Below are 46,869 nucleotides of genomic sequence, written 5' to 3'. Positions count from 1 at the left end.
GAACCCGGAAGCTAAGCCTACCAGCGCCGATGGTACTGCACCCGCCAGGATGTGGGAGAGTAGGACACCGCCGAACTTCTTATCCGAAGGGCCCGCTAGAATAGCCAGTTGGCTGCCCCTAGCGGGCCCTTTCGTGTGTGTGCTCGACATCGGACTTTTCATGAGCAAGTAGGAGGAACAGGTGGCGGAGTTCGGACGGCGCGACTCGGAGGACGACGCCGCGTCCGATCGCCCGCGACGCCGTGACTTCGGTCCTGACAAGCGCCGATCGGGCGCTCCGCGTGGTGACAGGCGGGGGTTCGGCGGCGGTTCGGGGCAGTACGACCGCGACCGCGGAAGCGCTGGTCGCTCGCGTGACAACGGCCGGGACAACCGCTCCGGCGGCTATGGCGGGCAAGGCTCCGGCGGATACGACCGTCGGCGCGGCGATGACGACCGCCGTTCGGGTGCGCGCGGAGACAACCGCTCCGGCGGCGGCAGGTTCGACAACCGGCGAGGCGACCGTCCCGGCTGGAACGACCGGGACAGGGGCGACCGCTCGGGCGGCGGGAACAGGGACCGCGGTGAGCGGCCGTCGTGGAACAAGGACCGTGCCGGCAGGCCGAACGACCGCGGTGACCGTCCCGCGTGGGACAAGAACCGGCGCGACAACAGGGGCGGCTTCCGCTCCGACAACCGGCGCTCGAACGACCGGGGCGGGGACAACCACAGGTCCAATGATCGCGGCGGCTTCCGCGACAACGACCGGCGTGGGCAGCGCGACGACAACCGCGGTTTCAGTGGCGGGCGCGGCGGTGGCCAGCGTTTCGACCGCTCGCGGAGCGACGACCGGCGGGGGCAGTGGGGCGAAAAACCGCGCGCAGACCGCGACGAGCGGCGCGGGCCCCGCGACCGCGATCGCCGTTTCGACGACGAGCGGCGTGGCCCACGCAGTGATGAGCGCCGTTTCGGTCGGGACGGCCGTCCCGGGTCGCGTGAGGGCGGGCGAGCTTTCGACCGCGACGAGCGGCGTGGGGCGCGTGATGGTGAGCGGCGTTTTGATCGGGACAGCCGTCCCGGGTCGCGTGAGGGCGATCGGCGTTTTGATCGGGATGAGCGGCGTGGGCCGCGCGATGGTGAGCGGCGTTTCGATCGGGACAGCCGTCCCGGGTCGCGTGAGGGCGATCGGCGTTTCGAGCGGGACGAGCGGCGCGGTGCCCGTGACGGCGAGTCTGGGTTCGACCGGTCGAACGCACCCCGCGGTAACCGGGACGAGGGACGTGGCGGGGCACCTCGCCGTCCCCACAGCGGCAGACCCGCGGTGCCACTCGACGACGCCACGTTGGCGAAGGAACTCCTCGAAGCCCCCGAGCTGCCCGAGGACATCGAGTTCGACGACCTCGACGAGGAAGCCCGCCGAGAGCTGCGGACCCTGCCGAAGGGGCTGGCGGAGACTGTCGGCAAGCACCTCGTCGCAGCCGGCGGGCTGATCGACACCGACCCCGAGGCGGCTCTCGAGCACGCACGCTACGCGAAGGCGAAGGCATCCCGCGTGGCGATCGTGCGCGAGGCGCTCGGACTCGTGTCCTACCACGCCGGCCACTGGGCCGAGGCTCTGTCGGAACTGCGCGCCGTGCGCCGGATGACGCGGTCGGACAGCCACATCGCCGTCATCGCGGACGCCGAGCGGGCCATGGGCCGCCCCGAGCGGGCGCTCGACCTCGCCAAGGAGGCCGCGAACAGCGGATTGCCGCGAGACGTGCAGGTCGAGCTGGGCATCGTCGCGGCTGGGGCCCGCCGGGACATGGGCCAGCTCGACGCGGCCGTGGTCTCGCTGCAGGGACCCGACCTCGACCCGGCGAAGCGGGATCCGTGGAGCGTACGGCTCTTCTACGCCTATGCGGATAACCTCGCCGCGGCAGGCCGGCGCGACGAGGCGATCGAGTGGTTTCTCAACGCCGCCGACGCCGACGACGACGAGGAGACCGACGCCGCCGAGCGTGCGGCCGCCCTCTCGAACGACGACCTGCCCTTCGCCGAAGGCGCTTACCCGGACGACGACCTGCACGAGGACGAGCCGCAAGAACTGGCGGCCGACGATGACGCGGAGGTCCTGGAGGAGGCGCTCGCCGAAGGCCTTGGAGACGAGGTGGTTGAGCGGGTGGAGGGTGATTCCGCCGAAGGCCTTGGAGACGAGGTGGTTGAGCAGGTGGAGGGTGACTCCGCTAGAGGCCTTGGAGACGAGGCGGTTGAGGGGGCGGAGGGTGACTCCGCCGACGATCTTGAAGACGAAGCCATCGAGCCGGCGGGAGGCGACTCCGCCGGAGCACCCAACAGGGCGGAGCGGCCGGATGACGACTGACGGGGACACGCTCGCGACCGGCTACGACGTGATGTTGCTCGACCTCGACGGCACGGTCTACCAGGGCCCGCGGCCGATTCCCGGGGTTGCCGAGGTGCTCCGCGGGCTCCGGGGCCGTGGGACGGCGGTCCGGTTCGTCACCAACAACGCTTCCCGCGGACCCGGGGACGTGGCGCAAACCCTCCGCGGCATGGAGATCGACACCACCACCGACGAGGTCAGCACCAGCGCGCAGGCCGCCGCCAGGGTGCTCGCCGAACGGCTCCCCGCCGGCGCCAAGGTCCTGGTCGTCGGAGCCCCGGCGCTCGAAGACGAGGTCACCGCCGTCGGGTTGCGGCCGGTGCGGGAAGCCGCCGGCGCCGCCGCGGTGGTGCAGGGCCACTGGACCGGGACCGGCTGGGAACACCTCGCCGAGGGCAGTATCGCGATCCGCGCCGGCGCTTTCTGGGTCGCCTGCAACGCGGACGTCACCCTGCCCACCGAGCGCGGCCTGCTCCCCGGCAACGGTTCGATGGTCGCCGCGCTCAAGGCGGCCACCGGCGCTGAACCGGTGGTGGCCGGGAAGCCCGAGGCGCCGCTCTTTCACATCGCCACGCTGTCGGCCGGGGCGTCGAAGCCCCTCGTCGTCGGTGACCGGCTCGACACCGACATCGCCGGGGCGGTCACCGCGGCGATGCACTCGCTGCTGGTGCTCACCGGGGTCTCGACGCCGGCCGACGTGCTGGCCGCGACCCCGGCCGAGCGCCCGACGTACCTCGCGTCCAGCCTCGACGCCCTCGACCAGCCCGCCGACGAACTCGTCCCGAGCCCGCAGAAGGGCTGGCAGGTCGACGTCGACCACGCGCTCCTGGCGTCGAGCAAGGGCTCCGAGGACGCTTACGAACTCCTTCGGGCCCTGTGCCACGAGGCCTGGCAGTCCGGCATCACCGCCGTCGAACCGCGAGACGACGAGGCCGCCGCGGCACTCGCCGAGCTGGGGCTCACGCGGCCGGCCTAGCCGAACCGTTAGCCTGGGAACGTGCAGCAACAACCCAGCCCGCACCCGGTGCCCGGTCCGCCGCCGCGGCCGGCGGACCCGCGTGCCGGGATCGACGAGGCCATGGCCGGTCTCGACGACCTCGACCGGGTACCTCTCGCCGAGCACGTCGAGCGTTTCGACGCGGTCCACACCCAGCTCACGTTCGCCCTGTCCAGCATCGACAAGGTTTGACCGATGCCCCGTAGGGCCCGCCTCGACGCCGAACTCGTCCGCCGGGGCCTCGCCCGCTCCCGCGAGCACGCGAGCAGTCTCATCACCGAGGGCAAGGTGACCGTGCGCGGTCTGGTCGCGAGCAAGCCCGCCACCGGGGTCGACGCCGACGCGCCCATCGTGGTGCGCGCGGGCGACGACCCGGGTTGGGCCTCGCGCGGCGCGTACAAGCTTCTCGGCGCCCTCGACGCGTTCAAGGGCCTCACCGTGGAAGGCAAACGCTGCCTCGACGCGGGCGCCTCGACCGGGGGCTTCACCGACGTCCTGCTCCGCCGCGGAGCCGCGCAGGTCGTCGCGGCGGACGTCGGGCGCGGGCTGCTCGACTGGCGCCTGCGGACCGACGACCGCGTGCTCGTGCTGGACAGGACCAACGTGCGCACGCTGACGCCCGAGCAGATCGGCGGGCCGGTGGACCTCGTGGTCGGGGACCTCTCGTTCATCTCTCTGCGGCTCGTGCTGCCCGCGCTCGCGGCGTGCGCCCTGCCCGGAGCCGATCTGGTGCCGATGGTCAAACCGCAGTTCGAAGTGGGCAAGGAGCGGCTGGGCCGCGGCGGCGTCGTGCGCGACCCCGGGCTGCGCGTCCAGGCCGTGCTCGAAGTGCTCGCCGCCGCAGCGGAACTGGGCCTGCACGCGCACGGCGTGGTGGCGAGCCCGCTGCCGGGACCTTCGGGCAACGTCGAGTACTTCGCCTGGCTCCGCCGGGACGAGTCCACTGTGGATGATGTGGAACACCTGGTGCGCACGGCGATCGGAGAGGGTCCACAGTGAACGCAAAGCGCGAGGTGCTGCTCGTCGTGCACCCCGATCGCAACACCACCCGCGACGCGGCCCGCAAGGTCGCCGCGAAGTTCGCCGCCGCGGGTATCGGGCTGCGCGTGACCGAGGAGGACGTCCGCGAGCTCATCGACGACCCGCAGTGCAAGCTCGTCCCGCCGCACGACCATCCCGCCATCGGCGCCGAACTCGTCCTGGTCCTCGGCGGCGACGGGACCCTGCTGCGCGCCGCCGAGATCGCGCGCCCGGCGGGGGTGCCGGTGCTCGGTGTCAACCTCGGCCGCGTCGGCTTCCTCACCGAGGCCGACTCCGACGCGCTCGAAGAGACCGTGCACCGGGTCGCGGATCGCGACTACACCGTCGAGGAGCGGATGACGGTCGACGTCACCGTCACGCTCGGCGGCGAGCAGGTGGCCGAAACCTGGGCGCTGAACGAGGCGAGCGTCGAGAAGAGTTCGCGCGAACGGGTCCTCGACGCGCTGATCGAGGTCGACGGGCGCCCGGTGTCGTCGTTCGGCTGCGACGGCGTGCTGTGCGCCACGCCGACCGGTTCGACCGCGTACGCCTTCTCCGCGGGCGGGCCCATCATCTGGCCGGATGTCGAGGCGCTGCTGGTCGTGCCGAGCAACGCGCACGCCATGTTCGCCCGCCCGCTGGTGGTCTCCCGGGACTCCGTCATCACCGTCGGGATCGACCCCGACGGCTCACCGGCGGTCCTGACCTGCGACGGCCTCCGCCATATCGCGCTCCCGCCCGGCTCGCGGGTGCGCGTGGTGTCGGGCCGGATCCCGGTGCGGCTGGCACGGCTGTGGCCAGGGCCGTTCACCGACCGGCTGGTGCACAAGTTCTCCCTGCCGGTGAAGAGCTGGCGCGAACGACACGCGGGCTGATCGAACATATATTCGCAAGATGTCGGTCCCTACCGCTACGGTGGTGCCCGTGCTGGCCGAGATGCGCATCCAGGGCCTCGGAGTGATCGAGGACGCCCTGCTCGAACTGCACCCGGGGTTCACCGTGGTGACCGGCGAGACGGGTGCCGGTAAGACCATGGTCGTCACCGGGCTGCACCTGCTCTCCGGTGGGCGGGCCGAGGCTTCGAAGGTCCGGAACGGGTCCGGGCGGGCGGTCGTCGAGGGCAGGTTCGAAGGCACCCTCGCCGAACACGTGGCCCGCATCGTCGCCGACGCCGGCGGCGAGACCGACGAGGACGGCAGCCTGATCACCATGCGTTCGGTGAACGCCGACGGGCGTTCCCGCGCGCATCTGGGCGGAAGATCGGTGCCGGTGAACGTCCTGTCGGAGCTGGCCGACCGGCTGCTGGCGGTCCACGGGCAGAACGACCAGCTGCGCCTGCTGCGATCCGCCGAGCAGCGGGACGTGCTCGACCGGTTCGCCGGGGAGTCGGTGGCCGGGCCGCTCCAGCGCTATCGCGAGGTCCGCGAGCAGTGGCAGTCGGTGGTCGCGGAGCTGACCGAGCGGCAGACCCGCTCGCGCGAGCTGGCGCAGCAGGCCGATCTCCTTCGCCACGGGCTCGGCGAGATCGAGGTGGTCGATCCGCAGGCGGGGGAGGACGCGGAGCTCGCGGAGCAGATCAAGCGGCTCGCCGCGGCCGACGAGCTGCGCGCGGCGGCGAACGCCGCGCACGAACTGGTCTCGGGCGCCGCGGACGGTGATCCGGACTCGCCGGGCGCGCTGGGCCTCGTGGGCGAGGCGCGGCGGCGCCTGTCCGGCGCGGAGGACTCGGCGCTGCGGGATCTGGAACCACGGCTCGCCGAGGCCGCCGTGCTGCTCACCGATGTCGGCGCTGAGCTGGGCGGTTACCTCGACGGGCTGGAGGCGGATCCGGAGCGCCTCGAGCAGGTGCTGGCCCGCCAGGCCGACCTGAAGAGGCTGACCCGCAAGTACGCCGCGGACATCGACGGGGTGCTCGCCTGGGCCGAGGACGCCAGGGCCCGTCTGTCCACAATGGATACCTCAGAGGAGGCGCTGGCCGAGCTGGCGGCGCGCCGGGACGAGCTGGCGGCGGGGCTGGCCGAGCATGCGGAAGCGCTGTCGACGGCGCGCGGGCAGGCCGCGGCCGAACTGGCTGAGGCCGTCACCGCCGAGTTGGCCGGGCTCGCGATGGGCCAGGCCGAGATCGACGTGACCGTCCGGCGGCGGGCCGGTGAGGCGGGTGACCAGCGGGCGCTGCGGGTCGGCGGTGAGCTCGTGCACGCCGGCGGCAGTGGGATCGACGAGGTGGAGTTGCTGCTGCGCGCGCACTCCGCCGCGCCGCCGCTGCCGGTGCACAAGGCGGCTTCGGGCGGTGAGCTCTCGCGGGTGATGCTCGCGATCGAGGTCGTCCTCGCGGGCGCGGACACCGTGCAGACGCTCGTGTTCGACGAGGTCGACGCCGGGGTCGGCGGCCGCGCGGCGGTCGAGATCGGGCGCCGGCTCGCCCGGCTCGCGCGCAGCCACCAGGTGCTCGTCGTCACCCACCTGCCGCAGGTCGCGGCCTTCGCCGACCGGCACCTGGTGGTGGACAAGGGCACCGCGGAGGGCGTGACGCGCAGCGGGGTGAAGACGCTCGAGCAGTCCGAGCGGGTGCTGGAGCTGGCTCGGATGCTCGCCGGGATGGACGGCACGGAGACCGGGCGCGCGCACGCGGAGGAACTGCTCGCCGCCGCGGAGGCGGACAAGGCCACGGGAGCCCGCAAGAAGAAGCGCAAGAAATAGCCCGCAGGTCCTTTGCGGTCGCCTTTGGCACCGAGGACGAGCGCGAATAGCACAAGATCACGCTCGGAAACAACCGCCACTACGGCGTGTTGCCTGCGTCATCGCCCGTCCGTTTGTCACTATCGGTGCCATGAAGCTGCCCGGAGTGCTCACGCGGAACACCGAGAACCTGCCCGGAATCACCGGCGTGGCCAGGGTGGACCGGCGTACCCGGGAGCTGCTGCGCCGGATCAGCCCTGGCGACATCGTCGTGCTCGACCAGGTCGATCTCGACCGCACGACGGCCGACGCGCTCGTGGAGGCCGAGGTCGCCGCGGTGATCAACGCCTCGCCCTCGATCTCCGGGCGCTTCCCGAACCTGGGGCCCGAGGTCGTCGTCGGCGCCGGCATCCCGCTGATCGACGGCGCCGGCAGCGAAGTCCTGCGGCGCCTCAAGGACGGCACGAAGATCCGTGTGCACGAAGGCGTCGTCTACGTCGGCGAGCGGCGGATCGCCTCGGGCACCGAGCAGACCCGCGAAAGCATCGCCGATCAGATGATCGAGGCGAAGGCCGGGATGTCGACCCAGCTGGAAGCCTTCTCCGCCAACACGATCGAGTTCCTGCGCCGCGAGCGCACGCTCATCCTCGACGGGGTCGGCGTGCCCGACGTGCGGGTGGCGTTGCGGGACCGGCATGCCCTCATCGTCGCGCCCGGCAAGGGGCACGCGGCGGATCTGAAGGCGCTCAAGAAGTACATCGCCGAGCACCGGCCCGTCCTCGTCGGCGTCGACGCCGCCGCGGACACGCTGCGGGAGCTCGGCCACCAGCCGGACATCATCGTCGGGGACCCGGCCGGAATCCAGGCCGAGACGCTCAAGTCCGGCGCCGAGGTCGTGGTGCCCGCGCAGCCCGACGGGCATGCGCCGGGGGTCGCCCGGATCCAGGACCTCGGCATCGGCGCGGTCACCTTCCCGGCCTCGGGCAACTCCGAAGACCTCGCGTTGCTGATCGCGGACACGCATCAGGCGAGCCTCGTCGTGACCGTCGGCTTCCAGGCGACGCTCGCGGAGTTCCTCGACCACGGCCGCTCCGGCTCCAACCCGTCCACCTTCCTCACGCGGCTGAAACTCGGCACGAAGCTGGTGGACGGCAAGGCGGTCGCCGCGCTGCACCGCAGCCGGGTCTCGCTCGGCGCGGTGGTGCTGCTCGTGCTCGCCGCGCTCGTGGTGGTCGCGGCCGCGCTGCTGATGTCGGACGTGGGCAGCGTGTACCTCGACTGGATCCGCGGCACCTGGAATTCGTTCATCGGCTGGGGCAAGGGGCTTTTCTCGTGATTTCTCTGCGGTACCACATCGTTTCGATCGCGTCGGTGTTCCTGGCGCTGGCGGTCGGGGTGGTGCTCGGCTCGACTGCCCTGTCCGGTTCGCTGCTGTCAGGGCTTTCGAACGAGAAGAGCCAGCTGGCCAGCCAGGTCTCGGATCTGCAGGCGCAGCGCAACCAGCTCAACGCGCGGCTGACCGACGCCGACGCGTTCGCGGGCGCGATGGGCCCGAAGATCGTCGCCGGCGCGCTCGCGCAGCGCTCGGTCATCATGATCACCACGGAGGACGCGAAACCGGCCGACCGGGACGCCCTGGAGAAGCTGATCGGCCAGGCGGGCGGGACCGTCACCGGCGAGCTGCAGCTGACCTCGTCGTTCATGGACCCGGCGAAGGCCGATCAGCTGCGCCAGGTGGTGACGCGCCTGCAGCCGGCCGGGGCCACGTTCCCGACCGCGGGTGACCCGGGCACCCTCGCCGGGGCGCTCGTCGGTTCGGTGCTGATGCTCAACAAGGACACCGCGAAGCCACAGTCCACAACGGACGAACTGGCGGCCGCGATCGGTGGGCTGACCGACGGCGGCTTCGTCAAGGCCAGCCCGAAGATCGGCCCTGGGCAGCTCGCCGTCGTGCTCACCAGCGGCCAGGCGACCGGCGACGGGGCGGGGGACAAGGCCGCGACGCTGGCCCGGTTCGCCGCGCAGCTCGACCGGTCCGGCGCGGGTGCGGTGCTCGCCGGCGATCCGGCCTCGGCCGAGGGCACGGGCGCGATCGGCGTGGTGCGGGCCGACACCTCGGCGACCTCGATCCTGTCCACCGTGGACAACGTCAACACCGCGGCCGGGCGGGTGGCCACCGTGCTGGCGCTGCGTGAGCAGCTCGACGGTGCGGTGGGGCGGTACGGGATCGCGGGCAACGCGCAGGCCCCGGCGCCCGGGGTGGCCGCGAACGGCAGCTGAGCCTCAGGCTCTCTGCAGGAGAAGGACGTCGCGCGTGTCGAGGACGGTGCGGTAACGCGTTCGCCGGAGGTTCGTCAGCATCCGTTCCTGTTCCGGCACCGGGATCGGCCAGGCGATGAGCGGTTTGCTCGTTACGATCCACGCCGGATCGGTCGAGGGGCTGGGCTGTTCGGGAAAGAACAGCACCCGGCACCGCGAGGTCAGGTGCGGCGCGAACACGCTGCCCGCCGCCACCGTGGCGCCGTTCGGGATCCTGGCCAGCGCCGCGTTCACCGCTGTCCGGTCCGGACGCGGCCCCGGCAGCAGGATGGCGATGACCGCTGTCGACGTGAGCGCCGCGCAGGCAGGCGCCAGCGTCCGCATACGGGCGCCCATCGTTCCCAGCGCGTCGAGGGCGGCCAGGAAGGCGACGGGCATCAGAACCGCGTTGTAGTGATAGCCCGGGCCCCAGTACTTCGGGTAGGCCGAAAGCAGCCGCCAGGCCAGGGTCGGGATCAGCAGGATCGACAGCCGGGACCGCAGGCCGGCGAACGCGGTGGGGCCGAAGGTCAGCAGGAGCGTGGCCAGCTTGAGGCCGAGCCCATCGGTGAGGCCGGGAGCCATCCTGCCGGCGAAGCCGTAATGCCCGGTCGGGTTGATGGCGGGAATGACGACGCCGACGAGGACCGCGGTGATGGTGAACCCGGCCGCGATCGTGGCCCAGCCGAGTCGCTTCTGACCGTGCCATACGAGGTAGGCCCCGATCGCCGCGAAGGTCAGCGGCAGATCTTCCTTCACCAGGACCAAGGGCGCCGCGACCGCGACCGCGGCCGCCCACTGGCGGCGGAGCAGGCGCTCGGCCGAGAACGCCAGCAGCGGCACAGCGAAGCAGATCTCGTGGAAGTCGAAGGTGATCGCGTTGAGCAGGCCGGAGGAGAGCGCGTAGCCGGCTCCGAACACCGCGCCGCGCACGGCGCCCAGAACGGTCAGCGCGCATCGCGTGACCGGGACCGCCGAGACGGCCAGCAACGCCGCTTGGGCGAGCAGCAGCGTGTCCGGGGCGGGCCACAGGCGGTAGAACGGGGCGAGCAGCGCCAGTATCGGATGGAAGTGATCACCGAGCAGCGGGAAGCCGGGCGCCTTCAGGTCCGCGACCGGCCAGTGCCCGTGTGCGTAGGACCGCACGGCCTGCTCGAAGATCCCCAGGTCGTAGCCGGTGGCCAGCCAGATGTGGTGCAGCGCCAGTGACCAGACGGCATAACAGGCGAAGGCGACGATCCCGACCACCGCCGGGATCGGCGGCGCGCGACGGGCGAGGCGGGGAACGGTCCGGATCATGCCGGGCACGCTAACCCAGCCGCAGCGCGTTCTGGCAAGATGCCGCGGGTGCGTTTTGTTGCCGACCTGCACATCCACTCGAAGTACTCCCGCGCGTGCAGCAAGGACTGCGATCTCGAGCAGCTGACCTGGTGGGCGCGCCGCAAGGGCATCACCCTCGTCGGCACCGGGGATTTCACGCATCCGGCGTGGTTCGAGCACCTGCGGGAGAACCTGGTCCCCGCCGAGCCTGGCCTCTTCCGGTTGCGCGAGGACCTCGACGCCGGCATCCAGCGCCGCCTGCCGCCCGCGTGCGCCACCTCCGCAGTGCGGTTCATGCTCTCGGTCGAGATCTCCACGATCTACAAGCGGGCCGAGCGCACGCGCAAGGTGCACCACCTGATCTACGTGCCGGACTTCGAGGCGGCCGAGAAGGTCAACCAGAGTCTCGGCCGGATCGGCAACCTCGGTTCCGACGGCCGCCCCATCCTCGGGCTCGACTCCCGGGATCTGCTGGAGATCACGCTGGAAAGCGGCGACGGCTCGTACCTCGTGCCCGCGCACGTGTGGACCCCGTGGTTCGCGGTGCTCGGTTCGAAGTCGGGATTCGACGCGATCGACGACTGCTACGCCGATCTGTCCGACCACATCTTCGCGGTCGAGACGGGGTTGTCGAGCGACCCCGAGATGAACTGGAAGATCAGCGCGCTCGACAAGTACCGCCTGGTCAGCAACTCCGACGCGCATTCACCGCCGATGCTGGGCCGCGAGGCGACCCTGTTCGACACCGGGCTGGACTACTTCGCGCTCAAGCGCGCGCTGGAGACCGGGCAGGGGCACGCCGGGTCGATCGAGTTCTTCCCCGAGGAGGGCAAGTACCACGTGGACGGGCACCGCAAATGCGGCGTCCGGATGGAGCCGGGGGAGACCCGCGCGCACGGCGGGGTGTGCCCGGAATGCGGCAAACCGCTGACCGTGGGCGTGCTCAGCCGCGTCGAGGATCTCGCCGACCGTGCCGAAGCGGTGCGGCCCCCGGGCGCGGCGGAGTTTTCGAGCCTCGTCCCGCTGCCCGAGATCATGAGTGAAATCCTCGGCGTGGGGCCGAAGAGCAAGAAGGTGCTCGGCGAGATCGACAAGCTCACCGCTACCTTCGGGCCCGAGCTGTCGATCCTGCGGGAGGTTCCGGCCGGCGATCTCGAAGCCCGTTCGCCGTTGCTGGGTGAGGCCGTGCGGCGGCTGCGGCGCGGCGAAGTGATCCGCGAGGCCGGGTACGACGGCGAATACGGTGTGATCCGGCTGTTCGAACCGGCGGAGCTGAAGCGGTCCACGACGATCGGGTTGTTCGACGACGGCCTGTTCGCGCCCGAGCCGGCGCCGGAGAAGCCGGTCCGCAAGCCGGCCGCCGTGCCCGTTCCGGTCGTGGAACCCGTTGTGCCCCAAGCGATACCGGCTACCGGGTCGCTGCTCGACGGGCTGGACCCCGACCAGCGCGAGGCGGCGGGCAGCGGCGGCGGCCCGCTGCTGATCATCGCCGGGCCGGGCACCGGCAAGACCCGCACGCTGACCCACCGCATCGCGCATCTGGTGTCCGAACGCGACATCCCGCCCGAGCAGTGCCTCGCGATCACCTTCACCCGCCGCGCCGCCGAGGAGATGGCGGAACGGCTGCAGGCGCTCGTACCCGGGCACGCGGCGAAGCTGACGATCGCGACGTTCCACTCGCTGGGCGTGCGGATCCTGCGCGAGCAGCACGACCGCGCGGGCCTGAGCGCGGGCTTCGGCATCGCGAACCAGGCGCGGCAGCTCGAGATCCTCACCGGGGTCACCGGGGACGCCGACCGGCGAGCGCTCGCCGAGATCTCCCGCAATCGCCGCACCGGCACCGCCGACGAGCTGGCCCAGCGCTACACGAAAGCCTTGCGGCAGCAGGATCTCGTCGACTTCGACGATCTCGTCGCGCTGCCAGTCGCCCTGCTGGAGGCCGAGCCGGAGCTGGCCGTGCTGTATCGCGAGCGGTACCGGTGGATCAGCGTCGACGAATACCAGGACGTCGACGAGCAGCAGTACCGGTTGCTGCGGCTGCTCGCGCCGGCCAGCGGGAACCTCACCGCGATCGGGGACCCGGACCAGGCGATCTACCGGTTCCGCGGTGCCGACGTCGGGTTCTTCCTGCGGTTCCAGGAGGATTTCGCGCCCGCGCGCACCGTGCAGCTGACGCGGAACTACCGCTCGAACCCGCATATCCTCGGCACCGCGCTGCATGCCATCGCTCCCGGCACGCTCGTGCCCGGGCGCGAGCTGCGGCCGTACGGCGAGCACGGCGACGCGCTGGTCGGCGTGCACCACGCGGCCGACGACCGCGCCGAGGCTTCGTTCGTCGCCCGCACGATCGACCAGCTGCTGGGCGGCGCCTCCTTCCATTCGCTGGACAGCGGGCGGGTGGACTCCGATGGCACGCAGGGCCTCGGCTTCTCGGATTTCGCCGTGCTGTACCGGACCGACCGGCAGGCGCGGGCGCTGCTGGACGCGTTCGCGCAGGCCGGGTTGCCGGTGCAGAAACGGTCGCACGACCGGCTCGCGGAGCGGCCCGGCGTCGAGGAGATCGTTGCCGAACTCGCGCACCCCGGCGAGGGCACGACGGTGGCGGAGCGGGTGCGGCACGCCGCGGACGCCGTGCTCGCGCGCGGCGCGGAAGAGTCCGTCGTGCGCACGGCGGTCGACGTGCTCAAACCGCTGGCCCGGCGCTGCGGCGACGTTGCGCAGTTCCGGACCGAGCTGGCCATGGGCGTCGAGGTGGACACCTGGGATCCGCGCGCGGATCGCGTCTCGCTGCTGACCCTGCACGCGTCGAAAGGGCTGGAGTTCCCCGTCGTGTTCGTGGTCGGCTGCGAGGACGGGTTGCTGCCGTTGCGGTGGCCGGGCGCCGAGCCGCCCGACGAGGAGCTGGCCGAGGAACGTCGGCTGTTGTTCGTCGGGATCACCCGGGCGCAGCGGCATCTGTATCTGAGCCACGCGGCCGAACGCGGCGGCCGACGGGCCAGGCGGTCACGGTTCTTCGCGGACCTCGGCGACGAGGTCGAGCGGATCGGCGAAGCCGTGCCGCGGGCCCGGCCCCGCGAAACCCAGCTGCGGTTGCTCTAGGTTCCGGCGAGGGCCTCGACGACCGGGATCGCCTGCTCCAGCGCCATCGAGTTGATCGTGACGTAAGAGACGCCCAGCTCGTCGCGCCGCCGTTTCAGGGTGTCGATCACGGTCCCGGTGTCGCCGTTCAGGATCGAGACCTGCTGGTTCCCGGTGGCGCGGGCCGGATCGATGCCGAAGGTGCGCACCCACGGCGAGACCTCTCCGTCGCCGATATGGAACACGTTGACGCTCAGTTCCATCCGGTCGAACCGGTCCCCGGCGAGGTCGCGGACGAACCGCAACCGCTTGTCGAGACCGCGTTCGGTGCCGTCCGCGTGCACCGCGACGATGTCCGCCTGAAGTGCGGCGATCGTGAGCAGCTTGTCGCCGGCGCCCGCGACCATGATCGGTGGGCGCGGCGTCTGCACCGGGCTCAGCGCACCGGCGGAGAAGAGCTTGTCGACGGTGTCGATGGCCTCACCGACCTGCCGCACCCGCTCGCCCGCGGAACCCCACGGAGCGCCGACGAGCTCGGCGCCCGGCCCCGCGTCACCCCTCCCGGCGCCCAGGCCCAGCTCGAACCGGCCGTCGGAGAGCTGATCGAGCCCCGCCGTCTCCCAGGCGATCGTGCCCGGCGTGCGCAACGGCGTGTTGAGCACGAAGGTGCCCAGCCGGAGGCGCTCGGTGACCGACGCCGCGGCGGCCAGCGCCGCGAACGAAGGCGCTATGCCGACGCCGTCGGGCATCAGCAAGGTCGAAAAGCCGAGATCCTCGGCACGGCGGGCGGTCGCGGTCCAGTCACCGCCCGAGCCGCGAGGCACGGCGACCAGGCCGAAGCGGAAACGGCGTTCGGGCATGTTGGTGCTCCCTTGCTAGGTTGAGGTTCACGCTGATCATGCTCCCAGGGGGTTGCCGTGTCTGTAGGCCTCGGCCTGCCTATCGCCCGTCCCGAAGCACTGCTCGAGTGGGCCCGGCGCGCCGACGACAGCCCGTTCACCACGCTAGGCCTGCTCGACCGGCTTGTCTGGGACAACCCCGAGCCGCTGGTCACGCTCGCGTCGCTGGCCGGCGCCACGGCCCGGATCCGGCTGCAGACCGAGGTCCTGCTCGCCCCGCTGCGCGAACCGGCGCTGCTCGCAAAACAGGCCGCGACGCTGGACCGGCTCTCCGGCGGGCGGTTCACGCTCGGGCTGGGTGTGGGCGGGCGCGCGGACGAGTTCGATCTCGTGGGCGCGGACCTGCGCACCCGCGGGCGGCGGCTCGACGAGCAGATCATGCGGGACATCTGGTCCGGTGGTTCCGTGGGACCGGCGCCCCACCGGGAAGGCGGCCCCGAGGTGCTCTTCGGCGCCTTCGCGGAACCGGCGCTCGAACGCGTCGCGCGCTGGGGCGACGGATTCCTCTGCGCGGCGCCGCTTTCCTTCGCCGGCCGGCTTTTCGAGTCCGTGGAGAGGTTCTGGTCCCGCGCCGGGCGTGCGGGACGGCCGCGGATGGTGGCGCAGGTGAACGTCGCGGTCGGCCCCGAGTCCACAGTGGACGAAGCGAGGGCGGCGATCGCCGCGTACTACGGTTTCGCCGGCGACCTCGCGCGGCGCACCGCCGAGACCATGCTGACCACGCCCGCCGCCGTGCGCGAAGCCGTGGACGAGTTCACCGCGCTCGGTGCCGACGAGGTGATGCTCTACTGCTGGTCGCCGGACACCGATCAGGTCGGGCGGCTCGCCGAAGCGGTCAGCTGAGCATCGCCTGCCAGGCATCGGCGAACCCGGGGAACGTCTTGCCGACCGTCGCCGGGTTTTCGATCTCCACACCGGGCACGCGCAGCCCCAGCACCGCGGCGGCCATCACCAGCCGGTGGTCGTCGTAGGTGTGAAAGACCCCGCCGTGCAGAGGTGCCGGTGTGATCGCGAGGCCGTCCTCGGTCTCGGCCACGCCTGCGCCCAGCCCGGACAGTTCCGTCGCGAGCGCGGCGAGCCGGTCGGTCTCGTGCCCGCGTAGATGCGCCACGCCCGAGATCACCGAAGGACCGTCCGCGAGGCACAGTAGGGCCGCGACGACGGGGGTCAGCTCGCCGACCTCGTGCAGGTCCAGCCGCGCGCCCGGGAAACCGCCGCTGCCCGTGATCGTCAGGCCCGAGGCGTCGAGTTCGGCGCGCTGCCCGAGCTCTTCGAGCAGGCCGCGCAGCCAGTCTCCGGGCTGGGTCGTGTGCTCGGGCCAGCCCTCGATGCGGACCGAGCCGCCGGCGACCGCGGCGGCGACGGCGAACGGGGCGGCCGTCGAAAGGTCGGGCTCGACGGCGTAGGCGGGCAGGCTCAGCCGCGTCGCGGGCACGTGGAATTCCCGCCCCGAACGTTCCGGCACGGCGCCGAAGCGGCGCAGCAGATCCAGGGTCATCGCGATATGGGGCTCGCTTGGCGGCGCGTCCCCGACGAGACGCACCGTGACCCCCGAAGTGAAAGACGGGCCCGCGAGCAGCAGCGCGGACAGGAACTGGCTCGACGCGCTCGAATCCAGTTCGACCTTGCCGCCGGCGACCCCGCCGTGCCCGCGCACCGTGAACGGCGGCGCGCCGCGGCCCTCGTCCTCGATGTCCAGGCCCAGTTCCACCAGCGCGCGCAGCAGGGGTGCGATGGGGCGGCGGCGGATCGCTTCGTCACCGTCGAACACCACCGGCCGCGAGCCGAGCCCCGCCAGGGCCGGGGTGAACCGCGTGACGGTCCCGGCGTTGCCCAGCGTCACCGAAACCTCGGTGTCGCCTTCGGGTCGGAGCGGCTGGACGAGCACGCCGTCCCCGCTCGTCTCCGAGGAGGCGCCGAGCGCGGACAGCGCGCCCAGCATGAGCCGCGTGTCGCGCGAGTCGAGGGGTTCGCGGACCAGCGTCGGGCCCTCCGACAGCGCGGCCAGCACGTAGGCGCGGTTCGTGATCGATTTCGAGCCGGGCACGCGGACGGCCGCGTCCAGTGCGCCCGAAGCGGCCGGCGCGGACCAGGTGTTCGCTGTGTTTCCGGACACGACTGCCTCTCTGTTCCGCCTAACTGCTGCCAGTGACATCGAACTACGTCGGCGTGGCCGCCGCACGGGCGGGTCCAGGTGCGATAAGGTGGAGGCCCGTGGGACTTCAGCCGCGGACAGCCAAGTATGTCTTTGTCACCGGAGGCGTCGCCTCCTCTCTGGGTAAGGGCCTCACCGCCTCGAGCCTCGGACAACTCCTTACCGCACGTGGCCTCCGGGTCACGATGCAGAAACTGGATCCGTACCTCAACGTGGATCCGGGCACCATGAACCCCTTCCAGCACGGCGAGGTCTTCGTCACCGAGGACGGGGCCGAGACGGATCTCGACATCGGCCACTACGAACGGTTCCTCGACCGTGAGCTCTCCGGTTCGGCGAACGTCACCACCGGGCAGGTCTACTCGGAGGTCATCGCCAAGGAACGGCGCGGCGAGTACCTCGGCGACACCGTCCAGGTCATCCCGCACATCACCGACGAGATCAAGCGGCGCATCATGGCCGTCGCGACCGGTGACGGCACCGGCCAGCGCCCCGACGTGGTGATCACCGAGGTCGGCGGCACCGTCGGCGACATCGAATCCCTCCCGTTCCTGGAAGCCTGCCGCCAGGTGCGGCACGAGATCGGCCGCGACAACTGCTTCTTCCTGCACGTGTCGCTGGTGCCCTACCTCGCCCCCTCGGGCGAACTGAAGACGAAGCCCACCCAGCACTCCGTGGCCGCCCTGCGCAATATCGGCATCCAGCCCGACGCGCTGGTCTGTCGCGCCGACCGGGACCTGCCCGAGGACCTCAAGCGCAAGATCGGGCTGATGTGCGACGTGGACACCGAGGCGGTCATCGCCTGCCCGGACGCGTCGTCCATTTACGACATCCCGAAGGTGCTGCACGGCGAAGCGCTTGACGCCTACGTGGTGCGGCGGCTGGACCTCCCGTTCCGCGACGTCGACTGGACGGTGTGGGGGGATCTGCTCGACCGCGTGCACAACCCCGCCGAGACGGTGCGGATCGCGCTCGTGGGCAAGTACATCGACCTGCCCGACGCGTACCTGTCGGTGACCGAAGCGTTGCGCGCGGGCGGGTTCGCCCACCGCGCCAAGGTCGAGATCGTCTGGGTCGCCTCCGACCTCGCGACCACCGCGGCCGGCGCCGCGCACGCGCTCTCCGGTGTGGACGGTGTGCTGGTGCCCGGCGGGTTCGGCGTGCGCGGGATCGAGGGCAAGATCGGCGCGATCACCTACGCCCGCACGCGTGGCATTCCCGTCCTGGGGCTATGCCTGGGCCTGCAGTGCATGGTGATCGAGGCGGCGCGCAACCTGGCCGGGATCACCGACGCCAATTCGGCGGAGTTCGACGAGACCACCAAGCACGCGGTGATCTCCACGATGGCCGACCAGAAGGACGTCATCGCGGGCGAGCGCGACATGGGCGGGACGATGCGCCTGGGCGCGTACCCGGCGAAGCTCAAGCCCGGTTCGCAGGTCGCGAAGGCCTACGGCACGACGGACGTGTCCGAGCGGCACCGGCATCGCTACGAGGTCAACAACTTCTACCGCAAGCAGTTGCAGGACGCGGGCCTGGTGTTCTCCGGGACCTCGCCCGACGACCGGCTCGTGGAGTTCGTCGAACTGCCCGAGGACGTGCACCCGTTCTTCGTCGGCACGCAGGCGCACCCGGAGCTCAAGAGCCGCCCGACCCGCCCGCACCCGCTGTTCGACGCGTTCGTGAACGCCGCGGTGAAGTACCGCACCGCGGACCGGCTCCCGGTCGAACTGCCCGAGCCCACGGGCGTGCGCTGATGGCGCCGGGCGAGCACGAGTTCGAGGTGGTGTCCTCACGTGACGTCCACATCGGACACGTCGTCGGCGTGCGCGTCGACGACGTGCGGATGCCCGGCGGATCGGTCGCCAAGCGCGAGGTCGTCGAGCATATGGGCGCCGTCGCGATCGCGGCGGTCGACGACGAGGGCGCGGTCACGCTGATACACCAGTACCGGCATCCGCTCGGCCGGCGGATCTGGGAGCTGCCGGCCGGTCTGCTCGACGCGGACGGGGAGGAGCCCGTCGAGGCGGCGCGCCGCGAGCTGGTCGAAGAGGCCGGGGTGGTGGCGAAGCGGTGGGAGACGCTCGTCGACGTTGCTGCGTCGCCCGGGTTCACCGACGAGGTCGTGCGCGTGTTCCTCGCCCGCGATGTGTCCGAAGTGGACCGGGCAGAGCTGGGGCACGACGACGAGGAAGCGGATCTGGTCGTGCACAAGATCCCGCTCGCCGAGGCGGTGCGGATGGCGCTGGCGGGCGAGCTGGTCAACGGCGCGACCGTCGCGGGGGTCCTCGCCGCGCACGCGGTCCTGTCCGGCGCGGGCGAGACCCGCCCCGCCGACGCCGAATGGCGGGACCGCCCCCGCACCTTCGCCCGCCGCCCCCACTGAGCGGGCTCCGGAGGGGTTGCGGGCAGGGATAGTGTGTCCGCCGTGGCGGCTATCGCGGTGGCGCAGGTGATCACGGCCTACCTTGATCATCTGGCGGTCGAACGGGGCACCGCCCGCAACACCCTCGACAGCTACGCCCGCGACCTGCGTCGCTACGCCGCCCATCTCGAGCGCGTGCACGTCACCGATTTCCGGCGGATCAGCGAAGCCCAGGTCACCGCGTTCGGCGCGGCATTGCGCGAAGGCGACGACGAGCATCCGCCGCTCGCCGCGTCCTCGGCCGCCCGCGCACTCGTCGCCGTCCGCGGGCTGCACCGCTTCGCGCATATCGACGGCATCACCGAGGACGACCCGGCGCGCGAGGTCCGCCCGCCGGCGGCGGCGAAACGGCTGCCGAAGGCGCTGCCCGTCGACGACGTGCTGCGCCTGCTGGACGTACCCGGGACCGAAGGTGAGCGTCCGCTGCGCGACCGCGCGCTGCTGGAACTGCTGTACTCGACCGGCGCCCGGATCTCCGAAGCGGTTGGCCTCGATCTCGACGACATCGACCGCGGCGAGCGCACGGTGCTGCTCGACGGCAAGGGCGGTAAGCAGCGCTTGGTGCCGATCGGCAGGCCGGCCGTCGAGGCCGTCGAGGCCTACCTCGTGCGTGCCAGGCCCGTGCTCGCCGCGCGCGGCCGGGGTAGCGCGGCGCTGTTCCTCAACGCGCGCGGCACCCGGCTTTCGCGGCAGAGCGCCTGGCAGGTGCTCAAGGTCAGCGCCGAACGTGCCGGGATTTCCGCGAGCGTGTCCCCGCATACGCTGCGCCACTCCTTCGCCACCCATCTGCTTGAAGGTGGTGCCGACGTACGGGTGGTTCAGGAGCTGCTCGGACACGCTTCGGTGACCACGACCCAGGTCTACACCCTGGTTACGGTGAACACTCTCCGTGAGATATATGCTACGGCTCATCCTCGGGCGCTGGGTTGACGCGAGCGATTCCGGCGAGCCGCTTTGGCGACAAACGCCGCGCGCAATAGGCTTCGGCAGACCCGTCGAACGAGGAGTTTTCGCGCCATGTCGACACAGCAGCCACCGGCCAGATCGGCCGCAGCACGGTCGGCCGCCGCGAACCTCGACCAGCTGACCATCGCGACAGAGGGAGAGCCCGAGGCTGTGGACACGGCCGTGCAGCCCGGCAAGGTGAACGGGAAGCCCCAGGTGGGCCCCACCGGCAGACCATGGCGGGAGATACCGGACCCGCCCCTGCTGGACAAGCACGGTCCCGCGACCGTGCTCGCGATGTGCAACCAGAAGGGCGGCGTCGGCAAGACCACCTCGACGATCAACCTGGGTGCCGCCCTGGCGGAGTACGGCCGCCGGGTGCTGCTGGTCGACTTCGACCCGCAGGGCGCGCTGTCGGTGGGGCTCGGCGTGCAGCCGCACGAGCTGGAGCAGACCGTCTACAACGCGATCATGGAACGCTCGGTCAGCGCCGACAACGTGCTGCGCAAGACCAGCGTCGAGGGCATGGACCTGCTCCCGAGCAACATCGACCTGTCCGCGGCCGAGGTCCAGCTGGTGGCCGAGGTCGGCCGCGAGCACACGTTGCTCCGGGTCCTGCAACCGGTGATGGACGGCTACGACTATGTTCTCGTGGACTGCCAGCCATCGCTCGGGTTGCTCACGGTGAACGCGCTCACTGCCGCGGACGGCGTGATCATCCCGCTGGAGTGCGAGTTCTTCAGTCTGCGTGGCGTGGCTTTGTTGATCGACACGATCGAGAAGGTACGCGAGCGCTTGAACCCGAAACTGGACATCACCGGCATCCTGGCCACCATGTTCGACCCGAGAACCCTCCATTCGAGAGAGGTCATGGCGCGCGTGGTGGAGGCGTTCGGTGACACCGTGTTCGACACGGTGATCAACCGCACCGTGCGGTTCCCCGAGACCACTGTGGCCGGTGAGCCGATCACCCGCTGGGCCCCGAAGTCCGCCGGCGCGATGGCCTATCGCTCGCTGGCCCGCGAGGTGATCGCTCGGTGAGCAGGCGAGCCTCCCTGCCCGGGGCCTCGGAACTCTTCCGCCTGACCAGCAGTCCCGCACTCGAACCGGTCGCGCCCGTCGAGGTGCCGCGCCCGGCGGACGAGCGGGGCAAGCTGGAGCGCGGCGGCGCGACCCGGCGCGGTTCCGGTCGGCAGAAACACGATTCCAAGATCACGGTCTACGTCTCGGGTGACGAACTGGTCGCGATGGAGCAGGCGCGCCTCGCGTTGCGAGCGCAGCACGGGCTGGTGATCGACCGGGGCCGGCTGGTGCGCGAGGCGGTCGCGGTCCTGCTCGCCGATTTCGACCAGCACGGGCCGGACTCGGTACTCGTCCAGCGGTTGCGGGAGCACGAGTTCGACACCGAGGAAGCCGCCGGGTCGTGACCACACGGGAACCGGCTGAGGCTCCTCAGCCGGAGCCCGTCGCGGAGGAGAGTTCGCCGGAGAAGTTCAAGGTGCGCCTGTCGAACTTCGAAGGCCCGTTCGACCTGCTGCTGCAACTGATCTCGCAGCATCAGCTCGATGTCACCGAGGTTGCCCTGCACCGGGTCACCGACGATTTCATCGCGTACACGCGCGCGCTCGGTTCGGAATGGGACCTGGACGAGACCACCGAGTTCCTCGTCGTCGCGGCGACCCTGCTCGACCTCAAGGCCGCGCGGCTGCTGCCCGCGGCCGAGGTCGAGGACGAGGACGATCTGGCGCTGCTGGAGGCGCGCGACCTGCTGTTCGCGCGCGTGCTGCAGTACCGGGCGTACAAGCAGGTCGCCGAGCTGTTCTCGGAGCTGGAGGCGGGGGCGCTGCGGCGGTATCCGCGTTCGGTCGCGCTGGAGGAGCGGTACCTCGGGTTGCTGCCCGAGGTCATGCTGGGTGTCAGCCCGGAGAAGTTCCGGGAGGTCGCGCTCGCGGTGTTCCGGCCCAAACCGCCGCCGACGGTCTCACTCGACCACCTGCACATGGGCCGGGTCTCGGTCCGGGAGCACGCGGCGACGCTGCGGCTGCGGCTCGCGTCCGCCGGGACGGCGACGTTCTCGGAACTGGTGTCCGACTGCGAGCACACGATCGAGGTCGTGGCCCGGTTCCTGGCGTTGCTGGAGCTGTACCGGGAGTCTTCGGTGCAGTTCGAGCAGGCCGAGGCGCTGGGTGCGCTCAGCGTGCGCTGGACGGGCGGGTCGCTGGAGCAGGCCACCGATGAGGCCGAGCAGGATCGCGCCCGCGTTGAGGAAGAGGAGTACGGGTGAACCCCGAGGAAGAGCGGCCGGTCGAGCTGGACGAGATCCGTGCGGCGGCGCCGGAACCGGAGCGGGAAGCGGCCGCGCAGCCGGAACCGGAAGTGCCTGCGGCGGAAGGCGACACCGAGCCCGAGAGCACGGTCGACGACGAGTCCGATCTCGTCGCCATCGACCGGTCCGTGCCGGACCTCACCGAAGACGGCGCCCTGGAGTCGGCGCTCGAGGCGCTGCTGCTCGTCGTCGATTCCCCGGCCAGCGAGGAATCACTGGCCGAGGCCGTCGATCAGCCGGTCGCGCGCGTGGCACAGGCCCTGCGCACGATGGCCGAGCGGCTCACCGAAAACCGCCGCGGTATCGAGCTGCGCCAGGCGGGTGAGGGCTGGCGGTTCTTCACGCGCGACACGTACGCCCCGTTCGTCGAGAAGCTGCTCCTGGACGGCCAGCGCTCCAAGCTCACCCGCGCCGCGCTCGAAACCCTGGCGGTGATCGCCTACCGCCAGCCGGTCACCCGCTCGCGCGTCGCGGCGGTACGTGGCGTTAACGTGGACGGTGTCATCCGGACGCTGCTGGCGCGCGGGCTCATCGAGGAGGCCGGCACCGACGCGGAGACCGGTGGCACCCTGTATGTGACCACAGAGTTGTTCCTTGAGCGGCTCGGGCTCCCGTCGTTGCACGACCTGCCCCCGATCGCCCCGTTGCTACCCGAAGTGGACGCGATCGATGACATCTGATGAAGCACCCGAGGGCGTGCGCCTGCAGAAGGTGCTCGCCAAGGCCGGTATCGCGTCACGGCGCGCGGCGGAGGAACTGATCGCGCAGGGCCGTGTCAGCGTGGACGGCCGGACGGTGCGAGAGCAGGGGCACCGGGTCGACCCGGAGCACGCGGTGATCCACGTCGACGGGATGCGCGTGATCCTCCGCGAGGACCTGCTGTACTTCGCGTTCAACAAGCCCAAGGGCGTGCACAGTACGATGACCGACGAGCAGGGTCGCCCGTGCGTCGGGGACTATGTGCGCAACCGGTCCGACCGGCTGTTCCACGTCGGCCGGCTCGACGCCGAGACCGAGGGGCTGCTGCTGCTCACGAATGACGGCGACCTCGCCCACCGGCTGATGCACCCGTCGTACCACGTGCCCAAGACCTACCTCGCCGAGGTGGATGGTCTCGTACCGCGCGGTCTGGGCAAGCGGCTGCGCGCGGGGGTCGAACTCGAGGACGGCCCGGTCAAGGTCGACGCGTTCCGCGTGAAGGACATGCAGGCCGGGAAGACGCTGGTCGAGGTCGTGCTGCACGAAGGGCGCAAGCACATCGTGCGGCGGCTGCTGGCGGAGGTCGGTTTCCCGGTGCGGAAACTCGTGCGCACCGCGGTCGGCGACGTGCAACTGGGCAACCCCAAGCCGGGTTCGCTGCGCAGGCTCACCCGGGACGAAGTGGGCGGCCTTTACCGGGCGGCGGGTCTGTGATACCGCGGGGTTCCGCCGCTACCATCGCCCGGTGAGCACCACTCCACTCGACGTCCTGCGGCGCGTCTTCGGCTACGAGGAGTTCCGGGGCGAGCAAGAAGCGATCATCAACCAGGTCGTCGAGGGCGGCGACGCGCTGGTGCTGATGCCGACCGGCGGCGGAAAGTCCCTGTGCTACCAGGTCCCTTCGCTGGTGCGTGCGGGCACGGGTGTGGTGATCTCGCCGCTGATCGCGCTGATGCAGGACCAGGTGGACGCGTTGCGCGCGCTCGGCGTGCGGGCCGGGTTCCTCAACTCGACGCAGGACTACCAGCAGCGCCGCGAGGTCGAGTCGGCGTTCCTGGGCGGCGAGCTCGACCTGCTGTATCTCGCGCCCGAGCGGCTGCGGCTGGAATCGACGGTCGAGCTGCTCGGCCGCGGGAAGGTCGCGCTGTTCGCGATCGACGAGGCGCACTGCGTTTCCCAGTGGGGCCACGATTTCCGGCCCGACTATCTCGGGCTCTCGGAGCTGCACGAGCGGTGGCCGGAGGTCCCGCGGATAGCGCTGACCGCGACGGCGACGAAGGCGACCCACGCCGAGATCGCGACGCGGCTGAACCTCGACGGCGCCAAGCATTTCGTCGCGAGCTTCGACCGGCCGAACATCCAGTACCGGATCGTGCCGAAGAACAACCCGCAGAAGCAGTTGCTGGAGCTGTTGCGCACGGAGCACGCCGGGGACGCGGGGATCGTCTACTGCCTGTCGCGGAACTCGGTGGAGAAGACCGCGGAATTCCTCACCCAGAACGGCATCGAGGCGCTCCCGTACCACGCGGGGCTCGATTCGCGGACGCGCGCGGCCAACCAGGCACGGTTCCTGCGCGAGGACGGGCTCGTCGTGGTCGCGACGATCGCGTTCGGGATGGGGATCGACAAGCCGGACGTCCGGTTCGTCGCGCACCTCGATCTGCCGAAGTCCGTCGAGGGCTACTACCAGGAGACCGGCCGCGCGGGCCGGGACGGGCTGCCGTCGACGGCGTGGCTCGCGTACGGGCTGCAGGATGTCGTGCAGCAGCGCAAGATGATCGACACCTCCGAGGGCGACGAAGCGCATCGCAGGCGGCTGGCGACGCATCTGGACGCGATGCTGGCGCTGTGCGAGACCGTCGAGTGCCGGCGGGTGCAGCTGCTGAACTACTTCGGGCAGGCGGCCGGGCCGTGCGGCAACTGCGATACCTGCCTGACCCCGCCGGAGGCCTGGGACGGCACGATCCCCGCGCAGAAGCTGCTGTCCACTGTGTACCGGCTGCAGCACGAGCGGCGGCAGAAGTTCGGCGCCGGGCAGATCATCGACATCCTGCTGGGCAAGTCGACGCCGAAGGTGCAACAGCACCGGCACCACGAGCTGACCGTTTTCGGCGTGGGCACGGAGCTGTCCGAGGGGGAGTGGCGTGGCGTCGTGCGGCAGTTGCTCGCGCAGGGTTTGCTCGCCGTGGAGGGTGACTACGGCACCCTGGTGCTGACGGACGGCAGCGGTGACGTGCTGGGCCGGCGTCGAGAGGTGCGGCTGCGCCGGGAACCGAAACGGGAACCCCGCGCGCCGCGCACCGCGAAGAAGGCCGTGGTGGAGATGCCGCCCGAGGCGGCGCCCGTGTTCGACAAGCTGCGCGCCTGGCGCGCGGGCACGGCGAAGGAGCAGGGCGTCCCGGCGTACGTGATCTTCCACGATGCGACCCTGCGGCAGATCGCGACCGCGCAGCCGTCCACTTTGGAGCAGCTGGGCGGCGTGAGCGGGGTGGGGGAGAACAAGCTGGCCAAGTACGGCCAGCAGATCCTCGACGTCCTCGCCGGCTAGCTCCGCCCGCCCCTCACCTCGCGAGTCCGGCTTTCGCTGCGGGTGAGTTCGGCCTTCACCGCGGGTGAGTCCGGCCGCGGGCGCTCTTGACAATGTTGTGCAAGCGCTTGCACAGTGTTGCATGGACGCCTTGAGCGAAGGAGCGAGATGGCGGCGACGCTGGGCGCGGTGGCCAAGCAGGCCGGCGTCTCGGTCTCCACGGCCTCCCGCGCGTTCAACGAGCCCGGTCGCCTCTCGCCGTCGACCGTCGAGCGTGTCGTCGCGGCGGCCAGGGAGCTCGGGTATCAGCCCAACCATGCGGCCCGCGCACTGGCGACGGGCCGGCGCGGCAGCATCGCGCTCGTCGTGCCCGACGTGGCCAACCCGGTGTTCGCCTCGTTCGTCAAGGCAGCCCAGGCGCAGGGCTGGCAGCAGCGCCAGGCTGTCCTGCTCGCCGACACCGACGAGAGCCCCGAACTGGAGCGCCGGCTGATCGCGCGCCTCCTTCCGCAGGTCGACGGCATCGTGCTGTGCTCGTCCCGGCTCGAACTCGAGGAGCTGGTGTCGCTCGACGCGCGCATCGTCCTGGTCAACCGCGAGGTGCCGCAGCTGCCGTCGGTGCTCGTGGACGCCTCCACCGGTATGCGCCAGGCCGTCGAGCACTTGCACGCCCTCGGGCACCGCAGCCTCGCGTACGTCCAGGGCAGCGCGCTGTCCTGGTCCAACTCCGAACGTCTCCGCCTCATCACCGAGAACGCCGAGCGGCTCGGCGTGGCGCTGGAGATCCTGCATCCGCAGGCCCCGACGTATGACGGCGGGATCGCGGCCGCGGCGAACATCCGGGCTTGCGGCGCGACCGCCGTTGTCACCTACAACGACCTTGTCGCGCTCGGCGCGGTCGCGCAACTGACTGCGATGGGCATCGCGGTGCCCGGCGACGTGAGCGTGATCGGGGTCGACGACATCGCGATGGCGTCGATGTCGGTCCCCCCGATCACGACGATCGCGGTGCCGATGGACCGCGCCGGCCGGGTCAGTATCGAGGTGATGCAGCGCCTGCTCGGCGGGCACGAGGGCGAACCGGCCCTGGTGCGGCTCGAAACCCAGCTGAAGGTCCGCGGGTCCACCGCGGAACCGGTACGGAAGGGAACCCCCGCATGAAGGTCGTGGTGGCCGACGCCAATCTCGTGCCCTACCGGGACCTGCTCGCCCGGCTGTGTCCGGCGGGGACCACGATCTCGACGCATCCACGGCGCGACCGGCTGCCGCAGCTGCTGGCGGAGTCCGACGCCGTGGTGCTCGGCGTCCCGCTGCTGCCCGAAACCGAAGGGATGATCGGCGCCGGACGGCTGCGCGCGATGAAGCCCTCCGCGGTGCTGGTCAACATCGGGCGCGGGCCGCTGTGCGACGAGCAGGCGCTGTACGAGGTGCTGCGCGATCGCGTGATCGCGGGCGCGGCGATCGACGCCCGGGTCGAGGACATCGCGGCGAACATCACGCGGCTGGCCGAGGGCCGCGAGCTCGAGAACCTGGTGGTGCGCTGATGGCGCAACGGATCGCCGAGGCGAAGGTCATCGTGGCGAGCCCGGGCCGCAACTTCGTGACGCTCAAGCTGGTCACCGCCGACGGGGTGGTCGGCTGGGGCGACGCGACCGTCAACGGGCGTGAGCTGGCCGTCGCCGCGTACCTGTCCGAGCATGTGGCGCCGCTGCTGGTCGGGCGGGACGCGGACCGTATCGAGGACACCTGGCAGTACCTCTACCGCGGCGCGTACTGGCGGCGCGGGCCGATCACGATGGCCGCGATCGGCGCGGTGGACATGGCGCTGTGGGACATCAAGGGCAAGATCGCCGGGCTGCCGGTGTACCAGCTGCTCGGCGGCGCTGTGCGCGACAAGGTCCTCACCTACGCCCATGCCACGGGCGCGGATACCGCGGCCCTGCTCGATTCCGTACGGGAGAAGCTCAACCACGGGTTCCGCGCCATTCGTGTCCAAAGTGGAATACCTGGCCTTGACAAGGTGTACGGCGTGAGCGGTGGCAACGCCTATGAGCCTGCGGGCCGCGGGACGCGCCCCGACGAAGAGCCTTGGGACACCGGCAAGTACCTGCGGCATATCCCCGGGGCGCTCGCGGAGGTGCGGGCGGAGGTCGGGCCAGAGGTGAAGGTACTGCACGACGTGCACCACCGCCTGACGCCGACAGAGGCGGCGGGGCTCGGCAAGGCGCTGGAAGATCTGGACCTGTTCTGGCTCGAGGATGTGACCCCGGCCGAGAACCAGGAACTGCTGCGGCAGGTCCGGCGGCACACCACGATCCCGCTCGCGATCGGCGAGGTGTTCAACACGATCTGGGACTGCCAGACGCTCATCACCGAGCGGCTCGTCGACTACATCCGCACCTGCGTCGTGCACGCGGGCGGGATCTCCCACGTACGCAAGATCTTCCACCTTGCCGAGCTGTACCAAGTGGCCGCCGCGCCGCACGGGCCGTCCGATGTCTCACCGGTCAACCTCGCGGCCTCGCTGCACGTCGGCCTCGCCACCCACAACTTCGCGATCCAGGAGTACATGGGCTATCCGGACGCGACCGAGGAAGCGTTTTCTCACGCGTACTCCTATCAGGACGGTCACCTGCATCCCGGGGACGCGCCGGGCCTCGGTGTCGAGCTGGACGAGGAGTTCGCCGCGCGTCATCCGTACCAGCAGGCCTACCTGCCCGTCGCACGGCTGGCCGACGGCACCGTGAAGGACTGGTGAGCATGGCCGGAATCGTCCACTTGGGACTCGGCAACTTCCACCGCGCACACCAGGCGGTGTACACGGCCGCCGCGCCGGACGGGGCGGAGTGGGGCATCCTCGCCGCGGCGAGCTCCTCGCGCACGGTCGTGGATGCCCTGCGACGCCAGGACCTTCGGTACCACGTCGTGGAAATCTCGCCGGCGGAGGCGCGGATCTCCGCGCCCGCCGTGCACACCGGCGTGCTCGTCGCGGCCGAGGAGACCGACGCCCTGCTCGCGGCGATCGCCGCCGAGGAAACGCGGATGATCACCCTTACCGTCACCGAGCACGGCTACTCGTACTCCCCGAAGACGCTCGGGCTCGACCTCGACTCACCGGATGTCAGGCACGACCTGGCCGAGGCGGCACCGCGCACCCCGATCGGGCAGATCGCGCGCGGTCTCCAGCGCCGCGCTCGCACCCACGGCCGTGGCATCACGGTGCTGAGCTGCGACAACCTCGCCGAGAACGGCCGGCACACCCGGCGGCTCGTCCGGGAGTTCGTCGCCGCGCTGCCCGATCCCGCATTGGCCGAATGGATCGATGAATCCGTGACCTTCCCGAACGCGATGGTCGACCGCATCGTGCCCGCGACGACGGACGAGACGCGGCGGATCGTGGCCGAGCGGCTCGGCGTCGAGGATGCGGTGCCGGTGCCCGCGGAGCCGTTCACGATGTGGGTGCTGGAGGACGACTTCGCGCAGGGCCGGCCGCGCTGGGAGGCCGGTGGCGCGATCTTCACCGACGATGTGAGTGCCTATGAGCTGCTGAAACTGCGACTGCTCAACGGAACCCACTCACTGATCGCCTACCTCGGGCTGCTCTCCGGCGCGCGGCACGTCGCGGACTCGGTCGCGCGGCCGTTCGTGGAGCGGGCGGCCCGGCGGGTCATGGCCGAGGACTACCTGCCGACGTTCACCCCGCCGGAGGCCATCGATGTCGAACAGTACATCGAGCAGCTGTTCGCACGGTTCTCGAACTCCGCGCTCGGCCACCGGGCGGCCCAGGTCGGCTCCGACGGCTCGCTCAAGCTGCCGCAGCGGATCACCGAACCGGTGCTGTGGCACCAGAAGCAGGGACGGGTGCCCGGGCAGCTCGCGCTGACCGTGGCGGCGTACCTGTGCTGCCTCGACACCGGGATTCGCGACCCGGCGCTGGAGCGGTTGCGGGCGCTGGATTCCGGCACCGCACGGGAGTTCGTCGAAGCTGTCTTCCACAAAGGACAGATATTCGCGGCAGAGCTGGCCGAGTGCAGCGGGTTCACCGAGCTGGTGGCCGAGCTCGTCGAGGTGATCCGCACGCACGGCGCGGCGCAGGCCGCGGCCATCGTGTGAGAGGGGAGCTCCATGGAGACGAACGCCGCGGTCCTGCACGCGCCCGGCGACATCCGGATCGAAACCGTGCCGGTACGCGAGCTGGGCGCCCGGGACGTGCTGGTCGAGGTGGCGGCCGTCGGCCTGTGCGGTTCCGATCTGCACTACTACGAATCGGGCCGTAACGGCGCGAACGAGCTGCGCCGCCCGACCGTACTCGGGCATGAGATCAGCGGCACCATCCGCGGCGCCGGTCCCGGCGCTTCCTTGAAGCCCGGGACACGGGTTGCCGTCGAGCCGGCGGTGCCCTGCGGAAAATGCCGTTCCTGTCGCGAAGGCCGGTACAACATCTGTCCACAAGGGATCTGCCTTGGCTCGCCGCCGACCGACGGCGGGATCGCAGGCCTGCTCGTGATGCCCGAGGAGTTCGTGCACGTGCTGCCGCCCGGCATGTCGGCCGAGGCCGGCGCGGTGATCGAACCCCTGGCCGTGGCGTGCTGGGCCGTGCGGCGGGCGCGGGCCGGCTTCGGCGAACGGGTGCTGGTGCTCGGTGCGGGCCCGATCGGGGTGCTCGCCGGTCAGGTCGCGAAGGCCGGTGGCGCGTCGGTGACGATCACCGACATCAACCCGTTCCGGCTCGGCGTCGCGGAAGGGCTGGGCCTGAAGTCCTTCCAGGGCGCGGAGGCCGACGTCGTGATCGAATGTTCGGGCGCGCAGCGCGCGTTCTGGTCGGCGCTCGAGTCGGTGCGCCACGGCGGGCGTGCCGTCGTGGTCAGCCAGTCACCGCCCACAGTGGACGGTCTGCCGCTGGCTCTGCTGCAGCGCCGGGAAATCGACCTCATCCCGGTCTTCCGGTACGCACACGTGTTTCCCACCGCGATCGCGCTGGCGGCCAACGGTCAGGTGCGCCTGGACGAACTCGTCACCTCGGCGTTCGATCTCGCGCACACCGCGGACGCCCTGCGCGCCGCCCGCTCCGATCCGCGGCAGCTCAAGGTCGTGATCCACCCCGGCAAGTAGCCCGATCAGTGACGGTAAGGGCGCCTGTCCTCGCTGGTGTACGTCGGCGCCGCGGCCGGGACCGCGCTCGGCGCGGTCGTGTGGATCCTCGTGCAGTTGATGCTCGGCGTTGCTGACCGCGTTCACGAACTCGTGGTGGCCGGTCGCGATCTACATGATGGTGACGATGGCGGGGAGTTTCCTCGCGTCATGGCTCTCGCCGGAGACGAAGGACCGCGACCTGACGTTGGTGGAGGACGCGGTACCCGGCGGGCGGTGAGAGCCGAACTCGCGTGCGGCGAGACCCGGACTCACCTGCGGTGAGAACCCAACCCGCGTGCGGTGGGAGCCGGACTCGCGCGCGGTGGGAGCCGGACTCGCGTTAGTTGGCGGGGGCGGGTTCGGTCCGGGTGGGCCGGCGTTGCAGGGCGCGGGCAACCGGTTCGACGATGCGCGCCGCTGTCGGGCCGAAGATCGCCATCAGCAGGTCCTCGAAAACCAGGATCGACAGCACCACCGGCGTTTCGCGGTTGCCGAGCCGTCCCAGGTCGCCGAGGACCTTCGCGACGATTCCCGACGAAGAGATGTACGTCACGCCCGCCATCACGATCGCGCCGACGGGCCCCCAGCCCAGCAGCAGCGCGACCGCCGCGCCCGGCGCCGCGTTGAGCACGATGTCCAGCAGCCCGGCGAGCCACGAGCGCTTCAGCCCCGTGAACAGTTCCGCCGCCGAATACTCCAGGCCGAGCAGCAACAGCAGCAGCACCACGCCGATCTCGCCGGCCAGATGCGTGAATCCGCCGATGTCCTCGAACGGGATCAGCCCGCCTTGCCCGAAGGCGAGCCCGCCCAGCAGGTACAGCGGGATCGGCGACATCCCGATGCGCGACGCGAGCCTGCCGAGCACACCGAGAACGAAGAAGACGGCGCCGAGTTCGACGAGGGCCAATGCGGTGTGATCCATTTATCCGTTCTTCAGGACTCTGAGGGCGTTCTCGAGCCCGTCGCCAGTGCCGACGGCGACGAGCACATCACCCGCGGTGAACGTGAAATCCGGCCCCGGCGACGGGTGCACCTGACCCGCGCGCATCACCGCGACCACCGAGACCCCGGTGCGGGTGCGCATCGCGGTGTCCCCGAGCGTGCGCCCGTCGAACGGCGCGTTCGCCTTGATCGGCAGCTGGCGGGTGGAGATGCCCGGCTGCTCGCGGTGCTCCTCGGTCAGCTGCGCCACCAGTTGCGGCGCACCGAGCAGGTTCGCCAGCGCGCCCGCCTCGCCCGCGGTCAGCGGCAGCGAAGCCAGGCAGGCGTCCGGATCGTCGGATTTGGACACGATCAGCTCGATCTGCCCGTCCCGGTGGGTCACGACGCCGACGCGCCGACCGTCGCGCAGCGCGAAGTCCCTGCGCACGCCGATACCGGGCAGGGGAGTCACTTCCACGTTCACACCGGTCACCGTACCGGTTTGCCCGATTCGGCCCGGTGCGGCCGCGTGGCCCCCTGCCAGGCAGAATGAACCCGGCGGAGGAACGGTTCGGGGCGAAGGAGGGCATTGGTGACGCTACGTGGAGTGGTCGCGCTGGACGGTCCGTCGGGGACCGGGAAGACCACGGTCGCGCGCAAGCTCGCCGAGCGCCTGAGCGCCGGGTACCTCGACACGGGCGCGATGTACCGGGTGATCACCCTGGCCGTGCTGCGTGCGGGCGTGGACGTGACCGACGCGGACGCGGTCACGGCCGTCGCGCGGGACGCGGTCTTCACCATCGGCACCACCCCCGTCCGCCCGAGCGTCACGCTGGCCGGTGAAGACGTGGCCGCCGAGATCCGCGGACCGGAGGTCAACCACGCCGTCTCGCCGGTCTCGGCCGTCCCGGGCGTCCGTGAGCTGCTGGTCGCGCGCCAGCGGCGGATCATCGGCGAGGTGCTGGCCGAGGTCGGCGGCGTCGTTGTCGAGGGCAGGGACATCGGCACGGTGGTCGCCCCGGACTCGCCGCTCAAGATCTTCCTCACCGCCTCGGCGGAGATCCGGGCCGCGCGGCGCAGCGCGCAGGACACCGCCGCCGGGCGCGAGAGCACGCACGCCGACGCGCTCGCCTCCGTCGACCGCCGTGACCGGCTGGACTCCAGCCGGTCAGCGTCGCCGCTGCGCGCCGCCGAGGACGCGGTGCACCTGGATACCTCCGAGCTGGACATCGATCAGGTGCTCGTCGCGCTCTCGGAGCTGGCGAGCCGCCGCGGCCTGCTCGACTGCGCCGCCGAGGCCACCCGGTGAGCCCACCCGGCCTGCCCGAGGGCGCGTCCGGCCGGCTGCACGATTTCGGCCGGGCGATCGGCAAGGTGCTGTTCCGGCCCGCGTACCGGATCCGCGTGCGGGGGCTCGAACGGGTGCCGCGGACCGGGCCGGTGCTGCTGATCGCCAACCACAGTTCGCTCGTCGAACCGCAGATGATCTTCGGAATGCTGCCGCGGCGTTCGGTGTTCCTCGTCAAGGAGGAGATGTTCACCGGCGCCATCGGGTGGTTCCTCCGGCGGATCGGGCAGGTTCCGGTCCGCCGGGGTGAGCCGGACCGGGCCCCGCTGCTGACCACCGCGAAGATCCTGCGTGAAGGCGGTCTCGTGGGGGTGTTCCCCGAAGGCACCCGCGGGGACGGGAACGTCACGACGGCCGAGCGCGGTGCGGCCTGGCTGCTGCGCGGCACGGACGCGGTCGTGCTCCCGGTCGCGGTCCGCGGCACCAAACGCCCGGCGGGCAGCGGCCGGCGGTTCCGCCCGCGTGTCGACCTGCTGATCGGCAAGCCGTTCCGGGTCGAGGTCGGCAAGGGCCGGGCCGGGCTGGCACAAGCCACCGAAGAACTGCGCGGCACACTCGCCGCGCTCGTGCGCGAACTGGACGAACAGCGCGCGCAGACAGAGAAAGCGAAGTCATGACAGAGCTAGAGGGGGCCGACGGCTCCTGGTCGGACGAGGCCGAGTTCGCCGCGCTCGACGCGCAGGTCGAAGGCCTCGAAGACGATGCCGGGGCGGTGCTGAGCCAGCCGGTGCTCGCCGTCGTCGGGCGGCCGAACGTGGGCAAGTCGACCCTGGTCAACCGGATCCTGGGCCGCCGGGAAGCGGTCGTGCAGGACGTGCCGGGCGTGACCCGTGACCGGATCGCCTACGACGCGATGTGGAACGGCCGCCGGTTCACCGTCGTGGACACCGGCGGCTGGGAACCCGGCGCGAGCGGGCTGCAGGGCGCGGTCGCCGCGCAGGCCGAGATGGCGATGAGCACCGCGGACGCCGTGCTGCTCGTGGTCGACGCGTCGGTCGGGGCGACTACGACCGACGAGGCGGTCGCGAAGGTGCTGCGCCGGTCCAAACGGCCGGTGCTGCTCGCGGCGAACAAGGTCGACGACAACCGCCTGATGGCCGACGTCGCCTCGCTGTGGTCGCTGGGCCTCGGCGAGCCGATGGCCGTGAGCGCGCTGCACGGCCGCAGCTCCGGCGACCTGCTCGACGCGATCGTGCGGGCCCTGCCGGAGGCCCCGCGCGACGGCGGCGAGGGCGCGGCCGGGCCGCGGCGCGTGGCCCTGGTCGGGAAGCCGAACGTGGGCAAGTCCAGCCTGCTCAACAAGCTGACCGGCGAGGAGCGCGCGGTCGTGGACGCGGTCGCCGGCACCACGGTCGATCCGGTCGATTCGCTCGTCGAGCTCGACGGCGAGACCTGGCGGTTCGTCGACACCGCCGGCCTGCGCAAACGCGTGCACACGGCGAGCGGCACCGAGTACTACGCCTCGCTGCGCACCAAGGCGGCCATCGACGCGGCCGAGGTGGTGATCGTGCTGCTCGACGCGAGTGAACCGCTGTCCGAACAGGACTTGCGCGTGCTCACGATGGTCGTGGAGGCCGGGCGCGCGTGCGTGCTGGCGCTGAACAAATGGGACCTCGTCGACGAGGATCGCCGGTACGAGCTGGACAGGGAGCTCGACCGCGGGCTGGTCCGGGTGCCGTGGGCGCGGAAGGTGAACATCTCCGCGCTGACCGGGCGTTCGGTGCGCAAGCTCGCGCCCGCGCTGCGCACCGCACTCGAGTCGTGGGACCGGCGCGTGCCGACGGGGCAGCTCAACGGGTGGCTGTCGGAGCTGATCGCCGCGACGCCGCCGCCCGTGCGTGGCGGCAAGCAGCCGAAGGTGCTGTTCGCGACCCAGGCCGCGATCCGCCCGCCGACGCTGGTGCTGTTCACGACCGGATTTCTCGAGGCCGGGTACCGCCGGTTCGTCGAGCGGAAGTTCCGCGAGCGCTTCGGCTTCGAGGGCTCACCCGTGCGGATCAACGTGCGGGTGCGCGAGAAGCGGGCCAAGAAAGGCAAATGAGACCGGCTCGCTACCTGTCGTTCACCTTCGGGTAAGCTGAATGGCCGCACCGGGCGCCTCACCGGACGAGAGCAGGCCCGACTTGTCCCGAAAGGTGAGTGACGGGCCTTGCTGCCTGCGCTGGACACCCGCTCGAAAGCACTGTTCTGGACCGGTATCTCGGCCAGCGTGCGAACCCTGCTGGACATTTTCGCCGAGACGACGGCGCGCCATCCCGGCGCCGCCGCGATCGACGACGGTACCCAGGTGCTCAGCTACCGGCGGCTCGCCGAAGAGGTCGAGGCCCTTCGGCGGCGGCTGGCCGGGTTCGGCGTCGGCGTCGGCGACCGGGTCGGGGTGCGGATCTCGTCCGGTACGGCGGAGCTGTACGTCGCCATCCTCGCCGTGATGGCGGCCGGGGCCGCGTACGTGCCGGTGGACGCCGACGACCCCGACGAGCGCGCGGACCTGGTGTTCGACGAGGCCGGGGTGTGCGCGGTGCTCACCGACGGTTGCGTGTTGACCCGCCGTTCGGCCCCGATCGGGCGACCCGGCTTGCCCGGTCTGTGGGACGACGCGTGGATCATCTTCACCTCGGGTTCGACGGGGAAGCCGAAAGGGGTGGCGGTGAGCCATTCGGCGGCCGCCGCCTTCGTCGATGCCGAGGCGAGGTTGTTCCTCACCGAAGAGCCGATCGGGCCCGGCGACCGGGTGCTGGCCGGGCTTTCAGTGGCTTTCGACGCTTCGTGTGAGGAGATGTGGCTGGCCTGGCGGCACGGCGCCTGCCTGGTGCCCGCGCCGCGGTCGCTCGTGCGCACCGGCGTGGACCTGGGACCGTGGCTGGTGGCGCAGCGGATCACGATCGTCTCCACGGTGCCGACACTCGCCGCGTTGTGGCCCGCCGACGCGCTCGAGGACGTCCGGTTGCTGATCTTCGGCGGCGAGGCCTGCCCGGCGGAACTGGCCGAGCGTGTCGCGGTCGAGGGCCGCGAGGTGTGGAACACCTACGGTCCCACGGAAGCGACGGTCGTCGCCTGTGCCGCGCCGCTGACCGGGGAAGGGCCGGTGCGGATCGGGCTGCCGCTGGCCGGGTGGCAGCTCGCGGTGATCGACGAGACCGGTGAGCCGGTCGCGATGGGGGAGACCGGGCAGCTGGTCATCGGCGGCGCTGGGCTCGCGCGCTACCTCGACGCGGAGAAGGACGCGGAGAAGTACGCGCCCCTGCCTTCGCTGGGCTGGCCGCGGGCGTACCGCAGCGGTGACCTGGTGCGGGCGGAACCGGAGGGACTGGTGTTCGTCGGCCGCGCCGACGAGCAGATCAAGCTCGGCGGCCGCCGGATCGAGCTGGGCGAGGTCGATACCGCGCTGCGGGCGCTGCCCGGCGTCGCGGCGGCTGCCGCCGCCATCCGCACGACGGCCGCCGGCAACCAGATCCTGGTCGGCTACGTCGTCCCCGACACCCAAACCGCCGAGATCTACCTCCAGGACGCCGAGTTGGACGTTCGGGACGCCGAGTTGGACGTTCAGGACGCCGAGTTCGACTTTGAGGCCGCCAGCGCGCTGCTGCGGGACTGGCTGCCCGCCGCGCTGGTGCCGCTGCTCGCCGTGGTCGGCGACCTGCCGACCCGCACCTCCGGCAAGGTCGACCGTGCCGCGTTGCCGTGGCCGCTGTCCACAGTGGACGCTGAAGAGCTGTCGGGGACCGAGCAGTGGCTTGCCGAAGGCTGGTCGGAGATCCTCGGCGTCGCGCCGGGCGACGCCGAGGCCGACTTCTTCACCCACGGCGGCGGCAGCCTCACCGCCGCTCAGCTGATCGCGCGGATCCGCACGCGGCATCCGCAGGTCTCGGTCAGCGACATCTACCAGCATCCGACGCTCGGCGCGCTCGCCGCGGTGCTGGACGGGCTGAGCACGACCGAGGCCACGCGGCGCGAGATCCGGCCGACGCCCCGGCGAGCCGGGTTCGTGCAGACCCTGTTCATGATTCCGTTGCTACTGCTCGTCGGCCTGCGCTGGACCTCCGTGGTCGCCGGGCTGACGACCGTGCTCGCGGCGGTGGGGGTGGCGTGGGCGCCGGCGGTGCCGTGGTGGGCACTGGTGTCCGCGTGGCTGGTGCTGTTCAGCCCCGCGGGGCGGATCGCGATCGCCGCCGGTGGCGCGAGGCTGCTGCTGCGCGGGGTGCGGCCCGGCAGCTACCCGCGTGGCGGCAGTGTCCACTTGCGATTGTGGGCCGCGGAGAAGCTCGCGGACGTCAGTGGCGCGAGCGCGGTGTCCGGCGCGTCGTGGATGACGCACTACGCGAAAGCCCTGGGCGCCAAGGTCGCCAAGGACGTGGACCTGCATTCACCGCCACCGGTGACGGGCCTGCTCAAGCTCGGGCGCGGCGCCGCGGTCGAGCCCGAGGTCGAGCTGTCCGGGCACTGGGTCGACGGCGATCTCGTGCACATCGGCAAGATCCGGATCGGGGCCGGTGCCCGGATCGGCGCGCGGAGCACGCTGTTTCCCGGTGCCCGGATCGGGAAAGGCGCGGAGATCGCGGCGGGGTCGACCGTGCGGGGCGCGGTGCCGGCCGGGCAGCGCTGGGCCGGGTCCCCGGCCGCGCGCAGCGGTGAGGGCGCGCTGCGCTGGCCGTCCAGCCGCCCGCCGCGTTCGCGCCGGTGGGCCTGGACCTACGGATTGACCTCGATGCTGCTGGGCCTGCTGCCCGCGGTCGCGGCCGTGCCGGGGCTGCTGATCGTCTTGCTCGGCGCGCCCTCGCTGGGGCACATACTGGCGCTCGTGCCGCTCGCGACCGTCGCGTACTTCGTGTCGTACGCGATGCTGGTGCTCGCCGGGGTGCGGGCGCTCGGCTGCGGGATGGCCGAGGGTTACCACCCCGTGCACGGCCGGATGGCGTGGCAGGTGTGGGCGACCGAGCGGCTGATGGACCTGGCGCGCACCGCGCTGTTTCCCTTGTACGCCAGCCTGTTCACCCCGGTCTGGTTGCGGTTGCTCGGCGCGAAGGTCGGTCGTGACGTCGAAGCGTCGACGGTGCTCGCGCTGCCGAAGATGACCAAAGTGGACGATGGCGCGTTCCTCGCCGACGACACCATGGTCGCGACCTACGAGCTGGGCCACGGGTGGCTGCACGTCGCGCCGGCCAGGATCGGCAAGCAGGCGTTCCTCGGTAACTCCGGGATGACCGCGCCCGGCCGGGCGGTGCCGAAACGCGGTCTGGTCGGGGTACTGTCGTCGACTCCGCGCAAGGCGAAGAAAGGGTCGTCGTACCTGGGGATGCCACCGATGCCGCTGCGCCGCGCCGTCGAGGTCGCCGACGCGAGCCGCACCTACCGGCCGTCGCGGCGGCTCAAACTCGCCCGGGCCGCGGTCGAGCTGTGCCGGATCGTGCCGGTGATGGGCGCGGTCGCGCTCGCGGTGCTGGTGGCCGCCGGGATCGGAGCGGTGTGGGCCGCTGCCGGGCTGTGGGCGGCGGCGCTGGTATCGCCGCTGCTGCTGGCCGGCGCCGGACTGATTGCCGCCGCGACCGCTTCGGTGATGAAGTGGTTGCTGGTGGGCAGGTTCCGGGCGGTCGAGCATCCACTGTGGAGCTCGTTCGTTTGGCGTGACGAGCTGGCCGACACCTTCGTCGAAGCGCTCGCCGTGCCGTGGCTGATCGGTTCGATCGGCGGCACCCCGCTGCTGACGGCGTGGCTGCGGACGATGGGGGCGCGGATCGGGCGCGGGGTATGGCTGGAAACGTACTGGTTGCCGGAAGCGGATCTGGTGCGGCTCGGCGACGGTGCGACCGTCAACCGGGGCTGTGTCGTGCAGACGCATTTGTTCCATGACCGGATCATGAGCATGAGCGAGGTGAGCCTCGACGAGGGTGCCACCCTGGGCCCGCATGGGATCGTGCTGCCCGGTGCCACGATCGGTGCCCGGACCACGGTCGGCCCCGGCTCGCTGGTGACGCGCGGGGACGCGGTGCCGGCGGACTCACGCTGGCTCGGTAACCCGATTTCGGCATGGGGAAGCCGGGTTTGAGGTCGGCGCTGCGCTCGCACGGGGACGAGGGCTACCAGGTCACGCACTACGACCTCGACCTCGACTACAAGATCGTGCCCAACCGGCTGTCGGCGCGGGCGAAGCTCTCCGCGGCGGCGCCGCGCCCGCTGTCGAAGTTCGGACTCGATTTGGCCGGGTTCAGGGTCGCCGGGGTGCACGTCGACGGGCGTGCGGCGAGGTTCACCCACAGCGGGCACCGGCTCACGGTGAAGCCGGCCAAACCCGTGGTCGGACGATTCACCGTGGAGGTCCGGTATTCGGGCAACCCGAAGCCGGTCGGCGGGCGCTGGGGCGACATCGGCTGGGACGAGCTGGCCGACGGGGTGCTCGTCGCGAGCCAGCCCGTCGGCGCGCCCTCGTGGTTCCCGTGCAACGACCGTCCGGCTGACAAGGCGTCCTACCAGGTCACGGTCACGACCTCGTCGGCCTACGCGGTGCTGGTGACCGGGGAGCTGCTGTTCCGGCACACCGGCGCCAGCACGACCAGGTGGGTGTACGAGCGCCGCGAGCCGACGGCTACGTACCTCATGAGCGTCCAAATCGGACGATATGAGGATTTGGAACTGCCCTCGTCGCAACGGCTGGCTGTGCCGCGTCGGCTGGTTCCGTTGGCGCGTCATGATTTCGCACGGCAACCGGAGATGGCTCTGCTTTTCTCGCGGCTGTTCGGCCCGTACCCGTTCGGCGAGTACGTCGTCGTGGTCACCGATGACGAGCTCGAAGATCCCGTTGAGGCACAGGGGATGGCGATCTTCGGCCGGAACCATGTGGACGGACGCCGGACACATGAGCGGCTGGTGGCGCACGAGCTGGCGCACCAGTGGTTCGGCAATAGTCTGACGATTGCGGACTGGCGGCATATCTGGCTGAACGAGGGTTTCGCGACCTATGCGGAGTGGCTGTGGTCGGAAGAGTCCGGCGGCCCGTCGGTGGCTGAGCTGGCCCGGCAGTGGCGGGCTCGCTTGGAGTCGCTGCCGCAGGACCTCGTCATCGCGGACCCGGGCGAAGCGAACCTGTTCGACGAGCGCGTGTACAAGCGGGGCGCGCTTACTCTGCACGCCCTGCGCGGCCGTGTGGGTGATGAGGTGTTCTTCGCGCTGCTGCGTTCGTGGGCGGACGCGCACCGGCATGGCACTGTGACGACGGCTGGGTTTATCGTGCATGCCGGGGCCGCGACCAGCGAATCATTGGATGATTTGTTCACGGCTTGGTTGGACCGCCCGGCACTGCCGGATTGACGGTCGGCACCGTCGGGGACGGTGAACTCGACGGTTGGGGGGTTGGGGTGAGCAGGTGGGCGGCCTCGAGCGCGAGGGGGTCGAGCGTTTCGGGTGCGGTGGCGGCGTGGTGATCCAGGTCTGCGCGCATGCGCGGGTCCCAGAACTGGCGGATGTGTGCGGCGATCGCGGCGGCTGCCTCCTTGGGTGGGAGGTGGTGGAACTGGGCCGCGATCTCGTTCGCGAGCCGCACCTGGGGTGATTCGGTGTGCATCAGTCCGCCAGTGCCGGGACCGCGTCCTGGGCCGGGTCCGCTGTCGTTGTTGGTGTTGTGAGTCCGACTTGGACGGCGGTGACTTTGTATTCGGGGCAGTTGGTGGCCCAGTCGGAGTTTTCGGTGGTGACGACGTTCGCGCCGGTGACCGGGTGGTGGAAGGTGGTGTAGACCACGCCGATGGGCATGCGGTCGGAGATGTGCGCGTGCAGCGTGGTGTGGCCGACGCGGCTGGTGAGGGTGACTTCGTCGCCGTTGCGGATGCCGCGGACGTCGGCGTCGTGGGGGTGGATTTCCAGTATGTCTTCGGGGTGCCAGGCCACGTTCTCGGTGCGGCGGGTCTGCGCGCCGACGTTGTACTGGGACAGGATCCGCCCGGTGGTGAGGATGAGCGGGTATTTGCGTGTGCTGCGTTCGCGGGTGGGCACGAACGGGGTGGGCACGAAGCGGCCCTTGCCGCGCACGAACCCGTCGACGTGCATGATCGGCGTGCCCTCGGGAGCCTTGTCGTTGCACGGCCATTGCACGCTGCCGAGCTTGTCGAGTTTCTCGAACGACACGCCCGCGAACGTCGGGGTGAGCGCGGCGATTTCGGCCATGATCTCCCGCGGGTGGGTGTAGGACATGGGGTAGCCCATGGCTTGGGCGATCTCGCACACGATCTCCCATTCGTGCTTGCCGGACTTCGGTGGCATCACGGGCCGGACCCGGTTGATGCGGCGTTCGGCGTTGATGAACGTGCCGTCCTTCTCCAGGAACGAGGTGCCGGGCAGGAACACGTGCGCGAATTTCGCGGTTTCGTTGAGGAACAGGTCTTGGACCACCACAAGGTCCATCGCGGCCAGCGCGGCGGTGACGTGCTGGGTGTTCGGGTCGGACTGGGCGATGTCCTCGCCTTGGACGAATAGTCCGCGGAAGGTGCCGTCGAGCGCGGCGTCGAACATGTTCGGGATCCGCAGCCCGGGTTCGGCCAGCAGGTGCCGTTCCCACAGGTCCTCGAATGTGGTGCGGACGGTGTCGTCGGAGATGTGCCGGTAGCCGGGCAGTTCGTGCGGGAATGAGCCCATGTCACACGAGCCTTGCACGTTGTTCTGCCCGCGCAGCGGGTTGATGCCGACGCCGTCGCGGCCGATGTTGCCGGTGGCCATGGCGAGGTTGGCCATGCCCATCACCATGGTGGAGCCCTGGCTGTGCTCGGTGACCCCGAGTCCGTAGTAGATCGCCGCGTTGCCGCCGGTGGCGTACAACCGGGCGGCGGCACGCAGGTCGGCGGCGGGGACGCCGGTGATTTCCTCGGTGGCTTCCGGGCTGTTCTCGGGGCGGGCGATGAACTCCGCCCACTCGTCGAACTCCTCGCACCGTTCATCCACAAAGGACTGATCTGTCAGGTTCTCGGTGACCACCACGTGTGCGAACGCGTTGACCACCGCGACGTTCGTACCCGGCGCCAGCTTCAAATGATGCTGGGCTTCGACGTGCGGCGAACGGACCAGGTCGATCCGGCGGGGGTCGATCACGATCAGCTTCGCGCCCTCGCGCAACCTGCGCTTCATACGCGAGGCGAACACCGGATGCGCGTCGGTGGGGTTGGCGCCGATCACCACGATCACGTCGGCTTTCGCGACGGATTTGAAGTCCTGGGTGCCGGCGGACGTGCCGAAGGTCTGCTTCAGCCCGTAGCCGGTCGGGGAGTGGCAGACGCGGGCGCAGGTGTCGACGTTGTTGTTGCCGAACGCCGCCCGCACCATCTTCTGCACCACATACACTTCCTCGTCGGTGCAGCGCGACGAGGTGATCCCCCCGATCGCCCCGGCACCATAGCGGGCCTGGATCTCCCGCATCTTCTCCGCGACATAGGAGATGGCGGTTCCCCAGTCGACCTCACGCCACTGGTCCTGGATGGACTCACGGATCATGGGGTTGAGTACCCGGTCCGGATGCGTGGCGTAGCCGAACGCGAACCGGCCCTTCACACAGCTGTGGCCCTCGTTGGCGCCGCCGTCCTTGTACGGCACCATCCGCACCAGCTCGTCCCCGCGCAGCTCAGCCTTGAACGAGCAGCCGACCCCGCAGTAGGCGCACGTGGTCAGCACGGTGCGGGTCGGCATGCCCAGGTCCACCACGGACTTCTCTTCCAATGTCGCGGTGGGGCAGGCCTGCACACACGCCCCGCACGAGACACATTCGGAGTCCATGAACAGCTCGCCAGCCCCGGGGGAGACTTTCGAGTCGAACCCGCGGCCCTCGATCGTCAGCGCGAATGTGCCCTGCACCTCATCGCAGGCGCGGACACACCGCGAACACACGATGCACTTCGACGCGTCGAAATCGAAGTACGGGTTCGAGGTGTCGGTCTCGGCGTCGAGATGGTTCTTGCCCTCGTAGCCATAGCGCACCTGCCGCAGCCCGACGACACCGGACATGTCCTGCAACTCGCAATCCCCATTCGCGGCGCAGGTCAGGCAATCCAGCGGGTGGTCGGAAATGTAGAGCTCCATCACGCCCTGGCGCAGCTTCTCCAACCGCGGGGTCTGGGTGTGCACCCGCATCCCGTCGGCGACCGGGGTGGTGCACGAGGCCGGGGTGCCTTTGCGGCCTTCGATCTCCACCAGGCACAACCGGCACGAGCCGAACGCCTCCAGACTGTCGGTGGCGCACAGTTTCGGAATGTCCACACCGGACAGCGCGGCCGCGCGCATGACAGAGGTGCCTTCGGGGACGGTGACCGGCTGGCCGTCGACCTGCAGTGACACGGTCGCCGGGCCCGCCTTGCCAGGCGTACCGAGGTCAGGTTCGGTCAACAGACTCATGAGAAATCCTCCGGGAAGTGCAGCAGCGCGCTGCGCACCGGGTTGGGCGTGAGCCCGCCCATCGCGCACAGCGAACCGTCGGTCATCAGCTCGCACAGGTCGTTCAACAACGCCAGGTTCCCCTCAGGGTCCTGGCCGGCGACGATGCGGTCGATCACCTCGACCCCGCGTACCGAACCCACCCGGCACGGCGTGCATTTACCGCACGACTCCTCCGCGCAGAATTCCATCGCGAAGCGGGCCATCGCCGCCATGTCCACCGTGTCGTCGAACACCACGATCCCCCCATGCCCCAGCATCGCCCCCACCTGCGCGAACGCCTCGTAATCCATCGGCAAATCCAGCTGCGACACCGGAATGTAGGCCCCCAGCGGGCCGCCGACCTGGATCGCCCGCACCGGGCGACCGGTGCGAGTGCCGCCACCATAGTCGCCCACCAGCTCACCGAGGGTGATCCCGAACGCGGTCTCGAACACGCCACCGCGCGCGATATTCCCGGCCAGCTGGAACACCTGCGTGCCGCGCGAACGCCCCACCCCCAGATCGGCGTAGGCGGCGGCACCCTGGGCGAGGATGGCCGGGACCGAGGCCAGCGTCAGCACGTTGTTGACCACGGTCGGTTTCCCGAACAGCCCGGTGATCGCGGGGATCGGCGGCTTCGCCCGCACCATCCCGCGCTTGCCCTCGAGGCTGTCCAGCATCGACGTTTCCTCGCCGCAGATATAGGCGCCCGCCCCGACCCGCACGAACAGGTCGAACCTCATACCGGTGCCCAGCACGTCCTCGCCGAGCCACCCCGCCGCCCGGGCCCGCCGGATCGCCTCGCGCAGCACCCGCACCGCATCCGGATACTCCGACCGGACATACACATAACCCTCGGTCGCGCCGACCGCGTAGGCGGCGATCGTCATACCCTCGATCAGAGCGTACGGATCGCCCTCCATCAGCATCCGGTCCGCGAACGTGCCGCTGTCGCCCTCGTCGGCGTTGCAGCACACGAACTTCAGCTCACCCGAGGCCTCCGCCACCGTCTTCCACTTGACCCCAGCCGGGAAACCAGCGCCGCCGCGGCCCCGCAAACCGGACTCGGTCACCTCAGCGACAACCCCATCCGGCCGCTTCGCCAGCGCCGCACGCAAACCCGCCAGCCCGCCGTTCGCCTCATAGTCCGTTGTGGACAATGGATCCGTGACACCGACGCGGGTGAAACACAACCGCGTCTGCGCCCGCATCCACGGCAGCTCCTCGACAAGCCCCTGGCACAGCTCGTGATCTTCACCCCGCGCGAGGATCTCACCGACCGCCTCCGGGCTGACCGGCCCATAGCCGACACGGCCACGATCAGTCTCAAACTCCACCAACGGTTCCAGCCACAACATGCCACGAGAACCGTTGCGCACCACCGTGGCGCCCGCGGCCTCGAACGCCGTCGCCACCACATCCGCGCCCACCGACCGAGCCGCCGAATCACCGGGGACGTAAACCTTCATGACCCCGCCGTTTCCCTCGCCAACACCGCATCCAGCGCGGACGGATCCAACCGTCCGTACAACCGGCCGTTCACCTGTGCCGCCGGACCCAGCGCGCAGTTACCCAGACAAAACACCTGACCCAGCGTGATCGAACCGTCCGGAGTCGTCTGGCCGACCTTGATACCCAGTACCTGCTCGGCATGCGCGACCAACCGCTCCGCACCCACCGACTGACAGGCCTCCGCCCGGCACAACCGGACACCCGTGCGGCCCGCCGGCTCCGAACGGAAATCCGAATAGAAACTCACCACACCATGCACCTCCGCGCGGGAGATGTTCAACTCGTCGGCCAGCAGCGGGACGACCTCCTGATCCACACACCCGAACTCATCCTGGATCGCATGCAGGATCGGCATGAGCGAGCCACGCTCGCCCTGGTGCGCGGCCACGATCGCCCGCACTCGCTCCCTGGCATCCACCGTCATTACCGCGCCTCCGCTCCGAGGTCGGTCCATACTGTATGCAGCAACCGTAACCGGCTGCGGGCCTGATGGGAAGGCCTCGTGAAGTTCCGCCTGCCCGCCAGGCTTCTTCTCAGTCTCTCAGTGCTGGCAAGCCCCCGCCGAGGTTTTCCGCGTGGTGAAAACGCGGAGTGCCTGCTCGAATGTCCGGCCCGGGTGAGGTGGGAGGGCTGTGGCTCGCCGGAGCGTGACTCAGTTGAGTTGAAAGCCCGGCTCGCGTGGCGCGAGGGCCGATTCGGGTGGGTAGAGGCCGGGCTTGGGCGAGTTCAGACCCGGCTTGGGTTACGCGGGAGCCCAACGCGTGCGGCGAGAGCCGAACTCATGGGGCGTGAATTCCGACTCGCGAGGTTAGTTGGGGATGCCGAGGGGGGTGGTGGTGAAGGGACCACCGACGTAGCGGGCGGCGTCGCCGGTGGGGGCGGCGGCGGTGATCTCGTCGGCGAACTTCTCCGCGTCGTCGAAGGACTTGTAGCCCAGCGCTTCCGCCTCGGCGAGGGAGTAGATGCGGCGCGTGTTGTCCGAAACGCCCCAGATGATCCGGTATCCCGGCGACGGGAAGGTCAGGCAGGCCTCGAACAACCGGCCGGCGTCGTCGGGCGAGAGCCAGGTGGCCAGGCCGCGCACGCCAGGCGGCCGCTCGAAACACGAGCCGATGCGGATGCAGACGACGTCCATCCCGAACCGCGAGTGGTACAGGCTGCCCAGCGCCTCGATGGCCGCCTTGCTGACCCCATAGAACGTGTCCGGCCGCGGCGTGGAGTCCGCGGGCAGGTCCTCGGTGACCTCCCGGAACCCCACCGCGTGGTTGCTCGACGCCAGGATCACCCGCGAAACCCCCGCCGTCCGCGCGGCGTCGAGCACGACCTGCGTCCCGGTGATGTTGACCTCGGCGGTCTGCGCCCACGAGTTTTCCCGGCTGTGCCCGCCGAGATGGACCACCGCGTCCACGTCGTGGCACGCCACCGCCATCACCTCGGGATCGGTCACCGAGCCGTTCAGCACCTCGTCGCCGTCGGCGTGCGGCCCCGCGAGGTCCAGCAGCCGCAGGGTCCGTCCGGCCTGGCGAAGGCGGGGCCGCAGCAGGGTGGCCACGCCCCCGGCGGCGCCGGTGATCAGTACACGCATCTTCTTCCCCTCAGCGGATTCCGGCGCGGCGCAACTGCCCGCCCAGTTCGGTGGCGGTCTGGGCGAGCAACTCGCCCACGTGTGTCGCTTCGGCGTCGGTGACCTCCCCGACCGGAATGGAACAGCTCATCGCGTCCGTCCCCGGGATCCGGTACGGCACCACGGCCGCGACGCAGCGCACGCCCGGCGAGCCCTCTTCGACCTCGGCCGCGAACCCGCGCTGCCGCGTGGCTTCGCATTCGGCCAGCAGGCCG

At 70.7% G+C, this 46,869-nt stretch carries 41 protein-coding genes, 1 rRNA gene and 1 pseudogene (1 of these 43 running past the window's edge); 31 read left to right on the top strand and 12 right to left on the bottom strand.

Features of this window, described 5'->3' with window-relative positions:
* Nucleotides 1–76 (top strand): 5S ribosomal RNA (gene rrf, locus FG385_RS35795); the annotation flags it as partial.
* Between the two features lie 42 nt (nucleotides 77–118).
* Here rrf and FG385_RS34820 read toward each other — a convergent pair.
* A complete protein-coding gene (locus tag FG385_RS34820) occupies nucleotides 119–1,285 on the bottom strand; it encodes a hypothetical protein (protein ID WP_235022537.1) in 1,167 nt (388 codons plus the stop codon).
* A 15-nt stretch (nucleotides 1,286–1,300) separates the two neighbouring features.
* Here FG385_RS34820 and FG385_RS34815 point away from each other — a divergent pair, with 15 nt between their 5' ends.
* From FG385_RS34815 to FG385_RS12580, 8 genes are all read left to right on the top strand, one after another.
* Complete coding sequence (locus FG385_RS34815; protein ID WP_235022536.1) at nucleotides 1,301–2,341, top strand: tetratricopeptide repeat protein; 1,041 nt, start codon at nucleotides 1,301–1,303, stop codon at nucleotides 2,339–2,341.
* A complete protein-coding gene (locus FG385_RS12610) occupies nucleotides 2,331–3,338 on the top strand; it encodes an HAD-IIA family hydrolase (protein ID WP_139096871.1) in 1,008 nt (335 codons plus the stop codon). Before FG385_RS34815 ends, FG385_RS12610 begins: the two co-directional genes overlap by 11 nt.
* A 21-nt stretch (nucleotides 3,339–3,359) precedes the next feature.
* Nucleotides 3,360–3,551, top strand: coding sequence for a hypothetical protein (locus FG385_RS12605; RefSeq protein WP_139096870.1), 192 nt, complete (start codon nucleotides 3,360–3,362; stop codon nucleotides 3,549–3,551).
* Nucleotides 3,552–3,554: 3 nt separating this feature from the next.
* Nucleotides 3,555–4,358, top strand: coding sequence for a TlyA family RNA methyltransferase (locus FG385_RS12600; protein ID WP_139096869.1), 804 nt, complete (start codon nucleotides 3,555–3,557; stop codon nucleotides 4,356–4,358).
* Nucleotides 4,355–5,254 carry an NAD kinase gene (locus tag FG385_RS12595; RefSeq protein ID WP_139096868.1) on the top strand — a complete coding sequence of 300 codons (900 nt, stop codon included), beginning with the start codon at nucleotides 4,355–4,357 and terminating at the stop codon, nucleotides 5,252–5,254. Before FG385_RS12600 ends, FG385_RS12595 begins: the two co-directional genes overlap by 4 nt.
* Before the next feature lie 19 nt (nucleotides 5,255–5,273).
* Nucleotides 5,274–7,079, top strand: coding sequence for a DNA repair protein RecN (gene recN / locus FG385_RS12590; RefSeq protein WP_139096867.1), 1,806 nt, complete (start codon nucleotides 5,274–5,276; stop codon nucleotides 7,077–7,079).
* A gap of 130 nt (nucleotides 7,080–7,209) precedes the next feature.
* Complete coding sequence (gene steA / locus FG385_RS12585; RefSeq protein ID WP_139096866.1) at nucleotides 7,210–8,394, top strand: putative cytokinetic ring protein SteA; 1,185 nt, start codon at nucleotides 7,210–7,212, stop codon at nucleotides 8,392–8,394.
* Nucleotides 8,391–9,338 carry a copper transporter gene (locus FG385_RS12580; protein WP_139096865.1) on the top strand — a complete coding sequence of 316 codons (948 nt, stop codon included), beginning with the start codon at nucleotides 8,391–8,393 and terminating at the stop codon, nucleotides 9,336–9,338. Before steA ends, FG385_RS12580 begins: the two co-directional genes overlap by 4 nt.
* A 3-nt stretch (nucleotides 9,339–9,341) precedes the next feature.
* Here FG385_RS12580 and FG385_RS12575 read toward each other — a convergent pair whose 3' ends face one another.
* On the bottom strand, nucleotides 9,342–10,655 hold the full coding sequence (locus FG385_RS12575; protein WP_139096864.1) for a DUF2079 domain-containing protein: 1,314 nt from the start codon (nucleotides 10,653–10,655) through the stop codon (nucleotides 9,342–9,344).
* 48 nt (nucleotides 10,656–10,703) lie between these two features.
* Here FG385_RS12575 and FG385_RS12570 point away from each other — a divergent pair, with 48 nt between their 5' ends.
* Nucleotides 10,704–13,775, top strand: a complete 3,072-nt coding sequence (locus FG385_RS12570; RefSeq protein ID WP_139096863.1) for a UvrD-helicase domain-containing protein — start codon at nucleotides 10,704–10,706, stop codon at nucleotides 13,773–13,775.
* Here the strand turns inward: FG385_RS12570 and FG385_RS12565 are convergent.
* Nucleotides 13,772–14,614 (bottom strand): LLM class flavin-dependent oxidoreductase, encoded by an 843-nt coding sequence (locus FG385_RS12565; protein ID WP_139096862.1) that lies wholly within the window; start codon nucleotides 14,612–14,614, stop codon nucleotides 13,772–13,774. The two genes, FG385_RS12570 and FG385_RS12565, sit on opposite strands and share 4 nt — an antisense overlap.
* A gap of 57 nt (nucleotides 14,615–14,671) precedes the next feature.
* Between FG385_RS12565 and FG385_RS12560 the strand changes: the two genes are divergently transcribed.
* Nucleotides 14,672–15,496, top strand: a complete 825-nt coding sequence (locus FG385_RS12560; protein WP_139096861.1) for an LLM class flavin-dependent oxidoreductase — start codon at nucleotides 14,672–14,674, stop codon at nucleotides 15,494–15,496.
* Here FG385_RS12560 and aroA read toward each other — a convergent pair.
* Entirely contained in the window at nucleotides 15,489–16,769 is a 1,281-nt protein-coding gene (gene aroA, locus FG385_RS12555; RefSeq protein WP_235022535.1) for a 3-phosphoshikimate 1-carboxyvinyltransferase, read from the bottom strand. The genes FG385_RS12560 and aroA overlap by 8 nt on opposite strands.
* 98 nt (nucleotides 16,770–16,867) lie before the next feature.
* Between aroA and FG385_RS12550 the strand changes: the two genes are divergently transcribed.
* The 15 genes from FG385_RS12550 (at nucleotide 16,868) to FG385_RS33890 (ending at nucleotide 31,101) form a co-directional block, all read left to right on the top strand.
* Nucleotides 16,868–18,565, top strand: a complete 1,698-nt coding sequence (locus FG385_RS12550) for a CTP synthase (protein WP_139096859.1) — start codon at nucleotides 16,868–16,870, stop codon at nucleotides 18,563–18,565.
* The gene (locus FG385_RS12545; RefSeq protein ID WP_139096884.1) at nucleotides 18,562–19,194 is read left to right on the top strand and encodes an NUDIX domain-containing protein; all 633 of its coding nucleotides are present in this window, start codon (nucleotides 18,562–18,564) and stop codon (nucleotides 19,192–19,194) included. Before FG385_RS12550 ends, FG385_RS12545 begins: the two co-directional genes overlap by 4 nt.
* Nucleotides 19,195–19,260: 66 nt before the next feature.
* On the top strand, nucleotides 19,261–20,163 hold the full coding sequence (gene xerD / locus FG385_RS12540) for a site-specific tyrosine recombinase XerD (protein ID WP_139096883.1): 903 nt from the start codon (nucleotides 19,261–19,263) through the stop codon (nucleotides 20,161–20,163).
* 87 nt (nucleotides 20,164–20,250) lie between these two features.
* Nucleotides 20,251–21,219, top strand: a complete 969-nt coding sequence (locus FG385_RS12535) for a ParA family protein (RefSeq protein WP_139096858.1) — start codon at nucleotides 20,251–20,253, stop codon at nucleotides 21,217–21,219.
* Entirely contained in the window at nucleotides 21,216–21,605 is a 390-nt protein-coding gene (locus tag FG385_RS12530; protein WP_139096857.1) for a cobyrinic acid ac-diamide synthase, read from the top strand. Before FG385_RS12535 ends, FG385_RS12530 begins: the two co-directional genes overlap by 4 nt.
* On the top strand, nucleotides 21,602–22,462 hold the full coding sequence (locus FG385_RS12525) for a segregation and condensation protein A (protein ID WP_139096856.1): 861 nt from the start codon (nucleotides 21,602–21,604) through the stop codon (nucleotides 22,460–22,462). Before FG385_RS12530 ends, FG385_RS12525 begins: the two co-directional genes overlap by 4 nt.
* Nucleotides 22,459–23,184 (top strand): SMC-Scp complex subunit ScpB, encoded by a 726-nt coding sequence (gene scpB, locus FG385_RS12520; RefSeq protein WP_139096855.1) that lies wholly within the window; start codon nucleotides 22,459–22,461, stop codon nucleotides 23,182–23,184. The genes FG385_RS12525 and scpB overlap by 4 nt, the downstream gene beginning before the upstream one ends.
* A complete protein-coding gene (locus tag FG385_RS12515) occupies nucleotides 23,174–23,917 on the top strand; it encodes a pseudouridine synthase (RefSeq protein ID WP_139096854.1) in 744 nt (247 codons plus the stop codon). Before scpB ends, FG385_RS12515 begins: the two co-directional genes overlap by 11 nt.
* Nucleotides 23,918–23,948: 31 nt before the next feature.
* A complete protein-coding gene (gene recQ, locus FG385_RS12510; RefSeq protein WP_139096853.1) occupies nucleotides 23,949–25,751 on the top strand; it encodes a DNA helicase RecQ in 1,803 nt (600 codons plus the stop codon).
* Between the two features lie 147 nt (nucleotides 25,752–25,898).
* Nucleotides 25,899–26,891 (top strand): LacI family DNA-binding transcriptional regulator, encoded by a 993-nt coding sequence (locus FG385_RS12505; RefSeq protein WP_139096852.1) that lies wholly within the window; start codon nucleotides 25,899–25,901, stop codon nucleotides 26,889–26,891.
* Entirely contained in the window at nucleotides 26,888–27,274 is a 387-nt protein-coding gene (locus FG385_RS12500) for an NAD(P)-dependent oxidoreductase (RefSeq protein ID WP_139096851.1), read from the top strand. Before FG385_RS12505 ends, FG385_RS12500 begins: the two co-directional genes overlap by 4 nt.
* Entirely contained in the window at nucleotides 27,274–28,488 is a 1,215-nt protein-coding gene (manD, locus tag FG385_RS12495) for a D-mannonate dehydratase ManD (RefSeq protein ID WP_139096850.1), read from the top strand. Before FG385_RS12500 ends, manD begins: the two co-directional genes overlap by 1 nt.
* A gap of 2 nt (nucleotides 28,489–28,490) precedes the next feature.
* Complete coding sequence (locus FG385_RS12490) at nucleotides 28,491–29,843, top strand: mannitol dehydrogenase family protein (RefSeq protein WP_139096849.1); 1,353 nt, start codon at nucleotides 28,491–28,493, stop codon at nucleotides 29,841–29,843.
* A 12-nt stretch (nucleotides 29,844–29,855) separates the two neighbouring features.
* Nucleotides 29,856–30,842 carry an NAD(P)-dependent alcohol dehydrogenase gene (locus FG385_RS12485; protein WP_139096848.1) on the top strand — a complete coding sequence of 329 codons (987 nt, stop codon included), beginning with the start codon at nucleotides 29,856–29,858 and terminating at the stop codon, nucleotides 30,840–30,842.
* 109 nt (nucleotides 30,843–30,951) lie between these two features.
* Nucleotides 30,952–31,101 (top strand): hypothetical protein, encoded by a 150-nt coding sequence (locus FG385_RS33890; protein ID WP_160148780.1) that lies wholly within the window; start codon nucleotides 30,952–30,954, stop codon nucleotides 31,099–31,101.
* Nucleotides 31,102–31,254: 153 nt separating this feature from the next.
* Here the strand turns inward: FG385_RS33890 and FG385_RS12480 are convergent.
* Both FG385_RS12480 and FG385_RS12475 read right to left on the bottom strand, forming a co-directional pair.
* Nucleotides 31,255–31,785, bottom strand: a pseudogene (locus FG385_RS12480) (cation:proton antiporter); the annotation flags it as partial.
* Entirely contained in the window at nucleotides 31,786–32,268 is a 483-nt protein-coding gene (locus tag FG385_RS12475) for a cation:proton antiporter regulatory subunit (protein WP_139096847.1), read from the bottom strand. It lies immediately after the preceding pseudogene.
* Between the two features lie 123 nt (nucleotides 32,269–32,391).
* On the opposite strand from FG385_RS12475, the gene cmk reads away from it, so the two are divergent.
* From cmk to FG385_RS12450, 5 genes are all read left to right on the top strand, one after another.
* Nucleotides 32,392–33,093, top strand: coding sequence for a (d)CMP kinase (gene cmk / locus FG385_RS12470; protein WP_139096882.1), 702 nt, complete (start codon nucleotides 32,392–32,394; stop codon nucleotides 33,091–33,093).
* Nucleotides 33,090–33,749, top strand: coding sequence for a lysophospholipid acyltransferase family protein (locus FG385_RS12465; RefSeq protein WP_139096846.1), 660 nt, complete (start codon nucleotides 33,090–33,092; stop codon nucleotides 33,747–33,749). The genes cmk and FG385_RS12465 overlap by 4 nt, the downstream gene beginning before the upstream one ends.
* Nucleotides 33,746–35,173 (top strand): ribosome biogenesis GTPase Der, encoded by a 1,428-nt coding sequence (gene der / locus FG385_RS12460; RefSeq protein ID WP_139096845.1) that lies wholly within the window; start codon nucleotides 33,746–33,748, stop codon nucleotides 35,171–35,173. Before FG385_RS12465 ends, der begins: the two co-directional genes overlap by 4 nt.
* Before the next feature lie 108 nt (nucleotides 35,174–35,281).
* Nucleotides 35,282–39,175, top strand: a complete 3,894-nt coding sequence (locus FG385_RS12455; RefSeq protein ID WP_139096844.1) for a Pls/PosA family non-ribosomal peptide synthetase — start codon at nucleotides 35,282–35,284, stop codon at nucleotides 39,173–39,175.
* Entirely contained in the window at nucleotides 39,157–40,434 is a 1,278-nt protein-coding gene (locus tag FG385_RS12450) for a M1 family metallopeptidase (protein WP_139096843.1), read from the top strand. The genes FG385_RS12455 and FG385_RS12450 overlap by 19 nt, the downstream gene beginning before the upstream one ends.
* Here FG385_RS12450 and FG385_RS12445 read toward each other — a convergent pair.
* The 6 genes from FG385_RS12445 to FG385_RS12420 form a co-directional block, all read right to left on the bottom strand.
* Nucleotides 40,397–40,687, bottom strand: a complete 291-nt coding sequence (locus tag FG385_RS12445) for a formate dehydrogenase subunit delta (RefSeq protein ID WP_139096842.1) — start codon at nucleotides 40,685–40,687, stop codon at nucleotides 40,397–40,399. The two genes, FG385_RS12450 and FG385_RS12445, sit on opposite strands and share 38 nt — an antisense overlap.
* Complete coding sequence (gene fdhF, locus FG385_RS12440) at nucleotides 40,687–43,497, bottom strand: formate dehydrogenase subunit alpha (protein ID WP_139096841.1); 2,811 nt, start codon at nucleotides 43,495–43,497, stop codon at nucleotides 40,687–40,689. Before fdhF ends, FG385_RS12445 begins: the two co-directional genes overlap by 1 nt.
* Complete coding sequence (locus FG385_RS12435; RefSeq protein WP_139096840.1) at nucleotides 43,494–44,987, bottom strand: formate dehydrogenase beta subunit; 1,494 nt, start codon at nucleotides 44,985–44,987, stop codon at nucleotides 43,494–43,496. Before FG385_RS12435 ends, fdhF begins: the two co-directional genes overlap by 4 nt.
* Complete coding sequence (locus FG385_RS12430; RefSeq protein WP_139096839.1) at nucleotides 44,984–45,454, bottom strand: formate dehydrogenase subunit gamma; 471 nt, start codon at nucleotides 45,452–45,454, stop codon at nucleotides 44,984–44,986. The genes FG385_RS12435 and FG385_RS12430 overlap by 4 nt, the downstream gene beginning before the upstream one ends.
* 384 nt (nucleotides 45,455–45,838) lie before the next feature.
* The gene (locus FG385_RS12425; RefSeq protein WP_139096838.1) at nucleotides 45,839–46,615 is read right to left on the bottom strand and encodes an NAD-dependent epimerase/dehydratase family protein; all 777 of its coding nucleotides are present in this window, start codon (nucleotides 46,613–46,615) and stop codon (nucleotides 45,839–45,841) included.
* A 10-nt stretch (nucleotides 46,616–46,625) separates the two neighbouring features.
* A protein-coding gene (locus tag FG385_RS12420) for an IclR family transcriptional regulator (RefSeq protein WP_139096837.1) crosses the window boundary here: on the bottom strand, nucleotides 46,626–46,869 show its 3' end. 545 nt of this gene lie beyond the right edge of the window; the window shows 244 of its 789 coding nt (coding positions 546–789); its start codon lies beyond the right edge, outside the window; it ends in the stop codon at nucleotides 46,626–46,628.

Origin of the sequence: Amycolatopsis alkalitolerans, assembly GCF_006152065.1 — a bacterium.
Classification (GTDB): domain Bacteria; phylum Actinomycetota; class Actinomycetes; order Mycobacteriales; family Pseudonocardiaceae; genus Amycolatopsis_E; species Amycolatopsis_E alkalitolerans.
Note: the sequence above shows the minus strand (reverse complement) of the source record. Positions and strands in the feature narration are given on the sequence as shown.

Bases quoted from the DNA above. Each gene is read 5' to 3' on its own strand.
- FG385_RS12450 (WP_139096843.1), top strand. From the start codon at position 39,157: ATGGGGAAGCCGGGTTTGAGGTCGGCGCTGCGCTCGCACGGGGACGAG.
- FG385_RS12600 (WP_139096869.1), top strand. From the start codon at position 3,555: ATGCCCCGTAGGGCCCGCCTCGACGCCGAACTCGTCCGCCGGGGCCTC.
- FG385_RS12500 (WP_139096851.1), top strand. From the start codon at position 26,888: ATGAAGGTCGTGGTGGCCGACGCCAATCTCGTGCCCTACCGGGACCTG.
- FG385_RS12535 (WP_139096858.1), top strand. From the start codon at position 20,251: ATGTCGACACAGCAGCCACCGGCCAGATCGGCCGCAGCACGGTCGGCC.
- fdhF (WP_139096841.1), bottom strand. From the start codon at position 43,497: ATGAGTCTGTTGACCGAACCTGACCTCGGTACGCCTGGCAAGGCGGGC.
- FG385_RS12430 (WP_139096839.1), bottom strand. From the start codon at position 45,454: ATGACGGTGGATGCCAGGGAGCGAGTGCGGGCGATCGTGGCCGCGCAC.
- steA (WP_139096866.1), top strand. From the start codon at position 7,210: ATGAAGCTGCCCGGAGTGCTCACGCGGAACACCGAGAACCTGCCCGGA.
- manD (WP_139096850.1), top strand. From the start codon at position 27,274: ATGGCGCAACGGATCGCCGAGGCGAAGGTCATCGTGGCGAGCCCGGGC.
- FG385_RS12445 (WP_139096842.1), bottom strand. From the start codon at position 40,687: ATGCACACCGAATCACCCCAGGTGCGGCTCGCGAACGAGATCGCGGCC.
- FG385_RS12485 (WP_139096848.1), top strand. From the start codon at position 29,856: ATGGAGACGAACGCCGCGGTCCTGCACGCGCCCGGCGACATCCGGATC.
- FG385_RS12425 (WP_139096838.1), bottom strand. From the start codon at position 46,615: ATGCGTGTACTGATCACCGGCGCCGCCGGGGGCGTGGCCACCCTGCTG.
- FG385_RS12610 (WP_139096871.1), top strand. From the start codon at position 2,331: ATGACGACTGACGGGGACACGCTCGCGACCGGCTACGACGTGATGTTG.
- FG385_RS12575 (WP_139096864.1), bottom strand. From the start codon at position 10,655: ATGATCCGGACCGTTCCCCGCCTCGCCCGTCGCGCGCCGCCGATCCCG.
- FG385_RS12505 (WP_139096852.1), top strand. From the start codon at position 25,899: ATGGCGGCGACGCTGGGCGCGGTGGCCAAGCAGGCCGGCGTCTCGGTC.
- FG385_RS12565 (WP_139096862.1), bottom strand. From the start codon at position 14,614: ATGCCCGAACGCCGTTTCCGCTTCGGCCTGGTCGCCGTGCCTCGCGGC.
- FG385_RS12515 (WP_139096854.1), top strand. From the start codon at position 23,174: ATGACATCTGATGAAGCACCCGAGGGCGTGCGCCTGCAGAAGGTGCTC.
- FG385_RS12435 (WP_139096840.1), bottom strand. From the start codon at position 44,987: ATGAAGGTTTACGTCCCCGGTGATTCGGCGGCTCGGTCGGTGGGCGCG.
- recN (WP_139096867.1), top strand. From the start codon at position 5,274: ATGTCGGTCCCTACCGCTACGGTGGTGCCCGTGCTGGCCGAGATGCGC.
- der (WP_139096845.1), top strand. From the start codon at position 33,746: ATGACAGAGCTAGAGGGGGCCGACGGCTCCTGGTCGGACGAGGCCGAG.
- FG385_RS12490 (WP_139096849.1), top strand. From the start codon at position 28,491: ATGGCCGGAATCGTCCACTTGGGACTCGGCAACTTCCACCGCGCACAC.